This window comes from Streptomyces lanatus (genome assembly GCF_014655715.1).
GTDB lineage: Bacteria > Actinomycetota > Actinomycetes > Streptomycetales > Streptomycetaceae > Streptomyces > Streptomyces lanatus.
The window spans coordinates 108,103-151,860 of the sequence record NZ_BNBM01000024.1; the positions used below are offsets into that span (position 1 = coordinate 108,103).

Sequence of the window (43,758 nt, forward strand, 5' to 3'; positions counted from 1 at the left end):
GGCGTAGAGCAGGGCCCAGCGGTCGCCGAGGGTGAGGAAGGCGGCGAGGACGACGAGGCCGACGACGGCCTTCATGGCGAACGGCAGGCCCGCGAGCCTGCCGCGCCGTTTGCGGCGACTGCCGCGACGGTGGTTGGGCGGGGCCCAGGGATCTTCCTGGGCCCCTTCCATCTCTATGTCCTCGACGAGGAATTCATCCAGCGGACCGCGGTCCAGGCTGCCGAGTTCTTCGTAGGGGTTTGTATAGGGATGCGCCGTTATCTGGTGGGGGGAACGCATCGGCCCATCCGACCATGTACACGCCCCCCACCCGCAACCTCTACCGGAGGTTTGCGATCTAGTTCACGCCACGACAGAAAATTCTGCGTTGAACCAATGCGATGCGTTGAACTACTGCACGACCGTGATCCGGTTCGCCGCCGGGGGCGCGATCGGGTTCGTGGCCGAGGAGTTGGCCGTCAGGTACTTCTCCAGCACCGTCAGGTCGTCCGTGCCGACCAGGTCGTTGGTGCCCTGGCCGAGGGTGGGGAAGCCGTCGCCGCCGCCCGCGAGGAAGTTGTTGGTGGCGACACGGTAGGTGGCCGTCGGGTTGACCGCCTCGCCGTTCAGCTTGATCGAATCCGTCACCACACGGTCCGCGCCCGACTTCGTCAGGTCGAGCGTGTAGGTCAGCCCGGAGGAGATCTGGAGCACCTTCGGGGCGGCCGCGTTGGTGCCGCTGACCTGCTCCTTCAGGATCTGGATCAGCTGGGTGCCGGTGATGTCCTGGAGATTCACCGTGTTGGAGAAGGGCTGGACGGTGAACCCTTCGGCGTAGGTCACCACACCATCACCCTCGGCGCCCTTGGCCGCGAAGGTCAGCGGCGCGCGGATGCCGCCCGGGTTCATCAGCGCCAGGTCCGTCTCCGGGTCCAGCTCCTTGCCGTACGCGAGCTGCGCGTCGGCGATCAGGTCGCCGAGCGGGGACTCGATGCCGCTGCTGGGGATGTCGGCGGAGATGTAGCCGATCGCCCGGTTGCCGATGGGCGCCGCGAGGGTGTTCCACTGGTCGATCAGCCTGGTCATGTCGGGCGCCTTGGGGACGTCCCGGGTGACCACGTGGTTCGCGGACTTCACGGACGTACGGGCGATGTCGCCGGTGAAGCGGTCGTACGTCAGCGTGGTGTCGGTGTAGAGGCGGCCGAAGGACGCGGCCGAGGTGACCATGCGGGGCTTGCCCGACGGGTCGGGGATCGTGCAGACGTACGCGTTGTGGGTGTGCCCGGTGACCAGGGCGTCCACGGACGGCGTGATGTTCTTGGCGATGTCCACGATCGGGCCGGAGACGCCGCTGCCCGCGCCCGGCGCGTCACAGTCGTAGTTGTAGGAGCCCGAGGCCGGGAAGCCGCCCTCGTGGATCAGGGCGACGATCGACTTCACGCCCTGGCGCTGGAGCACCTTGGCGTACTTGTTGATCGTCTCGACCTCGTCCTTGAACTTCAGGCCCTTGACGCCCTCGGCGGAGACGACACCCGGGGTGTCCTCCAGGGTCACGCCTATGAAGCCGACCTTGACGTCCTTCTTCTTCCACACCCAGTAGGGCTTGAGGATCGGCTTGCCGGTCTTCTCGTCGAGGACGTTCGCGGCGAGGTAGGGGAAGTCGGCGCCCTGGAACTTCTTGCCCTCGACGTAGCAGCCGGCGGTGGGGTGGCAGCCGCCGTTCTGCAGGCGGGCCAGTTCCCTGGCGCCCTCGTCGAACTCGTGGTTGCCGACGCTGGTGACGTCCAGGTCGAGCTTGTTGAGCGCCTCGATGGTGGGCTCGTCATGGAAGAGCCCGGAGATGAGCGGGGAGGCGCCCACCATGTCGCCGCCGGCGGCGGTGATGGAGTACTTCTGCCCCTCGCGGGCCTTGCGCAGGTGAGTGGCGAGGTACTCGACGCCGCCCGCGTCGATGGTCTTCGTCGTGCCGTCCGCCTGGAGCTCGGTGACCCGGCCGGAGGAGCCGGACGGCGGCTCCAGGTTGCCGTGCAGGTCGTTGAACGACAGCAGCTGGACGTCCTGGTAGCGGTTGAAGTGGTGACCGCCGCCGTGCTTGTCGGAGCTGGCGGTCGCCGGGAGCGCCGCGGCGAGCGCGCCGACGGTGGCGAGCGTGGCGGCGCCCGCGATCAGTGCGTACGTACGTCTACGGTGCGGCTGGTGGGATGTGGCAGACATCCGCCCCCCTGTGGGTGATGTGACTCGTAAATGACATGGCCCCGTCCGGCGGCAGCCTAAAGTCAACGCGCGTAGCGCGACAGGGGTTTCCGGGTTACACCTTGATTGCTTCTACGACCGTCCCCGTGCCGGGACTTTGCCCGACCCGCCCCTTACCCTCGTACGCATGACCAGCGACGACATCGCACACCCCCTCCCGACCCGTTCCATCGAGACCCACTCCGCGCTCACCCTCGAGCAGACCGAGGCCGTGCTGGAACTGCTCGCGGAGGCCGCCCGGAACGACGGGCAGCAGGCGGTGTCCGAGCAGGGCCGGCTCCAGTTGCGCGGAGGGGAGCGCGAGGGCGTCTCGCATCTGCTGCTGACGGTCGCCGACGAGATGGTCGGCTATGCCCAGCTGGAGGACACCGACCCGGTGGAGGCGCCGGCCGCCGAGCTGGTCGTGCACCCCTCGCACCGCGGTCACGGCCACGGCCGCGCGCTGGGCTCGGCGCTGCTCGCCGCGTCCGGCAAGCGGCTGCGGGTGTGGGCCCACGGAGGTCACTCCGCCGCCCGCCATCTCTCGCAGGTCCTCGGGCTGACCCTGTTCCGCGAACTGCGCCAGATGCGCCGCCCGCTGGCCGACCTGAACCTGCCGGACCCGGTGCTCCCGGAGGGCGTGACCGTCCGCACCTTCGTGCCCGGCCGGGACGACGCGGCCTGGCTCGCGGTGAACGCCGCCGCGTTCGCCCACCACCCCGAGCAGGGCTCCCTGACCCAGCGCGACCTCGACGACCGCAAGTCCGAGCCGTGGTTCGACCCGGCGGGCTTCTTCCTGGCGGAACGGTCCGGCGAACTGATCGGCTTCCACTGGACGAAGGTCCACGCGGAGGAGGGCCTCGGCGAGGTGTACGTCCTCGGGGTGCGGCCGGGCGCCCAGGGCGGCGGCCTCGGCAAGGCCCTGACGACCATCGGCCTGCGGCATCTGGCGGCCCAGGGGCTGCCCGCGGCGATGCTCTATGTCGACGCGGACAACAAGGCGGCGGTGTCGGTGTACGAGCGGCTGGGGTTCACCACGTACGAGACGGACCTGATGTACCGGACGGAGACCTGAGACCGGAGACCTGAGACCGGTACCGATAACCGACATAACTCCCTTAAGGGGCGGCGACCTTGACGCCGCCCCTTTCTTTGCACCACCCTTTCACTACTCAATTAGTGAAAGGGTGGTGGAACGGATGGTCGAGTACCGCATAGACCGGCGCTCCGGCGTCGCCACCTACGTGCAGATCGTGCAGCAGACCAAACAGGCCCTGCGCCTGGGCCTGTTGGAGCCGGGGGACAAGCTGCCGACGGCCCGTGAGGTCGTCGAGGCCACCGCCATCAATCCCAACACCGTGCTCAAGGCCTACCGCGAGTTGGAACGCGAGGGGCTGGTCGAGGCACGACGGGGGCTCGGCACCTTCGTACGGCGCGGGCTGAACACCGCGCCGGCCGACTCGCCGCTGCGCGCGGAACTGGACGCCTGGGCCGTACGGGCCCGGGAGGCCGGACTGGAACGCGACGACGTGGACGCGCTCTTCATCTCCGTACTGGACACGCATTTCAAGGGGGACGAGTCATGACCGAGACCGCCATGGAGGCGGCCGCGCTGGGGAAGACCTTCGGGCGGCGGCGCCGTAAGGACGCGCTGGACGGGTGCGCGTTCCGGCTGCCCGCCGGGAGCGTGTGCGCCCTCGTCGGGCCCAACGGCGCCGGCAAGTCGACCCTGCTCTCCCTCGCCGCCGGACTGCAGAAGCCCACCGACGGCACCCTCACCGTCCTCGGCCACGCCCCGGCGGCGGTGCGCGAGCGGCTCGCCTACGTCGCCCAGGACAAGCCCCTGCACCCCCAGCTCACCGTCGACGACACCCTGCGCTACGGCCGTGAGCTGAACCCCGGCCGCTGGGACGACCGGGTCGCCGAGCGCATCGTCGACGAGGGCGACCTCGACCGGGACGCCCGCGTCCGCACCCTCTCCGGCGGCCAGCGCACCCGCGTCGCGCTCGCCCTCGCCCTCGGCAAGCGGCCCGAACTGCTGCTCCTGGACGAGCCGATGGCCGACCTCGACCCGCTGGCCCGGCATCAGCTGATGGCCACGCTCATGGCCGACGCCGCCGAGCACGGCACCACCGTCGTCATGTCCTCGCATGTCGTCGCCGAGCTGGACGGCGCCTGCGACCACCTCCTGCTGCTCGGCGCCGGCCGCGTCCGCCTCGCCGGCCCGCTCGACGACCTGCTCGCCGCGCACCGCCTCGTCACCGGCCGCGCCGACACCTCCCTCGACCCGCACACGGTGATCGAGTCCCGTACGACGGGCCGTCAACTCACCGCGCTGGTACGGCCCGAGGGCCCCCTCGGCGACGGCTGGCAGAGCACCGCCCCCACCCTGGAGGAACTGGTCCTGGCCCACCTGCGCGCCCCGCAGGCCCCGGCCCTCAGCCTCGACGACCGGCGGGAGGCCGCCGTATGACCACCGCCGTGAGCATCGAGAAGACCACCGCCGTCCCCTCCCCCCGCGGGCCCCGCGGGCTCGTCTGGACGCTGCTGCGCGTGCACCGTTCCGCGCTGTGGTTCTGGGGGATGGCCGTGGTCATCGGCGTCGGCGCGCTGCTGTGGGCCTACGGGCCCGGCGCGGACGCCGCCTGGGCCGAGTTCCGCCAGATGGGGTGCGACTCGGGGCGACCGGGGCTCGGCTGCGACCTCGCGGGACCCGCCGGCGGCCGGTACGACACCGTCGTCACCGTCGCCGCGGGGTTCCTCGGCCTCCTGCCCTTCCTCACCGCGGCCTGGGCCGGCGGGGCGCTCATCGGGCGCGAGCTGGAGGACGGCACCGCGCAGCTGGCGTGGACCCAGTCCGTCACCCCGGCCCGCTGGCTGGCCGCCAAGCTCGCCGTCCCGGCCGCCCTGCTCGCCTCCGGCACCCTCCTGCTCACCCTGCTGCACCGCACGGTGTACTCGGCGGACGGTTCGCTGCGTACGGCGCTGGGCTCGCCGGAGTGGTTCCGGACCAACACCTTCGAGGCCAACGGCACCCTCGCCACCGCCTACGCCCTGCTGGGCCTGGCCGTCGGCGTCCTCGCGGGCCTGCTGCACCGTCGCGCCCTGCCCGCGCTCGGCACCGCGGTCGTCGGCCTGGCGGTCGTCGCCTCCGTGATCGACTCCCTGCGCCCGCACCTGTGGCCGGTCGAGACGCTGGTCGACAAGCACGAATACCCCGAGTACACCGGCATGGTCCTCGGCGACGGCGCGCTCACCTCCACCGGCGCCCGCGTCCCGGACCCCATCTGCGTCGACGACGCCAAGTGCCTCGCCGAGCACGACATCGTCGGCTTCTACCGCGACTACCACCCCTCCTCCCACTTCTGGCCCCTCCAGCTGATGGAGACGGCCGTCGTCCTCGCCGTCGCGGCCGTCGCGGTCCTGATCGCCTTCGGGCTGCTGAAGCGCCGTACCGGAGCCGCCGTATGAGCACCGCGATCCCCGCCCTCGGCGGGCTGAACCGGACCGTCCTGCGGGTGCACCGGACCGCGCTGGTCTTCTGGGTACTCGCGGTGACCGCCGCCGCGGCCGCGCTGATCTGGATGTACGTCATCGGCGACGAGGCCCGCGGAGGCATCGCCGCTTGCGTCTCGCCGCCCCGCGACGGCGGGCCGTCGTGCGCCGAGATCGGCTCGATCACCGCCGACGAGCGATACACCGACGGTATCCGCGTCGTGACCGAGCTGATCGCCTACCTGATGTTCCCGATCGCCGCCTGGGCGGGCGGCGTGCTCGTCGGGCGGGAGCTGGAGAGCGGCACGGCCCGGCTGGCCTGGACCCAGTCGGTGACCCCGGCCCGCTGGCTGGCCACCAGGCTCGCCGTCCCGGCTGTACTGATCACCGCGGGCATCTCCGTGCTCGTCGCCCTGATCCTCCTGGCCCGCGGCGACGGGGACCCCGGCCTGGTCGGGCACTGGTACCAGTCAGAGGCATTCGTCAGCACCGGGCCGACCGCCGTCGGCCACGCCCTCGCGGGCCTGTCCCTCGGCGCGCTGTGCGGCCTGCTCCTCGGCCGGGCGCTGCCGGCCGCGGGCCTGTCCTTCGCCGCCTGCCTCGTCCTCTACAACGGCCTGGACCGCGTCCGCGAACACCTGTGGCCCACGGCCACGCACACGGCGACCGACGCGCGGACGTTCCAGCTGCCCCGCGAGGCCCTCGCGGTGGAGTGGACCTACCAGGGCGACAGGATCGTCGGGGCCACCTATCACCCGCCGTCCCACTTCCGGCCGATCCAGTACGTCGAGACCGGCATCCTTCTCGCCCTCGCGGCCGCCGCGACCCTCGCCGCGTTCGCGGTGCTGCGCCGCCGCACCCCCTGAGATCCACCCGCACGTCCCTCCACGGGGGGAGGGACGTGCGGTGTGGACACCCATCCGGACGCGTAGACGTCCGCGAGCCGCCCCCCGCTATCCCACACGCCATGTCTCCGTAACCATTGGTTCAGACGGACTTGCGACGCTCGGCCAATGACCACCGCCGTGCCAGAGCCTTCGCCTCCCGCGCAGGGGAGCGCGGGGAACGGGGCCGCACGACGCCTCCCCGCGAAGCTCCCGCCCGCGCTTTCCGACGCGCCCGTAAGTCCGGATGCGCGGAACAATGGGCATATGAGCCAGTCCAGGAATGCCCAGGCCAAGGTCCAGCACGCGCAGCCCTCCGTGGGTTCCATCGCGGCGCACCGCCCGCACACGGTCACCTCGGCGGTGGTCTCCGAACTGGAACCGGACATCGACGCCGACCTCGACGCGTACGAGGTCTCCGAGATCGACGGCGTCCAGCTGCCCCAGGGCCGCTTCCTGGACCGCGAGCGCAGCTGGCTCGCGTTCAACGAGCGGGTCCTGGAACTCGCCGAGGACCCGAACACCCCGCTCCTGGAGCGGGCGAACTTCCTGGCCATCTTCGCCAGCAACCTGGACGAGTTCTTCATGGTCCGCGTGGCCGGACTGAAGCGCCGTATCGCCACCGGGGTGGCGACGCGTTCCGCGTCCGGCCTCCAGCCGCGTGAAGTCCTGGAGATGATCTGGGCCCGCTCCCGTGAGCTGATGGCGCGGCACGCCGCCTGCTACCACGAGGACGTCGCCCCCTCCCTCGCGGAGGAGAGCATCCACCTGGTCCGCTGGAGCGAGCTGACGGAGAAGGAGCAGGCCCGCCTCTTCACCCTCTTCCGGCACCAGATCTTCCCGGTCCTGACCCCGCTGGCGGTCGACCCGGCGCACCCGTTCCCGTACATCTCCGGGCTCTCCCTGAACCTGGCCGTGCGGGTACGGAACCCCGTCACCGGCACCCCGCACTTCGCCCGCGTCAAGGTGCCCCCGCTGCTCTCCCGCTTCCTGGAGGCCTCCCCGGGCCGGTTCGTCCCGCTGGAGGACGTCATCGGCGCGCACCTGGAGGAGCTGTTCCCGGGCATGGAGGTCCTGGAGCACCACGCCTTCCGGGTCACGCGCAACGAGGACCTGGAGGTCGAGGAGGACGACGCGGAGAACCTCCTCCAGGCCCTGGAGAAGGAGCTCATGCGGCGCCGCTTCGGGCCGCCGGTGCGCCTCGAGGTCGAGGAGAACATCAACCAGGAGGTCCTGGACCTGCTGGTGCGCGAGCTGAAGATCAGCGAGGCCGAGGTCTACCCGCTGACCGGCCCCCTGGACCTCACGGGCCTCTTCCGCATCGCCTCCATCGACCGTCCCGAGCTGAAGTACCCGAAGTTCGTCGCGGGCACCCATCGCGATCTCGCCGAGGTCGAGTCGGCGTCCGCGCCGGACATCTTCGCCGCGCTGCGCAACCGGGACGTCCTCCTGCACCACCCGTACGACTCCTTCTCCACCTCCGTGCAGGCGTTCCTGGAGCAGGCGGCCGACGACCCGGACGTCCTCGCGATCAAGCAGACCCTGTACCGCACCTCCGGCGACTCCCCCATAGTCAACGCGCTCATCGACGCCGCCGAGGCCGGCAAGCAGGTCCTGGTGCTGGTCGAGATCAAGGCCCGCTTCGACGAGCACGCCAACATCAAGTGGGCGCGCAAGCTGGAGGAGGCCGGCTGCCATGTCGTCTACGGCCTCGTCGGCCTGAAGACCCACTGCAAGCTGTCGCTGGTGGTCCGCCAGGAGGGCGAGACGCTACGGCGCTACAGCCATGTCGGCACGGGCAACTACCACCCCAAGACGGCACGGCTGTACGAGGACCTCGGGCTGCTGACCGCCGACCCGCAGGTCGGCGCGGACCTCTCCGACCTCTTCAACCGCCTGTCCGGCTACTCGCGCCGCGAGACCTACCGCCGCCTCCTGGTGGCCCCCAAGTCCCTGCGCGACGGCCTGATCTCGCGGATCAACAAGGAGGTCCAGCACCACCGTGCCGGACGTCCCGCCTACATCCGCATCAAGGTCAACTCCATCGTCGACGAGGCGCTCATCGACGCCTGCTACGGCGCGTCCCAGGCGGGCGTGCCGGTCGACATCTGGGTCCGCGGGATCTGCGCGATCCGCCCGGGCGTGACCGGACTCTCGGAGAACATCCGCGTCCGCTCCGTCCTCGGCCGCTTCCTCGAACACTCCCGGGTCTTCGCCTTCGGCAACGGCGGCGAACCCGAGGTGTGGATCGGCAGCGCCGACATGATGCACCGCAACCTCGACCGACGTATCGAAGCCCTGGTCAGGGTCACCGACCCGGCCCACCGCGCCGCGCTGAACCGGCTCCTGGAGACCGGTATGTCCGACACCACGGCGTCCTGGCACCTGGGGCCGGACGGCGAGTGGACGCGGCACGCGACGGACGCGGAGGGCCAGCCCCTGCGCAACGTCCAGGAGATGCTCATAGACGCCCGGAGGCGCCGGCGTGGCACAGCAACACCTTGATCCGACGGACCCCACGGCCCAGGTCGTGTCCGGGGACGCCCTCGCGGGCTACCTGCGCGCCCAGGCCACGGAGTTCCTGCGAGCCCTGCGGCTGCACCGGGAGACCGGCGGCGACGGAGGTGCCCCGGCGCGGGGGAAGGCCCGCCCCGGGGAGAACGGCTCGCAGGAGTCCGTCGACGCCGCCCGGGCCCTGCGCCGCTCGGCCCGCCGCGTCAGCGCCAGCCTGCACACCTTCCGCCCGCTGCTGGACGCCGACTGGTCCGAGGCCATCCGCCCCGAACTGGCCTGGCTGTCCGGCACGCTGGCGATGGAACACGCCTACGCGGCCCGCCTGGAGCGCCTGCTGCTGGCGCTGCACCGGCTGTCGGGGGCGACGGTACTGCCGGCGCAGACGGGCGCCGTCGGCATGCCCGCCGCCGCGGACGCCCAGAAGACGGCGACCGTGGACGCCGCCGCGCCCAGCCACCCCGCGGCCACCCCGGAGCGCGGCAACCTCACAGTGGGCGCCGCCAAAGCGGGCGCCCTGCTCGAACGCCAGCTGACCCTGGCCCGGACCCGCGCCCACTCCACCGCCCTCCAGGCCCTCGGCTCCTCCCGCTTCCACGCCGTCGCGGACAACATCGCCGTACTGGCCAGCGAGGTCCCGCTCACCCCGGCCGCCGCCACCGCCGACCTGCGCCCCCTCGCGGCAGCGGCCGAGGAGCGGCTCACCGACGCGGTGGCGGCGCTGCCGCTGGTGACCGCGGGCAGTCCGTACAACGCCGAGGCCCTCATCCACGGCCTCTCCCCGGACCCGGCCCCGCATCCGCAGGACGCGCCCTGGCACCAGGTCCGCCTGCTGCTGCGGCTGCACCGCTACGCCCGCGAGGTCCTCCACGGCGACAACTGCCCGGTGGACGTACGGCTGCTGGCGTCCGGGCAGGCCCTCAACCGGCACCGCGACGCCTCCGAGGCGTCCGCCGCCGCGGCCCAGGCCGCCCGCACCCCGCGCATCGCCCCGGCGACGGCATACGCCCTGGGCGTCCTGCACGCCGACCAGCGGCACGAGGTGGAGGCGGCACGCTTCGCGTTCCAGCAGTCCTGGCAGATGCAGACGGTGGGCACGCCCTAGGCGCCACTGTCCGCGATGGCGATGAGCGCGGCGGTGATCAGGCTCCGGTCCCTCTCGTGTGTGAGTCGTTCATCGGCTTCGGCGGGCTTGAGCCAGATGAGGTCGGTGACCTCGTCGTTGGGTTCGAAGCCTCCGTCCGCCGCCTCCGCCACCCAGTAGGAGACCTCTTTGGGGCGGCCCTGGTGGTCGATGTACCGGGCCGAGGGGAGCTGCTCCCCGAGGCGGCACTCGTAGCCGGTCTCCTCCAGCACCTCACGCCGGGCCGCCTCCTCGGTCGTCTCGCCCGGCTTGAGCTTGCCCTTGGGCCAGGACCAGTCGTCCCACTTGGGCCGGTAGACCAGAGCCAGCTCCAGCCCGGCCGCCGAGCGGCGCCACAACACGCAGCCTGCCGCAAGCACCACATCTCGCCTCATGGCTTCCATGGTGACGCGCACTCGGGCTCCCCTCGCTCCCAACAGGCCACGCCCAGTACGAGCGACATACGCTCGACCCATGACCTGACGCATTTAGGACATCCACCGGCGAAAGGCCCGTCCCCGTGTCCGAAAACGGCCACTCCGACACCACGACGCCGTCGAGCCTCGGCACCCATACCTCGATCGCGGCGAAGGTCTTGGCGCCGATCGGCGGGAACGCGGGCGTCCGGCTGCGCAGAGCGGGTGTTTCCGGTGGATGGGGTCGGTATCGCACCGTATCCACAACGTGAGCTTTCCGTTACCTCACCGCACCGTCCCCAGGGGTTCACCCCTCGTTCATTTGCGCCCATCGGCTCCTTCACCTGTTCTGCCTACTTTCGGCCGTACAAGATGACGGACCGCGCCCTGGGGGGACGAGTCCTTCATCGCCAAAGTCTTCGCACGCCGCCGGAATTCAGGACGGCGGCTCCTGGAAGGAATTCCCTCAAGTGAAGCTTCAGCGCAAGAACCGGCGTGCCCTCGCCCTCGGCGCTCTCGCCGTCTCCGGCGCCCTGGCCCTCACGGCGTGCGGCTCCGACGACACGGGCAACACCAGCGGTGGCGACTCCTCCGCCAGCGCCGACGCCAGCAACATCAAGTGCGACGACGCCTCGGGCCAGGTTCTCGCCGACGGCTCCTCCGCGCAGAAGAACGCCGTCGACGCGTGGGTCAAGCAGTTCTCGTCCGCGTGCAAGGTCGAGATCAACTACAAGGCCGGCGGTTCCGGCGCGGGCGTCACCGCGTTCACCCAGGGCCAGATCCCGTGGGCCGGTTCCGACTCGGCGCTGAAGCCCGAAGAGGTCACGGCCTCCCAGAAGGTCTGCTCCGGCGGCCAGGGCATCGACCTGCCGATGGTCGGCGGCCCGATCGCGGTCGGCTACAACGTCCCGGGTGCCGACAACCTCGTCCTGGACGCCTCGACGATCGCCAAGATCTTCGACAGCAAGATCACCAACTGGAACGACCCGGCGATCGCGAAGCTGAACCCCGACGCGAAGCTGCCCAACCTCAAGATCCAGGCGTTCCACCGCTCGGACGAGTCCGGCACCACGGACAACTTCACCAAGTACCTGATCGCCACCGCCAAGAAGGACTTCCCCTACGAGGGCGGCAAGGCCTGGCAGGCCAAGGGCGGCCAGTCCGCTCCGCAGTCCGCCGGTGTCGCGGCCCAGGTCAAGCAGACCGCCGGCGCGATCGGCTACTTCGAGCTGTCGTACGCCAAGGACGGCATCAAGACGGTCAAGATCGACACCGGCGCCTCCGCCCCGGTCGAGGCGACCGTGGACAACGCCACCAAGGCCATCGCCGACGCCAAGGTCGTCGGCACCGGCAAGGACCTCGCCCTGGAGCTGAACTACAGCACCAAGGCCGACGGCGCCTACCCGATGGTCCTGGTGACGTACGAGATCGTCTGCGACAAGGGCAACAAGGCCGACACCCTGCCCGCCGTCAAGGCGTTCCTGCGCTACGCCGCCTCCGAGGACGGCCAGAAGATCCTCGCGGAGAACGACTACGCGCCGATGCCCGAGGACATCATCGCCAAGGTCCGTACCACCGTCGACTCCCTGAGCTGACCTGAGCGTGCGGTCCGGTCCCCCAGCGGGACCGGACCGCACCGTCCGGTGCACCGCCGCCAGGAGCCGCACACCACGTACGGTTCCGCAGACCGGAGAACCCGATGGACACAACACAGATAGCTGACGCACCTCCCCCCACCCCCCAGCCGTCCGCGGGCGAGCAGAAGCGCGCCGCCCGTGGTGCCACCCGTCCCGGAGACCGGATCTTCCTCGGTCTGTCCCGCGGTTCGGGCATTCTGCTGTTGGTGATCATGGCCGCGATCGCGGGCTTCCTCACCTACCGCGCCGTCCTCGCCATCAGTAAGGACGAGGGCAACTTCCTCACGACCTTCGAGTGGAACACCGGTGTCAACCCGCCGGTCTTCGGCATCGCGGTCCTGGCCTACGGCACGATCGTCTCCTCGATCATCGCCATGGTCATCGCGGTCCCCGTCGCCGTCGCCATCGCGCTGTTCCTCACCCACTACGCCCCGCGCAGGCTGAGCGGTCCCATCGCCTATGTGATCGACCTGCTCGCCGCCGTGCCGTCCATCGTGTACGGCCTGTGGGGCGCCCTGATCCTGGTGCCGAACCTGAACGGCCTGTTCGGCTGGCTCAACGACTACCTCGGCTGGACCGGCATCTTCGACTGGCAGGGCGGCGCCGCCCGCTCCATGCTCACCGTCGGCATCCTGCTCGCGATCATGATCCTCCCGATCATCACCAACGTGAGCCGCGAGGTCTTCCGCCAGGTCCCGCAGATGCACGAGGAGGCGGCCCTGGCGCTCGGCGCCACCCGCTGGGAAGTGATCCGCATGTCGGTCCTCCCCTTCGGCCGCTCCGGCGTGATCTCCGCCTCGATGCTCGGCCTCGGCCGCGCGCTCGGCGAGACGATGGCCGTCGCGACCGTGCTCTCCCCCGACTTCCTGATCCACGCCAGCCTGCTCGACCCGGGCGGCGGCACCTTCGCCCAGAACATCGCCAGCAAGTTCAGTGAGGCCACCGAGTTCGGACGGGACGCGCTGATCGCCTCCGGTCTGGTCCTGTTCGTCATCACCCTGCTGGTCAACGGCGCGGCCCGCGCGATCATCGCCCGCCGCAAGGAGTACTCGGGGGCCAACGCATGAGCACCGCACCCTCCCACGCCGGCAAGCGCAGCAGCACCCTGCAGGGCGGCCGGCTGCCCAAGTGGGCTCCGTACGCCATCGCCGCCGGATCCCTCGCCCTGGGTATCGGCATCAGCGCCGCCGCCGGTCTGAGCAGCAGCATCCAGTGGGCGCTGATCGCCGCGATCCTGTACATCCTCGGTACGTATGTCGTCGCGGCCAAGGTCGAGAACCGCCGCCAGGCCAAGGACCGCGTCGTCACCTCGCTGGTGTGGGTCGCGTTCCTGCTCGCCGTGGTGCCGCTGGCCTCCCTGGTGTGGTCGACCGTGCAACGCGGGACGAAGGTCCTCGACGGCTACTTCCTCAGCCACTCGATGGGCGTCGTCGCCGACTCGGAGACGGGCGGCGGCATCTACCACGCCATCCTCGGCACGCTCGAGCAGGTCGGCCTCGCCACCCTGATCGCCGCGCCGATCGGTGTGCTCACCGCGATCTACCTGGTGGAGTACGGGCGGGGCAGCCTCGCCCGGGCCGTCACCTTCTTCGTCGACGTCATGACCGGCATCCCGTCGATCGTCGCCGGTCTGTTCATCCTCAGCATCATGCTGATGTTCGAGATGGAGCCCTTCGGGTTCGCCGGCTCCCTCGCGCTCGCGATCCTGATGATGCCGGTCGTCGTCCGCTCCACGGAGGAGATGCTCAAGCTCGTCCCGAACGAGCTGCGCGAGGCCTCGCTGGCGCTCGGCGTGCCGAAGTGGCGCACGATCCTGAAGGTGGTCCTGCCGACCTCGCTCGGCGGCATCACCACCGGCATCATGCTGTCCATCGCCCGAATCGCCGGTGAGACCGCGCCCGTGCTGCTGCTGGTGTTCGGCAGCAAGTTCATCAACTCCAACCCGTTCGAAGGCGCGCAGGCGTCGCTCCCTCTGTACATCTACCAGCAGTACGGATCGGGCGAGGCGGCTGCGTACGACCGCGCGTGGGCGGCGTCGCTGACGCTGATCGCGTTCATCATGATCCTCAACCTGGTGGCCCGCGGCCTTGCCCGCTGGAAGGCCCCCAAGACGGGCCGCTGACGCGGCCATTGACGACAAGTCAGCGACCCGAAAGAAGCAGTGATTCCCATGGCCAAGCGCATTGATGTCAGCGGCCTCAACGCCTACTACGGCTCCTTCCTCGCCATCGAGGACATCTCGATGACCGTCGAGCCGCGCTCCGTGACGGCCTTCATCGGCCCGTCCGGCTGCGGCAAGTCCACGTTCCTCCGCACCCTCAACCGCATGCACGAGGTCACACCGGGCGGCCGGGTCGAGGGCAAGGTCATGCTCGACGACGAGAACCTCTACGGCACCGGGATCGACCCCGTGGCCGTGCGCCGCGAGGTCGGCATGGTGTTCCAGCGCCCGAACCCGTTCCCCACGATGTCGGTCTACGACAACGTCGCGGCCGGCCTGAGGCTGAACGGCTCGTACAAGAAGTCGCAGCTGGACGACGTGGTCGAGAAGTCCCTCAAGGGCGCCAACCTCTGGAACGAGGTCAAGGACCGCCTGAACAAGCCGGGCTCGGGCCTCTCCGGCGGCCAGCAGCAGCGCCTGTGCATCGCGAGGGCGATCGCGGTGGAGCCGAAGGTCCTGCTCATGGACGAGCCCTGCTCCGCCCTGGACCCGATCTCCACCCTCGCCATCGAGGACCTGATCGGTGAGCTCAAGGAGCGCTTCACGATCGTCATCGTGACGCACAACATGCAGCAGGCGGCGCGTGTCTCGGACCGTACGGCCTTCTTCAACCTGGCGGCCGTCGGCCAGCCCGGCAAGCTGATCGAGATCGACGACACGGAGCGCATCTTCTCCAACCCGTCGGTCCAGGCCACGGAGGACTACATCTCCGGCCGCTTCGGCTGACAGACCCCTCGCGGTGCTGCATGGCGGTGCCACCGCGAGGCAGATAAAGGGCCCGCCCCCTGGCTCCCGGGGGGCGGGCCCGCGTCTGTGTGTCTTCCCTCACCCCCGCAGATGCCCCCGCGCATCGTCCCTGGCCAGGCTCCGCGCCCGTCTCGCCGGTCCGCGCCAGCCGCAGACGCACTGCGCCGTACAGAAGGGCCCCTTCTCCACCATCGTCGTGCGGTGCCCGGAGAAGCTGCCCTGTTTCGTGGGTGAGGTCGGTCCGTCCTGCTGTGCCACGGTGACAACGTTACCCAAGGCAAGTAAGCGCCACTCCTCGGTGTGCGTGACGAGGGCACCTACCCGTCGTTAACCGGAACGACGAGGGGCCCATGACGGACGCACCGGCTGGGGGTAGACGGACGATGACGGAGCAGCGGCAGCACATCAGACGTGGGGCGGGCGTCGTGGCCGGGATCCTGTGCGTCTGCCTCGCGGGCAGCGGTTGCGCGGAGCGGGGCGCGGCGGTCGAGGACGCACACGGCGAGCGGGCGGTCGAGATCGTACGCCGCGCCGCCGACACTCTCTCCGCGGCCCGCAGCGCCAAGGCCCGTACCTCCATGGAGATGGCCACCGGCGGCACCCGCGTCACCATCCGCGGCGAGGGTGTGTACGACTTCCGCGGACAGCTCGGGCGCCTCAGGGTCCTGCTGCCCCAGGACCCCGCCGGCGCGACCGCGCACCGGCCGATCATGGAGCTGCTCGCTCCCGGCGCGCTGTTCATGAAGAACCGGGGCGCGGGCGTCCCCGCCGACAAATGGGTGCGCGTCGACACCCGGACCCTGTCCGACGGCAATCTCGTCACCGGCGGCGCCACCGATCCGTTCGTCGCCGCCGAGGTGCTGCGCGGGGTGCGCAGAGCGACGTATGTGGGCCAGACGGACGTCGCGGGTACGGCGGTGCGGCACTATCGCGGTACCGCTGACCTGGGCATCGCCGCGCAGGAGGCGACCAAGGGCAATGCGGACGCCCTCGCGGCGGCGGCGAAAGGGTTCGCCACGGATCAGGTGCCGTTCGACGTCTTCCTCGACGAGGACGGCCGGATCCGCAAGGTCCGCCACCGGTTCAGCTTCGTCAACGGACAGCAGGGCGACGCCGTCGCCGTGGCCTCGACGACCCTGCTGTACGACTTCGGGGTCCGCACCGACGTACGGTTGCCCGACGGCGACGACATCTACGCCGGCAAGATCGCCGAGGAGTGAGGCTTGCCACAGTCGGCGTATGCGTGCGTGACGGGCGTCAAGAACTAGCCCGTCCGTGCCATGCGCGGTGTGTAGGCCGCTCCCTACTCTAGGAAGTCGGTAACGGCAGAGAAGAGGTGATGCACGTGGCTCCGGTCGGCGGTACGGCAGTTCAGGACCACGTGGCCCTCGCCGAGATCGAGCTGTGCGGAGAGCTGATCATCGCGGCCTCGGCCGCCCGCGAGGAGCGGCTGAGTCTGGAAAGCATCGACGAGGTGCTGCGCGTCGCGGAGGAACGGGAAGGGCCCGCGGGCGTCAGGTCCGCAGCAGCCGGCCGATCGCCTTCGTAGCCTCCTCCACCTTCGCGTCGATCTCCGCACCGCCCTTGAGGGCCGCGTCGGCGACGCAGTGACGCAGGTGTTCCTCCAGGAGCTGGAGGGCGAAGGACTGCAGGGCCTTGGTCGAGGCGGAGACCTGAGTGAGTATGTCGATGCAGTAGACGTCCTCGTCGACCATGCGCTGCAGGCCCCGGATCTGGCCCTCGATCCGGCGCAGCCGCTTGAGATGCTCGTCCTTCTGCTTGTGATAACCGTGGACACCGCGGTCGTGATCGGTCACGATCTCCGCACCGGCCCCGGTCTCCTCGGAGGGCGCCGTCACACCGGCCTCGCTGGTCGTCATCGCGTCCTCCCGACGTAAACCGCTTCATATACCCCTACTGGGTATATCGTACCGAACTTTGCTGGGTATAGGCCCTGTGGCCGGTGCCGCGACCGGCCGATCACGCTGGACTGGACCACTGGGCAGCCCCCGTGCCGACCACTGTGAACGATGGGCGACACTGGAGGACGGCCCATTAGCCGTGGCCGGATGATGCACTTAGCATCAGCCTGACCGAAACCGATGCTTCTTGAGGACCCTCACGTGCGCTTTCGTCTGACCCCCCGGGAGACGAGCTTCTACGACATGTTCGCCGCGTCGGCGGACAACATCGTCACGGGCTCGAAACTCCTGATGGAACTGCTCGGGGCGGACACCGCCGGCCGGGCCGAGATCGCAGAGCGTATGCGGGCCGCGGAACACGCAGGTGACGACGCCACACACGCGATCTTCCACCAGCTGAACTCCTCGTTCATCACGCCGTTCGACCGCGAGGACATCTACAACCTCGCATCGTGCCTCGACGACATCATGGACTTCATGGAGGAGGCCGTCGACCTGGTCGTCCTCTACAACGTCGAGGAACTCCCCAAGGGCGTCGAGCAGCAGATCGAGGTCCTCGCCCGCGCGGCCGACCTGACGGCCGAGGCGATGCCGAACCTGCGCACCATGGACAACCTCACGGAGTACTGGATCGAGGTCAACCGCCTCGAGAACCAGGCCGACCAGATACACCGCAAGCTCCTCGCCCACCTCTTCAACGGCAAGTACGACGCGATCGAGGTGCTGAAGCTCAAGCAGATCGTGGACGTCCTGGAGGAAGCGGCGGACGCCTTCGAGCACGTGGCGAACACGGTGGAGACCATCGCCGTCAAGGAGTCCTGACCCTTTCATGGACACCCTCGCCCTGGTCGTGACCATCGCGGTCGCGCTCTTCTTCACGTACACCAACGGCTTCCACGACTCGGCGAACGCGATCGCCACATCGGTCTCGACCCGGGCCCTGACCCCGCGCGCGGCCCTGGCGATGGCCGCGGTGATGAACCTCGCCGGCGCCTTCCTCGGCTCCGGCGTCGCCAAGACCGTCAGCGAGGGCCTGATCCAGACACCCGAGGGCTCGAAGGGGATGGGCATCCTCTTCGCGGCACTGGTCGGCGCGATCACCTGGAACCTCATCACCTGGTACTTCGGCCTGCCGTCCTCCTCCTCCCACGCCCTGTTCGGCGGCATGGTGGGCGCGGCGCTGGCGGGCGGCACGACGGTCTACTGGGACGGCGTACTGGAAAAGGTCGTCATCCCGATGTTCGTATCCCCGGTCGTAGGCTTGTTGGCGGGCTATCTCGTCATGACGGCGATCATGTGGATCTTCCGCCGCTCCAACCCCCACAAGGCCAAGCGCGGCTTCCGCATAGCGCAGACGGTCTCGGCGGCCGGCATGGCCCTGGGCCACGGCCTCCAGGACGCGCAGAAAACGATGGGCATCGTGGTGATGGCCCTGGTCATCGCCGACGTAGAGGACTACGGCGACCCCATCCCGGTCTGGGTGAAAATCGCCTGCGCCGTCATGCTCTCCCTCGGCACCTACGCCGGCGGCTGGCGCATCATGCGCACCCTCGGCCGCAAGATCATCGAACTCGACCCCCCACAGGGCTTCGCCGCGGAGACCACCGGCGCGTCGATCATGTTCACCACGGCCTTCCTCTTCAAGGCCCCCATCTCCACCACCCACGTCATCACGTCAGCCATCATGGGCGTCGGCGCCACGAAGCGCGTGAACGCCGTGCGGTGGGGGGTGGCGAAGAACATCGTCATGGGGTGGTTCATCACGATGCCGGCGGCCGCGTTGGTGGCGGCGGGGGCGTTCGGGGTTGTGAATCTGGCGTTTTTGTAGGGGTTTCGGGGTGTAGCGGTTTCGGGGTGTCGGGGGTGCGGCCGGCGTCTTTCAACCCGTCCGGCGTTTGAGGACAGGGCCACGCCATCCCTAGCCCCCACCCACCCGGAGGGGCGGCACTTCCCAGGCGCCGGTCCGCATCTTCCAGCCCGTCCGGCGTTTGAGGACAAGGCCCCTTCAGGGCCGGAGCGGGGTCTGGGGCGGCAGCCCCAGTGGGGTCGAAGGGGCGAAGCCCCTGGAGGACGGGACGGGTAGGGGCGGCGGGGGCGAGAGAACCCGGTGGGTAAACGGCCCGTACGCGATGGAACCCCACCCCTCACCACGCCGTCTCGTTCCACGTACCCCACCAGGAGGCGACATGGAACGGCGCACGTTCATCGGCGGCACCGCAGCAGCCCTCACCGCCCTGACGGCAACCGCCTGCAACGGCACGGACAGCAGCGGCAGCGGAACCGAAACACGCGGCACCAGCACCCGCACCCAGAACACCGCCGCCTCCACCCCCGCCAACTGGTCCGCCCTCGCCCGAGCCCTCGACGGCCGCCTCATCCGCCCCGGCGACGCCGACTGGAAGCCGGCCCACCAGCTCTACAACACCCGCTTCGACACCCTGAAGCCCACGGCCGTCGCCTACGTCGCCCACCCCGACGACATCCGCACCACCCTCGCCTACGCCAAGGCCCACCACCTCAAGGTCGCCATCCGCAACGGCGGCCACTCCTACGGCGGCTGGTCCTCCGGCACCGACCGCCTGATCATCGACGTCTCCAAGCTCAACCGCATACGCGCCACCGGCAACTCCGCCGTGATCGGCGCCGGTTCCAAGCTCATAGACGTCTACCGCGCCCTCGCCGCGAAGGGCACCACCATCCCCGCCGGCTCCTGCCCCACCGTCGGCGTCTCCGGCCTCACCCTCGGCGGCGGCCACGGCGTGACCTCCCGCGCCTACGGCCTGACCTGCGACAGCCTGACCCAGGCCACGATCATCACGGCCGACGGCAAGCAGCTCACCGCCAACGCCACCACCAACAAGGACCTGTTCTGGGCCCTGCGCGGCGCCGGCAACGGCAACTTCGGCATCGTCACGGAGCTGCACTTCAAGACCCACCCCGCCCCCCAGGGCGTAACGGCCTACATGACCTGGCCCTGGTCCAAGGCCGCCGCCGTCATCAAGGCCTGGCAGGAGTGGGGCCCGACCCAGCCCGACGAGATCTGGTCGTCCCTGCACCTGGCCAACACCCCGGGAGGCACCCCCACCATCGCCGTGGCCGCGTTCTCCCTCGGCACCTACGGCGAACTCCAGAACGCCGTCGACCGCCTCGCCGACCGCCCGGGCGGCCCCGGCCCCGCCCGCAGCGTCTCCCTCAAGCGCCACTCGTACGAGGAGGCGATGGAGATCTACGCCGGCTGCTCGTCCTTCTCCACGGACGCCCAGTGCCACCTCCCGGGCGCGACCCCCGGCCGCTCCCCGCAGGGCGCCCTGAAGCGTGAGACATACGCGGCGAAGTCGGACTTCTTCGACCGCTCACTCTCCACGGCGGGCATCCAGACCCTGCTGAAGCAGATGCAGTCGGTCCGCGGCGGCGCCGGCAGCATCGCCTTCACGGCGCTCGGCGGAGCCGTCAACCGCGTCGCCCCCACGGCAACAGCCTTCGTACACCGCCGCTCACGGATGCTGGCCCAGTACCTCGCCTCCTGGGGCGCCGGCACGACGGGCTCGACGGCCCAGTCCTGGCTGACGTCGGCCCACGACGCGATGCGCCCCCACGCCTCGGGCGCCGCGTACCAGAACTACGCCGACCCGACCCTGCGGAACTGGCGCAAGGCGTACTACGGCGACGCGGCACCCCGCCTGGCGAAGCTGAAGAAGCAGTACGACCCGGAGACCTTCTTCACCTACCCCCAGGCTCTATAGCCCTCGCCGCCCGCGGCTAGGCCGCGAGATCCCGCTCCTCAGCCCCCGCGGACTCCTTCCGAGCCCCCGGAATCAACGCCTCCTGCCCGCCGTCCTCCCCGGACCGCCCCCGGGCCCTGATCAGCCACCCGCCCCGCGAAGACCGCTCGATGGCCGACATCAGCGGCGTCAGCAGGGCCATGGCCAGCGGCGACAGCAGCAGCGCGACGGCTGTGCCGAGCGCGAACCCACCGACGACGTCGGTCGGATAGTGCACGCCCATATAGACCCGGCAGAACCCTTCGAGCAGCGCCAGCCCGATCCCGGCGAGCCCGAACTTCCGATTGGCGACGAACAGCCCGACCCCCAGAGCCATGGCGATGGTCGCGTGATCGCTCACAAACGAGTAGTCGGTCTTGCCGCTCACCAGGACCTCGAGCCCCTGGTGCTCCTTGAAGGGCCGGGGCCGTTCGACGAACCCTCGTATCGGCACATTCACCAGCACCGCGAGCGCCGCGGCCAGCGGCGCCCACACCAGCGCGGCCACGGACGAGGCGGCATCCTCGTCACCGCGCCGCCGCACGGACCACCAGCACCACACCACGAGCAGCACCAGGGCGAGCAGCAGCCCGTACTCACCGACGTAGCCCATGACCCGGTCGAACCAGTGCGGCGCGTCCTTGGCCAGGCCATTGATGTCGAAGAGCAGGTCGACGTCGGGGTTCGACCCGGATTCTGCGAGTCCAGCCATATGCCGCGGCCCCTTCATCGTCTCTGTCTCTCCACTCGGCGCATCGCATGGTGCGTACGTACGCCGCCCCGCCCACCCCCGTGGTTGTAGATCCGGCTACGAAACCAGGAACGCATGGCCCCTGTTGATACGTTCCACACTCCACTGAATGATCACGCAGACGTTATCGAAGAGATATCCATCTCCGCAGCTCAGGGGGTGGGTTAACGCTCCGTCTAAACCCTCGTCGGCAACGCTTTCGCGCCATCCTCGGTCACCCGGGTCGCCCCGAAGTAATCCGGGGTGTCGATCGGGTCGAACCGGATCACAGCACCCGTTCTCGGCGCGTCGATCATGTACCCGCCGCCCACATAAATCCCCACATGCCGGATGGCGCGGGAGTTGTCGAGGTCGTCGGAGAAGAACACCAGATCCCCCGGCAACAGCTCGTCCCTGGCCGGATGGGCTCCCGCGTTCCACTGGTCATTGGCCACCCGCGGCAGCGTTATCCCGACACTGTCGTACGCGGCCTGAGTCAACCCGGAACAGTCGAACCGCCCCCCGTCGGCCGCGGACCCCTCCCCACCCCAGAGGTAGGGCGTGCCGAGCTTCTTCTGGGCGTAGTAGATGGCGCCGGCGGCCTGCTGGCTGGGATCCACCCGGCTGACGGGCGCGGCGAAGCTCTCCTCCAACGTCGTGATCGTCTTCACGTAGTTCTGGGTCTCCTTGTACGGCGGCACGCCCCCGTACTTGATGACCGCGTACGCCCCGGCGTTGTAGGACGCGAGCATGTTCTTCGTCGCGTCGCCGGGCACGTCCTTCACATACGAGGCGAGCTTGCAGTCGTACGACGCGGCCGACGGGATCGCGTCCTTGGGATCCCAGACGTCGCGGTCACCGTCACCATCGCCGTCGATCCCGTGCGTGGCCCACGTCCCCGGGATGAACTGCGCGATGCCCTGCGCCGCCGCCGGGCTCTTGGCGCTCGGGTTGAAGCCGCTCTCCTGGTACAGCTGGGCGGCGAGCAGGGCGGGGTTGATGGCGGGGCACAGATTGCCCCACTTCTGCACGATGTCCCGATAGGCGGCGGGCACGGCGCCCTTGGCCAACGCCTTGGAGGCTCCGCCGATCCCGCCTGCGAGGCTCCCGGCCACGACGAAGACCCCGACGACGAGCAGCATCACGAAGCTGAGCCCCGCCGCGAGAGCGGCACCCGCCACGATCCACGCCTTACGCACCGTCAACCGTCCCTCGCCCTGCCGGAATCCGCCCGCGCCAGTTTAGGAGCTTCCCACTCGAAAGCCGGTGCAACCGACGCTCTCGTAGTCCGACGGGCCCGACTTGACGTGGTAGAGGACCGCGGTCCAGTCACCGGGGTCGTTGGCGACGGGGATCGCGGGGTAGGTCCTGCCGTTGTCGAAGTGGCTCTGGAAGTCGTCCGGGTAGGTCAGCTCGATGAACCCGCCGTCCTTCCAGTGCTTGTAGATGTCCACGGGCTTGCTCGTGTAGCCCACGTTCTTGCTCTCCATCATCACTTCGTACGGCTTGCCCGTGTCGGAGTCGATCTCGTGGGGCGGCTTCACTCCCATCGACACGTAGTACGGCTCCGGCTTCTTGTTGCTGAGCTCCGCGTACTTGACCCGGAAGGAGATCTTCGCCCGCCGCGTGACGGTGGGGGATTCGGGATCGTCGGCGTCCGAGACGCTGTACTGGAGCTCCTTCGGCGGGCTGCCGGCACCGATCAGCCTGCACTCGCCGACGCCGTACGCCGCTTCGTCGGGCTCGTCCGACAGCGTCCAGTAGTCCCGGGAGATCCGGTTGTTCAGGATGTACTCCGGCACCTTCCGCGACGCGGCGCTCGTGCCCGGCGATGCCGACGGCGAACCGCCGCCGCCCAGGGCGTCGGAGCCGCCCTGTCCGCCGTCGAGCATCCGGAGCGCCACCGCCGTGGCCGTACCGACCACCAGCGCCACCGCGACGGCCACCACCCAGGGCGTACGACGCGACCGTCGCCGCTCCGGTACGGCGGTCGGCGCCGAGGGCGCGAGCGTCGGCACATACGCGGGAACGGCCGTCGGAACATAGCCGGGACCGGCGGTCGGCGGATACGCCGGCGCCTTCGGCGCACCGTGCCCGGGTGGCACCAGCCCGGCCGCCACCGCCGCCTGGAGATCCTGGGGCGCGGCTTCGCCGTCGGTGCTCAGCCGTGCGTAGAACGGATCCTCCGTGAGCGCGGAGGACACGGCACAGCGCGCGATCACCGACTCCAGCCCCGGCCGCTCGGCCGGGTCCTTGGCCACGCATTCACGGATGAGCCCGGCCAGTTCCGGCTCCACGCCCGTGACGTCGATGTCCTCGTGCACCACGCGGTACGACACCGCGTGCGTGGGCCCGGAACCGAACGGCGGACGGCCTGTCGCCACATGGGCGAGGGTCGCCCCGAGCGCGAACACGTCCGCTGCCGCGCCCACCTGATTGCCGACCACCACCTCGGGCGCCGTGTACCCGGGCGTCCCCGGGGCGAGTCCGGTCTGCGTCAGTGCCGTGTCGGCCGCGCCGCGTGCGATACCGAAGTCGATGAGCAGCGGCCCCTGCGGGGACAGGATCACGTTCTGCGGCTTGAGGTCCCGGTGCGTCACGCCGTACGCGTGCACACTCGCCAGCGCCTCCGCGAGGGCCGCGAACAACCGCCGGGCGCTGTCGGCAGGCAACGCCCCCCGCTCCCCCACCGCCCCACTCAACGTAGGCCCCGACACATACTCGGTAGCCAGCCAATACGGCGCAGCGTCCAACTCCGCGTCGATCAGGTTCGCCGTATACGCACTCCGCACCGCCCGCACCGTCTCGACCTCCCGCCGAAACCGGGCCAGTGCCTCAGGATGGTCGGTGATCTCGTCCCGGATCACCTTGATCGCGACCAGCCGTCCACCCGGCGACCGAGCCAGGTAGACCTGTCCCATCCCGCCCGCCCCGAGCCGTGCGAGCAGCGTGTACGGACCTATGTGCGCGGGGTCCCGGTCCTTCAGTGCGTCCACCGAACTGACCTTGCCACAGAGATCAGTTCGACGCGGAGTCCGCAGAGTGGTTCTCCGCTTCGCGGTACAGCTCCCCCGCCTCCGCCCCGAACACCACGCTGTACGACACGTCCGCCGTGGACCCTCCGTTGTCGTGCCCGCCGAGCACCCCGACGACCTGCCCGTCCCCGTTGACCCAGGGGCTGCCGCTGGTGCCGCCGCCGAAGCCGGGGCAGCGGAGGCGTTGCTGGGTACGGGTGTGAGGGCGCGGTTTGTTGGTGCAACTGACCGGTCGTTCACGGGAGTTGAGATACCCGGTGACGGTCACGGCGGTCGCCCCGGTGGCCGTCCCGGTCACGAACCGTTCCCCGCCCACCGCGTCCTCGACCCCCTTGCCGCCCTTCCGCTCCACCACCGCGAACGCCACATCGCTGTCCTCGTCCCGCCCCTTGGCCCACCCGTCCGCCAGGAACCACCTCCCGACCGTCCACACCCCGTACGGCGCCACGCCGTCCCGGTAGCCGGGTGCGAACACCAGCCGCTCCGACTTTCCGTTCAGACAGTGGGCGGCGGTGACGATGAGGTCGTGCCGGGCACTGTGCACGACGGACGCGGTGCAGAAGTGGCCCCCGCGGAGGCGGGCCCTGCGGCTGTCCGGGAACAGGGCGCCGACCCGTGCGCTCTGCGTCGTCGCGACGGCGGTGAAGGTCACGGCGAACGGCCCCGTACCGGCGTCGGCGGCGGCGACGGAGGCCGAGGGGACGGCGAGGAGGACGGCGGCGGCGTACAGGGGCAGGCGCGGGGTGTGTGTTGTCGGCGGCATCGAGGGTCACTGTGGCCGACGAAGGTGAGAGAAGCGTCAAGCGTACGGTGACCGGGAAGTTAAGCCTCCCCGGGCGGAGAAGAGGGGCGGATGACCAGAGCCACCGCGAGCAGCAGCTGTCAGGTCTGCGGGCGGCCGATCGAGAGCGGCGACGGCGCGGGGCGCACCGCCTCGTACTGCTCCCAGGCCTGCCGCCAGCGCGCCTATCGCGAACGCCGGCGGCCCCGCGGCGTCCCCGCCCGGGAGCTGGTGTCCGACATCGGCGACCGTCTGAAGCGGCTCCGCCTGGACCCGGCGCTCGCCTTCCACGCCGACGTCGAGGCCCTGTCCACCCGCTTCACCCAGCTCCGCCGGCTCGCCCGCGAGGCACGCGAGGCAACCCGACGGGACGACCCGGAAAACGTCACACCCGCCGCCGTGACGAAACCCACCGCACCCCCCGCCGGGGACCCCCTCACCGCCCTCATCGAGGCCCACCGCCAGGAGCTGCGCGTCCACTGCTACCGGCTCCTCGGCTCGTACGACGAGGCGGAGGACCTCACGCAGGAGACGTTCCTGCGGGCCTGGCGGGCCCGCGAGAGCCTGGACGGCGTCGACAATCCACGGGCCTGGCTGTACAAGGTCGCCACCAACGCCTGCCTGGACTTTCTGCGCAAGCACAACCGGCGCCCGAGCACCTACGAACCCGTCCCCGGCATGGACTCCGGCGACGGCCCACCACCCCCGCGGGTGCCCTGGCTGCAGCCGTTCCCCGACGACCAGCTGCCCGACGCCCCCGCCCCGGACCGGCGGCCCGACGAGGAGGCGGTCGCCGGCGAGACCCTCGAACTCGTCTTCCTCACCGCCATCCAGCAGCTGCCGCCCCGGCAGCGCGCGGCCGTGATCCTGCGGGACGTCGCCGGATGGTCGGCCCAGGAGACCGCCGATCTGCTGGAGTCGAGCGTGGCCTCGGCGAACAGCGCCGTGCAGCGGGGGCGTTCGGCACTGCGGGAGGCGCTGCCGGGGCGGCGCGAGGACTGGTCGGCCGCGGAACCCAGCCCCGACGACCTCGCCCTGCTCCAGCGGTACATGGACGCCGCCGCCCGCGCCGACTTCGACGCCATGGCCGAGCTGCTCCGCGAGGACGTGGTGCTCACGATGCCGCCGAACCCGTTCTGGTTCACCTCGCGCGAGGCGATGGCCGCGTTCGTGCGGGCCAACCTGGATCCGGCCTCGCCGCTGTTCGTAGGGCACTGGCGGCACCTTCCCGTGCGCGCCAACGGCCAGTTGGCGGTGGCGGGCTATCTCCAGCGGCCGGGGACGAGCGTGTTCCGGGCGCAGCTCATCGATGTGTTGCGGGTGTCGGAGGGCCGTATCGCGGAGATCACGACGTTCGAACCGCACCTGTTCCCGGCGTTCGGCCTGCCCATGACTCTTTGACGGAGCGATGAGTTCGCGGCTCCGGCACGTCTCATGGGTGACGGGCGCACACGGCGCGCCCCCACCCAGGAGGCAAGGAACCATGCAGAACCGCTCTCTCCTCAACAACACCCTGCTCGCGGGCAAGGTCGCGGTCGTCTACGGCGGTGGCGGCGCCCTCGGTGCCGGGATCGCGAAGGCGTACGCCGACGCCGGCGCACGCGTCTTCCTCGCCGGCCGAACGGAGGCATCGCTCGCGAAGGCCGCGGCCGAGGCCGGTGCCTCGGTCGCGTACGACGTACTGGACGCGCTGGACGAGGACGCCGTAGAGGCACACGCCACATCCGTCATCGAACGGGCGGGGCGGATCGACATCTCCGTGAACCTCGTGCCGCGCGGCGACTGGCACGGCGTACCGCTGACCGAGATGTCGGTCGAGGACTACACGCGTCCGGTGGTGCGGGGCATCACCTGCCAGTTCCTCACCGCCCGTGCGGCGGCCCGGCGGATGGCGGCGCAGGGCTCGGGCGTGATCCTCTCCCTGGACAGCGGGTCGGCCAACGGCAGCCCGATGATGGGTGGTACGGCGGCGGCGGACGGCGCGACCGACGCGCTGATCCGGCAGCTGGCGCAGGAGGTCGGGCCGGCCGGCGTGCGGGCCTGCGGCATCTGGACCGCCGGCGTCACCGACAGCCTCACTCCCGAGAAACTGGCGTCCACGGGCACCACCGGCCTCGACGAGGCGGCGGTGGACGGCATCCGATCCCACCTGGACAGCCTGCGGATGACGAAGCGCTCACCGCGGATCGCGGACATCGCCGCCCTGGCGACGTTCCTCGCCTCCGACGCCGCGGCCTCCATCACTGGCACGTGGATCAACGCGACGGCGGGAATGTTCGCCAGCTGACCGCGCCCTTACCTGTCAGGTCATCGCCACGCTCCGCCGTCCCTGCCACGATCGTCGCCAGAGGGACCGACGATCCCGACCGACAGGAAGGCCACCATGCCCGCCTACGCCATAGCCCACCTCCGGGACGCCGCCCCGCACCCGGAGATCGCCGAGTACATCGAACGCATCCCCACCACCTTCGAGCCGTACGGCGGCCGCTTCCTCGTCCATGCCACACCGCACGAGACGAAGGAGGGCGACTGGCCCGGCCACGTCGTGGTGATCGGCTTCCCGGGCATCACGGAGGCACGGTCCTGGTGGGCCTCACCCGCCTACCAGGAGATCGCCCCCCTGCGCTCCCGCCACATCGAGGGCGACATCATCCTGGTCGAGGGCGTCCCCGACGACTACGACCCGACGACCACGGCGAAGGCGCTGCGGGAGGCGTTGCCGGCCGAGTAGGACGCACTGGGTGCGGCTCATGGGCCGACGGTGCCCGCCGTCAGCTCGGTCAGGCCCGCCGCGGGGAAGACGGTGTCCTGCCGGATGTACCACTCGGTGGCGAGGATCCGTTCGCGGGCGGGCTCCGGCAGACCGGCCAGGAGGCCCGGTGCGCCGCCGCCCCGTTCCACCTCGGTGCGATGAGCCAGTACGGCGGCCCACTTCCGCTTCAGCCAGGGGCGTACGTCGACGGTCGCGCCGATCCATGCGTCCGGGACCGTGTTCATGCCCTTGCCCGCGCGGGCCAGTTCGCTCAGCGCCTCCAGGGCGGAGTGCGGGTGGGTGGCGAGGTAGAGGGCGCTGGGCCGCCAGGGGGTGCCGGCGTCGGGGTAGAGGCGTTCGAGCCCGGCCGCCTGGACGGCGAGCGTGGTCAGGCGGTGGGTGTGCACATGGTCGGGGTGACCGGTCAGGCCGCCGTAGGCGTCGTGGGTGACGACGATCTCGGGCCGGAACTGCCGTATGTGGGCGACCAGTCGGCCCACCGCCTCGTCGAGCGGCGCGTCGCACAGCCGCGGGCTCCGCGGAGCCGAGTGCGGCACCTTGAGGTCGGCGTATCCGAGCATCCGCGGCTGCCCGGCGCCCAGGATCCGCAACGCCTCGGCGAGTTCGGCTCCGCGCGGCGTGTCCGGCGTCCAGGTCGCCGTCACGACGCCGGTGCGCGCGCCCGCGGCTGCGTGCCGGGCGAGGACACCGCCCGAGAACAGCGACTCGTCGTCGGGATGCGCGAACACCCCCAGCAGGCTTGGCATCGACATCGGCACCGGCATCGCTCAACCACCTCCTCGTCAGCCCTACCCCTGAGTACGGATACTCAGGCGCGAGGTCGTCCGGCGCAGCAGACTGACCGCCGAGGCCGATCGATCACACGATCGACCGGGACATACGACGACCAGGGGGAACGACCATGAGACGACGACGCACCAAGCGGGCCTTAGCCCTGACCGCACTCGCGGCCTGCGCGCTGACCGGCGTGGCGGCAGGACCCGCCACCGCGTCGACGGACGTCCTGTTGCCCCATCCCGGCCCGGAGGGCCTGGTGTGGGTGGCGGAGCACACCGGGGACGGCGGTGTCGCGTCCGGCGGTGCGTGGGAGACGCTGCCGACCGTGCTCACGGTGGCGTGCGAAGGCGGCGGCGATGTGCGGGTGACGATGTCGCAGGCGTCGGAGATCGCCGCGTTCACCGTCGACTGCCCGGCGGCCGGGGAGGCCGGCGTCGGCTCGGTGACGATGGATCCCGGCGTGGTCCGGTCCGGCTCCTTCGTGATCGGCGTCGACGCGTCGTCGGAGGACATCCGCTGGGCACTGACGGTGACACAGCCGGAGTCCTAGGCGGTACTGGACCGGGCGGCATGGCGGCGGAGCACGTCAGCGCTCGGCCGCCACCCGCTCACCCGCCGCCAAACCCTTGCCCAACTCCCAGCTCACACCCGTAAGTTCCTCCGAGACGGTCCACAACCGCCGCGCCACCCCCACGTCACTCGCCGCCGCACTCCGCCCCACCAGCGTGGGAGCCCCCCGCAGCTCGCCGAGCCCGTCCGGCCCGACATAGCTCGCACCGGGAAGGTCCTGCGTGGCGGCGTACAGCGTCGGCAGCGCGCCCGCCTCCTCGCTCTGGGCGAAGAAACGGTTGCCGATGCTCATGAACCCCCGCATCACCCGGCTCCCCGCATGGCTCTGGAGGTTGGTGGCCGCATAGCCGGGGTGAGCCGCGTGGGCGCGCACGCGGGAGCCGGCCTCCTCCAGCCGCCGCTGAAGCTCCAGCGTGAACAGCAGGTTCGCCAGCTTCGACTGGGCGTACGCGCGGTTCGGGTCGTAGCCGGAGGTGAAGTCGAGGTCCTCGAAGCGGATCCGCGCGCCGAACCAGCGGTGCGCGCCGGACGACAGTGTCACCACCCGGTCCGTGACGTACGGCAGCAGCAGGTTCGTCAGCGCGAAGTGGCCCAGATGGTTCGTGCCGAACTGCATCTCGAAGCCGTCCGCCGTGCGCTGCTGCGGCAGCATCATCACGCCCGCGTTGTTGATCAGCAGGTCCAGGGGCCGCCCCTGCCAGGCGTCGGCGAATTCCCGTACGGACGACAGGTCCGCCAGATCCAGCCGCCGCACCTCGGTACTGCCGCGCACGGTCGCCGCCGCCTTCCGGCCCCGCTCGGGGTCCCGTACGGCGAACACGACATGCGCACCCGCACCGGCCAGCGCGGCGGAGGCGGCGAGCCCGATACCGCTGTTGGCCCCGGTGACGACGGCCGTACGCCCGCTGAGATCGGGCAGCCGCCCCAGATCCCAGCCCTTGCCCTTGCCTGTGCTCTTAGCAGTGTTGTCAGCCATACGATCGAATGTAGGCGCCGCCAACAATGCTGTCAACGACAACAATGATGTCGCCGCCAACATCAAGCTACGATGGTCCGCATGCCCGTGCCCGAGACCCGCCCCTACCACCACGGAGACCTACGCGCGGCCCTGCTCGCGGCAGCGGAACGCACCCTGCGCGAAAAGGGCGTCGCCGCCCTCTCACTCCGCGAACTGGCCCGTGAGGTCGGCGTGAGCCACGCCGCCCCCGGCCGGCACTTCAGGGACAAGCAGGCCCTGCTCAACGCCCTGGCCCTGACCGGGTACGAACGGCTCAGCCGGGCCCTGAACACCGCCGAGGACCCGGCGCTCCCCCTGGAACCCCGGCTCACCGCGCTCGCCCGCGCCTACCTCGGCTTCGCCATCGACAACGCCGAGCTCCTGGAGCTCATGTACGCCCGCAAGCACGACCCGGACGCCTCGGAACAGATGGCGGTCGCCGTGGAGCGGACGGTCGGCAGCCTGGAACGCGTCCTGGCGGACGCCCAGAAACGCGGCGAGATCATCGCGGGCGACCCGGAGGAACTCAACCTCGTCACCGGCGCCGCCCTCCACGGCGTGGCAGGCTTCATCGCGGCCGGCTGGCTGCCCCCGGAAACGGCCCTGGCGGGCGTGGAGGGCCTGGTCCACCACCTACTGCACGGCCTGAAGCCCCGCTGACGGTCCGCGCGGCGGGCAGCGCACCTGAGCCACACTCGGCCCATGAGTCGGCCCAACCCCGCTCGTCCGGTCAACTGACGTCAGCCAACAGCCATTTGACGGTCAGCCGCCGGAAAGCCCCTTCTCCAGCAACGTGAACGACTTGGGCGCCCCACCCGGCTGAGGCTTGCCCGCCTTGTGGCCCACGACGCGGTAACCGGCGTTCCGGTAGTACGCGTTGAGCTGGGCGTTACCGGCGAGGCAGTCCAGGCGCACACACGTCCGCCCCGCCTCGGCCACCCGCCGCTCCGCCGCGCCCAGCAGCAGCTTGCCCGTCCCGGGCGCGGCGACGTCCCGGTCCACCATGAGCCGGTGCACATACCCGGCCACGGGCGGCTGCGGCCCCCACGCGGCCTCGTCCTCCCACCACAACTCCCAGGCACCGGCGACCCGCCCGCCGGCCTCCGCGAGCCAGACCTCGCCCTCCGCCATGACCCGGCGAAAGTGCCCCTGGTCCAGCTCGCCCGGCCGCCACTGCCCGGTGATACCGCGGTTCAGCATCCACCGTGCCGCGTCGTCACGGAGGCGGACGAGGACGGCGAGATCGGCCTCACCGGCCCGCCGTACACGTAGATCATTCGCCACATCCACCCGGTGATCGTCGCACGCACGTCCGAACGACGATCACCGGGCCACACGGCCCCACGACGGCCCCGCCCCTCACCTACCGAACGCCTCCCGCAGCACCCCGATCGCCTGCCCGATGGCAGCGTCCGCGGCCCGCGTCTCCCGCAGCGCGTTGAGCATCACGAAGTCATGGATGATGCCCTGATACCGCACCGCGGTCACCGGCACCCCGGCCTCCCGCAGCTTGTTCGCGTACGCCTCCCCCTCGTCCCGCAGCACATCGGCCTCGCCGGTGATGACGAGCGCCGGCGGCAGCCCGGCCAGCTGCTCCACGCTCGCCCGCAGCGGCGACGCCGTGATCTGCGCCCGCGCGGCCGCGTCCGTCGTGTACTGGTCCCAGAACCACTCCATGGCGTCCCGCCGCAGGAAGTACCCCTCGGCGAACTGCCGATAGGACCCGGTGTCGAACGACGCGTCGGTCACCGGATAGAAGAGCACCTGCTGCACCAGCGGAACATCACCCCGCTCCTTGGCCATCAGCGTCAGCGCGGCACTCATGTTGCCGCCCACCGAGTCACCGGCCACGGCGATACGGCCGGCGTCCAGCCCCTTGCCCGCGCCCTCGCGGACGACCCACTGGGCCACGGCGTAGTTCTGCTCGATGGCGACCGGGTAGCGCGCCTCGGGCGAGAGGTCGTACTCGGGGAAGACGACCGCGGCACCCGCGCCGACGGCGAGCTCACGCACCAGCCGGTCGTGGGTGTGGGCATTGCCGAAGACCCAGCCCGCGCCATGGATGTAGATGATCACCGGCAGCGTCCCGGTGGCCCCGGCCGGCCGGACCACACGGGCCCTGACCTCACCCGTCGGCCCACCGGTCACGGTGACCCACTCCTCCTCGACATCCGGCTTGGCGATCTCCCCGGACTGCACCTCGTCGACGGTCTTGCGCCCCTCGGCAGGCCCGAGGTCGAACAGATACGGCGGATTCGCGGTGGCCTCGGCGAACGCCTGGGCGGCGGGCTCCAGGACGGGGCGGGCGGGGGCCGTAGGGGTGGTGTCGGTCATGGCGATCTCCTCGGATCGGGGTGCCGACCGGGCTCGGCGGCACATAACGAAAGTAGCGCGCCACTAAGTCGTGCGCAACTAATTAGTGCTCGATGAGTTAGCTCTCGATAGAATCGAGCCACATCACAAGGACCCAGGAGCCGACCCTCATGACCCCATCCACAGAACCAGCGATCACCGCCCCAGGCATCCCGGAGGGACCGGAAGGCTCGGAGGGCCGGGAGGGCTCGGAGGGCTCCCTCCTCCTGCAGGACCAGCTCTGCTTCGCGCTCTACGCCGCCTCCCGCGCCGTGACCGCGCGTTACCGCCCCCTCCTCGACGAACTGGGCCTGACCTACCCCCAGTACCTGGTCATGCTCGTCCTCTGGGAACAGGACTCCATCTCTGTACGAGACCTGGGCACGGCCCTCCAACTGGAGTCCAGCACCCTGTCCCCCCTGCTCAAGCGCCTGGAGGCGGCCGGCCTCCTGCACCGCGAGCGCCGCCGGGACGACGAACGCTCGGTCGCCATCCGCCTCACCACCGCAGGCGCCGAACTCCGCGACCGCGCGAGAACCGTCCCGCTCGCCATCGGCGCCGCAATGGGCCTGACCCCGCAACAGGACGCCCTGGCCAAACAGCTCCTACGCCTGATCACGACGAACGTCACCGAGAACAGCCCCCGCTGACATCCCGTCACCACCCCACCCCCGCGCGCCCCAGCGACGGCCCGTTCGCCACCCCGGGATAGCCTTCACCCGCAGAACACCGGCACGACCATTCACCCGACCGGCCGTCAGAAACGGCACCCGGCGTGAAGAGGACCAACGACGCGACCACACCACAGGTTCCGCTCAGGCCTCGTTGCCCGGCGTGACCTGCCGTGATACACAGAGTGACCGTACGAGGTATTCGTACGAATCCCGCCCATCAATGACGCCAAGTCGACATACGGCGGCGACAATATCGGCGAGAATGATGCCTGACCTCTGCGCACCGCAGGGGACAGTGGAACTACCCAACAGGGGCGGTGACTTACATGTTCTTTGCGGCCGACAAGGGCGACATCAACACCATCATCGGCGGGATCGCCCCGGACTGGGGCCCCTTCGGGGCACTGGGCAACGAAGCGAAGACGATGATCCAGGTCGTCATGGCGGTCGCCATCCTGATCTGCCTCGGCATCGCCATCTGGGGCGCGGCCAAACAGCGCATCGGCGCCACGGCCCTGCGCGACACCTTCAGCGCCGAGCAGGGCAAGGGCCTGATCGTCGCCGGCCTGACGGGCGTCTTCATCATCGGCTCCCTGGGCACGCTGTTCACCATCGTGTACGGCATGGCCGTCTAGCACCCCTCTCCCCTCCGTCCGCTCCGGGCACGCCCGGTCCCCCAGTCCCCCACCCACCCGTCGTGCCCACCGGCTGAGGTTGCGTTTCCTGATGTCGAGTCACCACAGTGCGCCCATGCGGGAACCAGCACGGCTACCGTCGTACTCCAACGTGTTTCTGTCCGACGTCGAGGGGGCGTACGCGGCATGAGTCTCGGAGACGAGCGGGAACCCTCCGGCGGTTACGGAGGCACCGGTCAGACCCGCACACGGCTGCCCGAAAGCAGCGGTGACGCGTACGGCGGCACCCGCCGGGGCGGCCGCTCATCCTCCCGAAGCCTGATCACCGTCGTCGGCGTCGTCGTCCTCCTCATCGCCGCGATCGCCTTCGCGAACCGTGGAGGAGACGACTCCGGTTCCGCTGCCGGGGACGAAAACCAGCCGAAATCCTCGTCAACAGCAGCGAGCGGGACTCGGCCGGTGGACGGGAAGGCGGCGGGGGTTCCGGGCGGGTTCGCTCAGGATCAGCAGGGGGCGGAAAGCGCGGCGGCCAACTACGCGGTGGCGCTGGGGTCGGCGGACATGTTCGACACCGTCAGACGGCACGAGATCGTCAAGACGGTCTACGCCCCTGACGTAGCCGCCGACCGGCAAGCAGCCCTGGACAGCGCGTACGCCAGCGAGAAATTCCTGGCGAACATCGGCCTCGACAAGGACGGCGCCGCGCCGACCGGCCAGACGTTCATCTCCCGGGTCATCCCGGTGGGTACCAAGACCACATCGTTCAGCGCGAATGCCGCCACCGCGGAGGTTTGGTACACGTCGCTCTTCGGCCTGTCCGGTGAAGGTTCCACCAACCCGGTGTCCGAGAGTTGGTACACCACGACCTACGAGCTGAAGTGGGTCGACAACGACTGGAAGGTCACCGACTTCCAGCAGAAGGACGGACCAGTGCCGGTCGGGCGAGACCAGCGAGCCTCCACGGCCGACGACATGACGAAGGCCGTTGAGGAGTACGGAGGGTTCACGTATGCGCGCTAAGCGCCGCTTCCTCAAGGTCGCCGGGATCCTCGCCACAGTACAGGCGACCGCCGTGCTGCTGGCCACCCGTGCTGTCGCCGCGCCCACCCCCTCACCCACCCCCTCAGGGAGCAGCGACCCCTGCGACCTCATCCGTGGCCCCGCCAAGGACTACTGCGAAAAAGACAACGGCAGCTCCCGCACCGGCGGCACCACCCCCTCCCTAACCGACCCCACCTCCACCCTCGACCCCCTCTCCTCCCTCGCCAAGGGCTGCGCCGACGCCGCCTCCTGGACCGTCGACAAGCTCAGCGAAGCCGTACAGGAAACCGCGAACGTCGACTTCACGAACCTCACGTTCCTGAAGCACTACGCAGTGGTCTTCGCGGCGTCGACCATCCTCACCCTCCTCCTCTGGCTCCTCGCGGTGGCGAAGCGAGCGGTCCGCGGCGTGCCCTTCACCACCGCCCTCTCGGAAGCCATCGGCTTCCTCTGGCTCACGGTGCTGGCCTCGGCCTTCACCCCCCTGATCCTCTACACGATCGTCTCGGCGACCGACGCCGTCAGCGACGTACTCGCGAAGACGACAGGGGACCAGACGGACACGTTCTTCGGCACGTTCTCCGAGGCCCTCAACAAGGGCAACGACATCGGCGGCGGCCCGATCATGCTGATCATCGTGTCGCTGGTCAGCACACTCGCCGCCGGAGTCCTCTACCTGGAGCTGTACCTGCGCGCCGTACTGCTCTACGTAGGCGCCCTGCTCGGCGTCGTCGTCTACGCCGGCCTCGTGGACAAGAACCTGTGGGGACACGTCCGCCGCTGGGCCGGCATCATGATCGCCGTCATTCTCGTCAAGCCGGTGATCGTCATCGTCCTCGGCCTCGCCGGCGCCCTCGCCACGGAAGAGGGCCCCGACTCCCTCGCCGCCGTTGTCTCCGGCCTCGCCATCATCCTGCTGGCCATCTTCGCCAGCGCGATGATCTACCGCTTCGTCCCCGGCTTCGGCGACGAGCTCGCGAACGTCCGCAACAACCGCATCATGAGCGGCGCCGAGAGCAAGGCCGCCGCCGTGATCAGCTCCCCGGCGACCCTCGTCGCCCAGGGCATCAAGACCCACAGCTCCCGCGCGGACAACAACGGCGGCGGAGGCCAGTCAAGCGCGGCCCGCCCCGCCAACCCCGTCTCCGGCGGAGTCGCCGCCCACAGCTCCCGCGGCTCGAACAGCGGCAGCGGCAGCGGCAGCGGCTCGGCCCCCGCCCCCCGCTCGGGCAGCCCGGTGAACACCCCGCACGCCAGTAACACCCGCAACAGCAGCAGCAATAGTTCAGGAGGTGACGGGCGTTGACGACGCAGTCCCACGTGTCCCATACGGTCACGCCCCGCCGTACATATCTGATCGGCCGCGCCCGGCCGAACGCCGTCGTCGGACGCAACCGCGAGTCCGGCGAGATCGTGCTGATCATCGCCGGCGCGTTCCTCGGCATGATGTGCGGACTACTCGTCCCCGTCCTGTCCCTGCGCATCGTGCTGCTGATGGGCTTCCCACTGGTCGCGCTTGCCGTGGTCTACGTGCCGTACAAGCACCGGACCTTCTACAAGTGGTTCGAGATCAACCGCAGCTACAAGCGCAGCCTCCGCCAGGGCACGACCTACCGCTCCGGCGCCATGGAGGCCGGCACCGGCGTCGACGGCCGTGAGGTCGAGGTCGGCCCGCCGCCGGGCATCGGCCGGGTCACCTGGCTGGCCGCCCCGTTCGGCCCGGACGAGATCGCCGTGCTCCTGCACGCCGACCGCCGCACCGTCACCGCCGCCATCGAGATCGAGGGCCCCGGCGTCGGCCTGCGCGACTCCGAGGACCAGGAGGCCCTGGTCGACCGCTTCGGCACCCTGCTGAAGCATGTCGCCAACGGCGACGGCTTCGTGACGCGCCTTCAGATGCTCGCCCGCACCCTCCCCGCCGACCCGGACGCCCACGCCAAGGACGTCGCCGTACGCGGCGACGACCGCTCCCCGGCCTGGCTGCAGCAGTCGTACGACCAGCTCCAGTCCATGGTGTCCACCAGCAGCGAGCAGCACCGCGCCTACCTCGTCGCCTGTATGCACTTCACCCGCGAACTCGCCGCCGAGGCCCTGGCGATGGCCCGCGCCGCCCGCCCGCACGGCGGCGGCAAGGTCGACCGGGACGCGGGCCTCGCGGTCGTCATGGCCCGCGAGCTGACCGACATCTGCTCCCGCCTCCAGGAGGCCGACATCCGCGTACGGCAGCCCCTCGGCCAGGGCCGCCTCGCCTCCCTCGTGCACTCCATGTACGACCCGGACCACCCGATCGACCACATCCAGGCGATGACGAAGCGCAACGCCTGGCCGGCCGAGCTCGACGCCATGGAGCCGACGTTCCTTCAGGCCAAGACCCGGGAGTCGTCCACCCGCGCCCCCTGGTGCCACGCCACCGCCTGGGTGAAGGAATGGCCGATGACCCCGGTCGGCGTCAACTTCCTGGCGCCCCTCCTCGTCCACACCCCGGACGTCATCCGCACGGTCGCCGTCACCATGGACCTCGAACCCACCGAGGTCGCCATCGAGCGCATGCTGACCGAGAAGACCAACGACGAGGCCGACGCCAGCCGCGCCGCCAAGATGAACCGCACCGTCGACCCCCGCGACGTCGCCGCCCACAACCGCCTCGACCAACGAGGAGAGGACCTCGCGAGCGGGGCCGCCGGAGTCAACCTGGTCGGCTACATCACCGTCTCCTCCCGCACCCCCGAGGCCCTGGCACGCGACAAGCGGACCATCCGGGCGTCAGCCGGAAAGTCGTATCTGAAGCTGGAATGGTGCGACCGAGAGCACCACCGGGCATTCGTGAACACGCTCCCCTTCGCCACCGGCATTCGGAGGTAGGACCTGATGCGGGACCCGCTGTCCGTCCTCACCGAGGCCTTCACGTCCTTCCTCTTCGGGAAGGTCGAGACGACCCGGCTCCCGGTGCGCACGTCCACGGGCCAGGCCCAGGCGGTCTACCTCCCCACCGCCGCCCCCGGCCTCGGCGACTCGGGCGTCATCATCGGCCGCGAGGTGTACTCCGGAAAGGGCTACATCTACGACCCCTTCCAGCTCTACGGCCAGCAGCTCCCCGCCCCCCACTGGCTGGTCCTCGGCGAGTCCGGCAACGGCAAGTCGGCGCTGGAGAAGACATACGTCCTGCGCCAGCTCCGCTTCCGCGACCGCCAGGTCGTCGTCCTCGACGCCCAGGGCGAGGACGGCGTCGGCGAGTGGAACCTCATCGCGCAGGAGCTGGGCATAACCCCCATCCGCCTGGACCCGACGGCGGCCCTGGACATGGGCATCCGCCTCAACCCCCTCGACCCCTCGATCACCACCACGGGCCAGCTGGCGCTGCTCCGCACCATCATCGAGGTCGCGATGGGCCACGGCCTCGACGAGCGCTCAGGGTTCGCGCTCAAGGTCGCGCACGCCTACGTCAACGAGACCATCGTCGAGCGCCAGCCCGTCCTGACCGACATCGTCGAGCAGCTACGGCACCCCGAGCCGGAGTCGGCGGAGGCGATGAACGTCGCCATAGACGACGTACGGGCGTGGGGCCTGGACGTCGCCCTGGTGCTGGACCGTCTGGTCGACGGTGACCTGCGCGGCATGTTCGACGGCCCGACCACGGTCGGCATCGACCTCGACGCGCCCCTCATCGTGTTCGATTTGTCCCACATCGACCGCAACTCCATCGCCATGCCGATCCTGATGGCGATCGTCGGCGTATGGCTGGAACACACCTGGATCCGCCCCGACCGGAAGAAGCGCATCTTCCTGGTCGAGGAGGCCTGGCACATCATCAACAGCCCGTTCGTGGCCCAGCTCTTCCAGCGACTGCTGAAGTTCGGCCGCCGCCTCGGCCTGTCCTTCGTGGCCGTCGTCCACCATCTGTCCGACGTCGTCGACGGCGCGGCGGCGAAGGAAGCCGCCGCGATCCTCAAGATGGCCTCGACCAGGACGATCTACGCCCAGAAGGCCGACGAGGCGAGGGCGACGGGCCGCGTGATCGGCCTGCCGCGCTGGGCCGTGGAGATCATCCCGTCCCTCACCCCCGGCATCGCGGTCTGGGACGTCAACGGCAATGTCCAGGTCGTCAAACACCTGGTCACCGAGACCGAACGCCCGCTCGTCTTCACCGACCGCGCGATGACCGAATCGGCCACCGACCTCACCGACGACGCCCTGCGCGCCGCCGAGCTGGAGGCCGAGGAGCGGGCGGCGGCCTTCGTGGAGCAACACCTGGGCGACTCCGAATCGACGGTGGCGTAAGGGGGCGGCGTGAGACCGGACCACGGCCGGGAGTACCGGGACCGCCGGGAACACCGGGACGGCCGGGGAGGCATCCCGGACGGCCTGCTGATCGGCCTGCTCGCCTTCCTCGTCGGCATGACCCTGCTGATCTGGACGGCGACGGGCCTGGCCGGCTGGTTCGCACACGGCACCTGGCCGACCGCGGTCACCTTCACCCGCGCCCCCCTCGCGATGCGCTCCCTGATCGCAGACCCGCACGACATCCCCGCCGCCTGGCCGGACACCCCGGCGGGACAGCTGTCGGGCTACGGCCTGTTCTGGGGCCTGTTCATCGGCCAGCTGATGGTCCTCGTCGTACTGACCGTGTTCGTGCTGGGCACGGTGACCCGCTGGCGCGCGGTCCGTGCGGCACGCCGCGCGGGCGGGACCGATCTCGAGAAGACGCCGCCTCCGATGGCCACGGAGCCGCCCCAGAGCCACGAGGTCCCGGCACCGCGCGCAGAGCCGACACAGCCCTGGGAACACATCCCGGAGCCGCCCCCGGCCCGCCCCGAGGAGACGGCACCCCCCATCCCTCCGCTCACCGAACCAGTCGGCAACCGCGAGAAGATCCTCGTCGCCCCGAAGGAAACCCGCCACCAGACCGCCACCCAGGCCGTACGCGACGCGGAGGGCCCGGCCCTCGTCGTCACCTCCAACCCCTCCCTCTGGCAGGACACCAAGGACGCCCGGGGAAAGCTCGGCCCGGTCCTCCTCTACGACCCCACCCACCTCTGCGACACCCCGGCCCGCCTCCACTGGTCCCCCACGGCGGCCTGCGAGGACAAGCAGACGGCAGCCGCACGGGCCACGGCGCTCCTCACCCCGGTACGCCCCACCTCCCGCCTGGACCAAGCGGTCAGCGACACCGCCGAAACGCTCCTCCGGAGCTATCTGCACGCCGCCGCCATCGACGGCCGCACCATCCGCCATGTCCACCGCTGGTCCCAGGGCACCCAGATCCAGGACGCCGTACGCATCCTCCGTACGAACCCCAAGGCGGCCCCTGGTTCGGCCGGCGAACTCGAAGCCGCCCTCACGGCCCACCCCGAACGCCGGGACATGGCCCAGGAGTTGACCACCAGAGCACTCTCCGCCCTCTCCACCGTCAACATCCGGGAGTCCTGCACTCCAAACCGAACTGATGCCCTCACCTTGGATTCCTTCGTCGACGAAGGGGGCACGCTTTATGTGGTGGGTGAATCCATCGAGGACCCCCGAGCCAACCCGGGCGCCATGCCACTCCTGACGGCCCTCGCCGCAAGCGTGGTCGAGCGCGGCCGGCGCATGGCCGAACGGTCATCCTCCGGTCGCCTCGACCCACCAATGACGCTCGTCCTGGACGACGTCGCCGCCGTGGCTCCACTTCCCCAGCTCCCGGAGCTACTGGCCACCGGAGCGGACCGGGGCATGCCGACCCTGGCCCTGCTCCGGTCCCGCGAACAGGCCCGCGCCCGCTGGCCGCACGCCGAACTCCCGGTGTAGCCAGGCCCTACGGCCGCTCGATGACGAACTCCAGCTCGGACGCCCCGCCCAGCGGCACGACCACCCCACTCGGCACGAACCCCACCCGCCGATAGAACCGCTGCGCCCGCCCGTTCTCCTCATGCACGAACAGCCGCACCCGCTCGACACCCCGCGCCCAGGCCCACTCCAGCCCGGCGTCGAACAGCACCTCGGTCAGCCCGCTACCGCGCTCCTCGGGCCGCACGAACACCGCGACGAGATGCCCTTGCTTGCGCTCCACCGGAAACCCGGCCCAGTCGACCGCCCCCGGCTCCTCGACCAGCACGGTCAACGTCCCGACCCAGCTCCCGTCCGGCCCTTCGGCGATGACCTGCTGCGCCCGGTCGGCCCCCTCACAGGCCCCCGCGGCTCGCTCCTGCCAGAAGGAGTCAGGGCGGGCCACAGCCTCCTCGTACGTGTCCAGAAAGGCGAGCGAGGCCACCGGATCCCGCAACGCGGCAAGCCGCAGCTCCTTCGCGGCGGGCCATTCGTCGGCGCGTATCGACCGGATGACGTAGGCCCCGGGGTTCATGGTGCACATGACGGCAACCGTAGTACCCGGGTACGACATCGCTCACCTGGAATAGTGCCCACGGCTCTGGGACAGCGGGTGAACAAACCCGCACGATGGACGGCGTGACGCAAGAGCGAACGAGGACAGACGGGGCGCGGGAAGCACGGGCACCGGAGGTGCTGGTATCAGAGGGGGCTCTGACCCACCACATCCAGCGCCTCAGCCGACGCATCCGCGCCTTCGACCACCGCCACCCCCTCGTCTGGGACCTGCACCTCACCGGCTTCTGGGTGACGGCCGCCCTGATCGACTACGCCGGCGGCGGCTGGCTCAACGTCACCCGGGACCGCGACAACCCGAGCTGGCTGGTCCTGGCCCTGAGCCTGGGCCTCTCGGTCCCGCTCCTCCGCCGACGAGCCCACCCCCGCGCCGTACTCCTCACCGTCTTCCCCTTCGCCCTGGTCAACGCCTGGACCGGCATCGCCCTCCAGGCGGTCCTGCTCCAGCTCCTGGTCGTCTTCCACATCGCCCTGCGCCGCCCCGCACGCAACCTGTGGTGGGCGACGGCCCTGATCACCTTCCCCGTCGCGCTGATGGCCGCGCGCCACCCTCAGGGCAGCATGGACCGGGACATCATCCCCGTGCTGATGTCCATCGCCGTGGCGGCCGCGATCGGCATCACCGTTCGCACCCGCCGCGACCACACCGAGGCCCTGGAGGACCGCGCCCGCCGCCTGGAGATCGAACGCGACCAGCAGGCCCAGCTGGCCGCCGCGGCCGAACGCGCCCGCATAGCCCGCGAGATGCACGACATCATCGGCCACAACCTCTCCGTCATCACCGGCCTGGCCGACGGCGGCAAGTACGCGGCCGCCAAGTCCCCCGAACGCGCCACCCAGGCCCTCGACGCCATAGCCACCACCAGCCGCCAGGCCCTCACCGAACTACGCCGCCTCCTGGACGTCCTGCGCGAGGAACACCACCCCAGAGCCCCCCACCCCGAACTCACCCCCCAGCCCACCCTCACCGACCTCGCCCCCCTCATAGAGCGCGTACGAGCAGCAGGCCTCCCGGTCCGAACCACCATCGACGGCAGCCCCACCCTCTCCCCCGGCCGCCAACTCACCGTCTACCGCGTCATCCAGGAGTCCCTCACCAACACCCTCAAACACGGCGGCCCCGGCACCAGCGCGCACATAGAGCTGTCGTACGACGACAAGGGCGCCGTCACCGCGACAGTGACCGACACCGGCCACAGCGACGGCACGGCCCCCGGCACGGGCGGCCGCGGCCTGCCAGGAATGCGCGAGCGAACCGCCTTGTACGGCGGCACACTTGAGGCCGGCCCACGCCCGCACCCCGAGCAGGGCTGGCGCGTACACCTGCACCTCCCGGAGGAACAACCGCAGTGACCACAGTCCTCATCGCCGACGACCAGCCTCTCCAGCGCTTCGGCTTCCGCATGCTGCTGGAGAGCCAGGACGACCTGTCCGTACTGGGCGAGGCGAACAACGGCAGCGAGGCGGTCCGCATGACCGCCGAACTACACCCCGACGTGGTCCTGATGGACGTCCGCATGCCCGGCCTCGACGGCATCGAGGCCACCCGCCGCATCACCGCCGCCGGCGAGCGCACCCGGGTCCTGATCCTCACCACCTTCGACCTCGACGAGTACGCCTACGCCGGCCTCCGCGCGGGCGCCTCCGGCTTCCTCGTCAAGGACGCCCAGCCGGAGGAACTCCTCTCCGGCATCCGCGCGGTCGCCACCGGCGACGCGGTGGTGGCCCCCGCCCTGACCCGCCGCCTCCTGGACGCCTACGTCCACCACCTGCCGACCAAGAACCCCACGGCCGACGACCAGCCCACAGACCTGGACTCCCGCCTGGCCACCCTCACCGACCGCGAACGCGAGATCCTCACAGTGGTCGGCAGAGGCTGGACGAACACAGAAATAGCCACCCGCCTCCACCTGGCCGAATCCACGGTGAAAACCCACGTCGGCCGCATCCTCGCCAAGACTGCTTCACGGGACCGAGTTCAAGCAGTGATTCTGGCTTATGACACAGGACTGGTAAAACCGTCCTGAAACGCAGAAAGGCCCACGCCAAATGGCGTGGGCCTTTCTCTCAAATTTTGTTCGGCGGCG

43 protein-coding genes (1 of these 43 only partly in view) are annotated in these 43,758 nt (G+C 70.2%); 30 read left to right on the forward strand and 13 right to left on the reverse strand.

Features of this window, described 5'->3' with window-relative positions; all coding sequences use genetic code 11:
• Together IE325_RS41615 and IE325_RS41620 are read right to left on the reverse strand one after the other, a co-directional pair.
• Positions 1-279: the start of an LmeA family phospholipid-binding protein gene (locus tag IE325_RS41615; protein WP_190075388.1), read on the reverse strand. The gene continues 945 nt to the left of window position 1, outside the view; 279 of the gene's 1,224 nt are visible here — the first part of the coding sequence; the start codon lies at positions 277-279; the stop codon falls past the left edge of the window.
• 111 nt (positions 280-390) lie between these two features.
• Positions 391-2,193, reverse strand: a complete 1,803-nt coding sequence (locus tag IE325_RS41620) for a bifunctional metallophosphatase/5'-nucleotidase (protein WP_190075389.1) — start codon at positions 2,191-2,193, stop codon at positions 391-393.
• 166 nt (positions 2,194-2,359) lie between these two features.
• Between IE325_RS41620 and mshD the strand changes: the two genes are divergently transcribed.
• The 7 genes from mshD (at position 2,360) to IE325_RS41655 (ending at position 10,206) form a co-directional block, all read left to right on the forward strand.
• Positions 2,360-3,286, forward strand: coding sequence for a mycothiol synthase (mshD, locus tag IE325_RS41625; protein WP_190075390.1), 927 nt, complete (start codon positions 2,360-2,362; stop codon positions 3,284-3,286).
• 124 nt (positions 3,287-3,410) lie between these two features.
• A complete protein-coding gene (locus IE325_RS41630; RefSeq protein WP_190075435.1) occupies positions 3,411-3,797 on the forward strand; it encodes a GntR family transcriptional regulator in 387 nt (128 codons plus the stop codon).
• Positions 3,794-4,684: an ABC transporter ATP-binding protein gene (locus IE325_RS41635; protein ID WP_190075391.1), complete on the forward strand. Its 891-nt coding sequence runs from the start codon at positions 3,794-3,796 to the stop codon at positions 4,682-4,684. The genes IE325_RS41630 and IE325_RS41635 overlap by 4 nt, the downstream gene beginning before the upstream one ends.
• Positions 4,681-5,682, forward strand: a complete 1,002-nt coding sequence (locus IE325_RS41640) for an ABC-2 membrane transporter-related protein (RefSeq protein ID WP_190075392.1) — start codon at positions 4,681-4,683, stop codon at positions 5,680-5,682. The genes IE325_RS41635 and IE325_RS41640 overlap by 4 nt, the downstream gene beginning before the upstream one ends.
• Positions 5,679-6,572: an ABC-2 membrane transporter-related protein gene (locus IE325_RS41645; protein WP_190075393.1), complete on the forward strand. Its 894-nt coding sequence runs from the start codon at positions 5,679-5,681 to the stop codon at positions 6,570-6,572. Before IE325_RS41640 ends, IE325_RS41645 begins: the two co-directional genes overlap by 4 nt.
• A gap of 147 nt (positions 6,573-6,719) precedes the next feature.
• Positions 6,720-9,095 (forward strand): RNA degradosome polyphosphate kinase, encoded by a 2,376-nt coding sequence (locus IE325_RS41650; RefSeq protein ID WP_190075394.1) that lies wholly within the window; start codon positions 6,720-6,722, stop codon positions 9,093-9,095.
• Positions 9,076-10,206, forward strand: coding sequence for a CHAD domain-containing protein (locus IE325_RS41655; protein WP_190075395.1), 1,131 nt, complete (start codon positions 9,076-9,078; stop codon positions 10,204-10,206). The genes IE325_RS41650 and IE325_RS41655 overlap by 20 nt, the downstream gene beginning before the upstream one ends.
• On the opposite strand, the gene IE325_RS41660 is transcribed toward IE325_RS41655, so the two are convergent.
• Entirely contained in the window at positions 10,203-10,619 is a 417-nt protein-coding gene (locus IE325_RS41660; RefSeq protein WP_229912438.1) for an NUDIX hydrolase, read from the reverse strand. The genes IE325_RS41655 and IE325_RS41660 overlap by 4 nt on opposite strands.
• A 491-nt stretch (positions 10,620-11,110) precedes the next feature.
• On the opposite strand from IE325_RS41660, the gene pstS reads away from it, so the two are divergent.
• The 6 genes from pstS (at position 11,111) to IE325_RS41690 (ending at position 16,794) form a co-directional block, all read left to right on the forward strand.
• On the forward strand, positions 11,111-12,235 hold the full coding sequence (gene pstS, locus IE325_RS41665; protein WP_190075396.1) for a phosphate ABC transporter substrate-binding protein PstS: 1,125 nt from the start codon (positions 11,111-11,113) through the stop codon (positions 12,233-12,235).
• Positions 12,236-12,339: 104 nt separating this feature from the next.
• Positions 12,340-13,344 (forward strand): phosphate ABC transporter permease subunit PstC, encoded by a 1,005-nt coding sequence (gene pstC / locus IE325_RS41670; protein ID WP_190075397.1) that lies wholly within the window; start codon positions 12,340-12,342, stop codon positions 13,342-13,344.
• Positions 13,341-14,399: a phosphate ABC transporter permease PstA gene (gene pstA, locus IE325_RS41675; protein ID WP_190075398.1), complete on the forward strand. Its 1,059-nt coding sequence runs from the start codon at positions 13,341-13,343 to the stop codon at positions 14,397-14,399. The genes pstC and pstA overlap by 4 nt, the downstream gene beginning before the upstream one ends.
• Before the next feature lie 48 nt (positions 14,400-14,447).
• A complete protein-coding gene (gene pstB, locus IE325_RS41680; RefSeq protein WP_190075399.1) occupies positions 14,448-15,224 on the forward strand; it encodes a phosphate ABC transporter ATP-binding protein PstB in 777 nt (258 codons plus the stop codon).
• A 404-nt stretch (positions 15,225-15,628) separates the two neighbouring features.
• Positions 15,629-16,465, forward strand: a complete 837-nt coding sequence (locus tag IE325_RS41685; protein WP_190075400.1) for an SCO4651 family lipoprotein — start codon at positions 15,629-15,631, stop codon at positions 16,463-16,465.
• Between the two features lie 119 nt (positions 16,466-16,584).
• Positions 16,585-16,794 carry a hypothetical protein gene (locus tag IE325_RS41690; RefSeq protein ID WP_190075401.1) on the forward strand — a complete coding sequence of 70 codons (210 nt, stop codon included), beginning with the start codon at positions 16,585-16,587 and terminating at the stop codon, positions 16,792-16,794.
• Here IE325_RS41690 and IE325_RS41695 read toward each other — a convergent pair.
• Positions 16,760-17,125: a metal-sensitive transcriptional regulator gene (locus tag IE325_RS41695; protein ID WP_190075402.1), complete on the reverse strand. Its 366-nt coding sequence runs from the start codon at positions 17,123-17,125 to the stop codon at positions 16,760-16,762. The two genes, IE325_RS41690 and IE325_RS41695, sit on opposite strands and share 35 nt — an antisense overlap.
• 243 nt (positions 17,126-17,368) lie before the next feature.
• Between IE325_RS41695 and IE325_RS41700 the strand changes: the two genes are divergently transcribed.
• The 3 genes from IE325_RS41700 to IE325_RS41710 all read left to right on the forward strand — a co-directional run bounded on the left by IE325_RS41700 (position 17,369) and on the right by IE325_RS41710 (position 20,910).
• Positions 17,369-17,989, forward strand: a complete 621-nt coding sequence (locus tag IE325_RS41700; protein WP_030951199.1) for a DUF47 domain-containing protein — start codon at positions 17,369-17,371, stop codon at positions 17,987-17,989.
• 7 nt (positions 17,990-17,996) lie between these two features.
• Entirely contained in the window at positions 17,997-18,995 is a 999-nt protein-coding gene (locus IE325_RS41705; protein ID WP_190075403.1) for an inorganic phosphate transporter, read from the forward strand.
• Positions 18,996-19,353: 358 nt separating this feature from the next.
• On the forward strand, positions 19,354-20,910 hold the full coding sequence (locus IE325_RS41710; RefSeq protein WP_190075404.1) for an FAD-binding oxidoreductase: 1,557 nt from the start codon (positions 19,354-19,356) through the stop codon (positions 20,908-20,910).
• A gap of 16 nt (positions 20,911-20,926) precedes the next feature.
• Here IE325_RS41710 and IE325_RS41715 read toward each other — a convergent pair whose 3' ends face one another.
• The 4 genes from IE325_RS41715 to IE325_RS41730 form a co-directional block, all read right to left on the reverse strand.
• Entirely contained in the window at positions 20,927-21,640 is a 714-nt protein-coding gene (locus tag IE325_RS41715; protein ID WP_190075405.1) for a phosphatase PAP2 family protein, read from the reverse strand.
• 215 nt (positions 21,641-21,855) lie between these two features.
• A complete protein-coding gene (locus IE325_RS41720; RefSeq protein ID WP_229912439.1) occupies positions 21,856-22,863 on the reverse strand; it encodes a C40 family peptidase in 1,008 nt (335 codons plus the stop codon).
• Positions 22,864-22,899: 36 nt separating this feature from the next.
• Entirely contained in the window at positions 22,900-24,654 is a 1,755-nt protein-coding gene (locus IE325_RS41725; protein WP_190075407.1) for a serine/threonine protein kinase, read from the reverse strand.
• A gap of 22 nt (positions 24,655-24,676) precedes the next feature.
• Positions 24,677-25,456: a trypsin-like serine peptidase gene (locus tag IE325_RS41730; protein ID WP_190075408.1), complete on the reverse strand. Its 780-nt coding sequence runs from the start codon at positions 25,454-25,456 to the stop codon at positions 24,677-24,679.
• Positions 25,457-25,546: 90 nt separating this feature from the next.
• Between IE325_RS41730 and IE325_RS41735 the strand changes: the two genes are divergently transcribed.
• The 3 genes from IE325_RS41735 (at position 25,547) to IE325_RS41745 (ending at position 28,205) form a co-directional block, all read left to right on the forward strand.
• Positions 25,547-26,875 (forward strand): RNA polymerase subunit sigma-70, encoded by a 1,329-nt coding sequence (locus IE325_RS41735; protein ID WP_190075409.1) that lies wholly within the window; start codon positions 25,547-25,549, stop codon positions 26,873-26,875.
• An 82-nt stretch (positions 26,876-26,957) separates the two neighbouring features.
• Complete coding sequence (locus IE325_RS41740) at positions 26,958-27,761, forward strand: SDR family oxidoreductase (RefSeq protein ID WP_190075410.1); 804 nt, start codon at positions 26,958-26,960, stop codon at positions 27,759-27,761.
• A gap of 96 nt (positions 27,762-27,857) precedes the next feature.
• Positions 27,858-28,205 carry a DUF1330 domain-containing protein gene (locus IE325_RS41745; protein WP_190075411.1) on the forward strand — a complete coding sequence of 116 codons (348 nt, stop codon included), beginning with the start codon at positions 27,858-27,860 and terminating at the stop codon, positions 28,203-28,205.
• 17 nt (positions 28,206-28,222) lie between these two features.
• Here IE325_RS41745 and IE325_RS41750 read toward each other — a convergent pair whose 3' ends face one another.
• Positions 28,223-28,999 carry a PIG-L deacetylase family protein gene (locus tag IE325_RS41750; RefSeq protein ID WP_190075437.1) on the reverse strand — a complete coding sequence of 259 codons (777 nt, stop codon included), beginning with the start codon at positions 28,997-28,999 and terminating at the stop codon, positions 28,223-28,225.
• Positions 29,000-29,148: 149 nt separating this feature from the next.
• Between IE325_RS41750 and IE325_RS41755 the strand changes: the two genes are divergently transcribed.
• Positions 29,149-29,574 carry a hypothetical protein gene (locus IE325_RS41755; protein ID WP_229912440.1) on the forward strand — a complete coding sequence of 142 codons (426 nt, stop codon included), beginning with the start codon at positions 29,149-29,151 and terminating at the stop codon, positions 29,572-29,574.
• 36 nt (positions 29,575-29,610) lie between these two features.
• On the opposite strand, the gene IE325_RS41760 is transcribed toward IE325_RS41755, so the two are convergent.
• Positions 29,611-30,570 carry an oxidoreductase gene (locus IE325_RS41760; protein WP_190075412.1) on the reverse strand — a complete coding sequence of 320 codons (960 nt, stop codon included), beginning with the start codon at positions 30,568-30,570 and terminating at the stop codon, positions 29,611-29,613.
• A 72-nt stretch (positions 30,571-30,642) separates the two neighbouring features.
• Between IE325_RS41760 and IE325_RS41765 the strand changes: the two genes are divergently transcribed.
• On the forward strand, positions 30,643-31,251 hold the full coding sequence (locus IE325_RS41765; RefSeq protein ID WP_373315331.1) for a TetR/AcrR family transcriptional regulator: 609 nt from the start codon (positions 30,643-30,645) through the stop codon (positions 31,249-31,251).
• Positions 31,252-31,353: 102 nt separating this feature from the next.
• On the opposite strand, the gene IE325_RS41770 is transcribed toward IE325_RS41765, so the two are convergent.
• Together IE325_RS41770 and IE325_RS41775 are read right to left on the reverse strand one after the other, a co-directional pair.
• Positions 31,354-31,881 carry a GNAT family N-acetyltransferase gene (locus IE325_RS41770; RefSeq protein ID WP_190075414.1) on the reverse strand — a complete coding sequence of 176 codons (528 nt, stop codon included), beginning with the start codon at positions 31,879-31,881 and terminating at the stop codon, positions 31,354-31,356.
• A 69-nt stretch (positions 31,882-31,950) separates the two neighbouring features.
• Complete coding sequence (locus IE325_RS41775; RefSeq protein ID WP_190075415.1) at positions 31,951-32,925, reverse strand: alpha/beta hydrolase; 975 nt, start codon at positions 32,923-32,925, stop codon at positions 31,951-31,953.
• 149 nt (positions 32,926-33,074) lie between these two features.
• Here IE325_RS41775 and IE325_RS41780 point away from each other — a divergent pair, with 149 nt between their 5' ends.
• From IE325_RS41780 to IE325_RS41810, 7 genes are all read left to right on the forward strand, one after another.
• Complete coding sequence (locus IE325_RS41780) at positions 33,075-33,593, forward strand: MarR family winged helix-turn-helix transcriptional regulator (RefSeq protein WP_190075416.1); 519 nt, start codon at positions 33,075-33,077, stop codon at positions 33,591-33,593.
• A gap of 350 nt (positions 33,594-33,943) precedes the next feature.
• Positions 33,944-34,252: a DUF8827 family protein gene (locus tag IE325_RS41785; protein WP_055624817.1), complete on the forward strand. Its 309-nt coding sequence runs from the start codon at positions 33,944-33,946 to the stop codon at positions 34,250-34,252.
• Between the two features lie 186 nt (positions 34,253-34,438).
• A complete protein-coding gene (locus IE325_RS41790; protein ID WP_190075417.1) occupies positions 34,439-35,272 on the forward strand; it encodes a hypothetical protein in 834 nt (277 codons plus the stop codon).
• A complete protein-coding gene (locus tag IE325_RS41795; protein ID WP_190075418.1) occupies positions 35,262-36,599 on the forward strand; it encodes a hypothetical protein in 1,338 nt (445 codons plus the stop codon). Before IE325_RS41790 ends, IE325_RS41795 begins: the two co-directional genes overlap by 11 nt.
• On the forward strand, positions 36,596-38,155 hold the full coding sequence (locus IE325_RS41800) for an SCO6880 family protein (protein WP_190075419.1): 1,560 nt from the start codon (positions 36,596-36,598) through the stop codon (positions 38,153-38,155). The genes IE325_RS41795 and IE325_RS41800 overlap by 4 nt, the downstream gene beginning before the upstream one ends.
• Before the next feature lie 6 nt (positions 38,156-38,161).
• The gene (locus tag IE325_RS41805) at positions 38,162-39,571 is read left to right on the forward strand and encodes an ATP-binding protein (protein WP_190075420.1); all 1,410 of its coding nucleotides are present in this window, start codon (positions 38,162-38,164) and stop codon (positions 39,569-39,571) included.
• 9 nt (positions 39,572-39,580) lie between these two features.
• Positions 39,581-41,077 carry a type IV secretory system conjugative DNA transfer family protein gene (locus IE325_RS41810; protein ID WP_190075421.1) on the forward strand — a complete coding sequence of 499 codons (1,497 nt, stop codon included), beginning with the start codon at positions 39,581-39,583 and terminating at the stop codon, positions 41,075-41,077.
• Positions 41,078-41,084: 7 nt separating this feature from the next.
• Here IE325_RS41810 and IE325_RS41815 read toward each other — a convergent pair whose 3' ends face one another.
• Positions 41,085-41,639 (reverse strand): GNAT family N-acetyltransferase, encoded by a 555-nt coding sequence (locus IE325_RS41815; protein ID WP_373315334.1) that lies wholly within the window; start codon positions 41,637-41,639, stop codon positions 41,085-41,087.
• 86 nt (positions 41,640-41,725) lie between these two features.
• On the opposite strand from IE325_RS41815, the gene IE325_RS41820 reads away from it, so the two are divergent.
• Both IE325_RS41820 and IE325_RS41825 read left to right on the forward strand, forming a co-directional pair.
• A complete protein-coding gene (locus IE325_RS41820) occupies positions 41,726-43,024 on the forward strand; it encodes a sensor histidine kinase (protein ID WP_190075422.1) in 1,299 nt (432 codons plus the stop codon).
• Positions 43,021-43,698, forward strand: coding sequence for a response regulator (locus IE325_RS41825; protein WP_190075423.1), 678 nt, complete (start codon positions 43,021-43,023; stop codon positions 43,696-43,698). Before IE325_RS41820 ends, IE325_RS41825 begins: the two co-directional genes overlap by 4 nt.
• Positions 43,699-43,758 lie beyond the last annotated feature (60 nt).

Excerpts from the sequence above, each read along its gene's own strand:
- IE325_RS41620 (WP_190075389.1), bottom strand. The coding sequence starts at position 2,193 with ATGTCTGCCACATCCCACCAGCCGCACCGTAGACGTACGTACGCACTG.
- mshD (WP_190075390.1), top strand. The coding sequence starts at position 2,360 with ATGACCAGCGACGACATCGCACACCCCCTCCCGACCCGTTCCATCGAG.
- IE325_RS41630 (WP_190075435.1), top strand. The coding sequence starts at position 3,411 with ATGGTCGAGTACCGCATAGACCGGCGCTCCGGCGTCGCCACCTACGTG.
- IE325_RS41635 (WP_190075391.1), top strand. The coding sequence starts at position 3,794 with ATGACCGAGACCGCCATGGAGGCGGCCGCGCTGGGGAAGACCTTCGGG.
- IE325_RS41640 (WP_190075392.1), top strand. The coding sequence starts at position 4,681 with ATGACCACCGCCGTGAGCATCGAGAAGACCACCGCCGTCCCCTCCCCC.
- IE325_RS41645 (WP_190075393.1), top strand. The coding sequence starts at position 5,679 with ATGAGCACCGCGATCCCCGCCCTCGGCGGGCTGAACCGGACCGTCCTG.
- IE325_RS41650 (WP_190075394.1), top strand. The coding sequence starts at position 6,720 with ATGACCACCGCCGTGCCAGAGCCTTCGCCTCCCGCGCAGGGGAGCGCG.
- IE325_RS41660 (WP_229912438.1), bottom strand. The coding sequence starts at position 10,619 with ATGAGGCGAGATGTGGTGCTTGCGGCAGGCTGCGTGTTGTGGCGCCGC.
- pstC (WP_190075397.1), top strand. The coding sequence starts at position 12,340 with ATGGACACAACACAGATAGCTGACGCACCTCCCCCCACCCCCCAGCCG.
- pstA (WP_190075398.1), top strand. The coding sequence starts at position 13,341 with ATGAGCACCGCACCCTCCCACGCCGGCAAGCGCAGCAGCACCCTGCAG.
- pstB (WP_190075399.1), top strand. The coding sequence starts at position 14,448 with ATGGCCAAGCGCATTGATGTCAGCGGCCTCAACGCCTACTACGGCTCC.
- IE325_RS41685 (WP_190075400.1), top strand. The coding sequence starts at position 15,629 with ATGACGGAGCAGCGGCAGCACATCAGACGTGGGGCGGGCGTCGTGGCC.
- IE325_RS41690 (WP_190075401.1), top strand. The coding sequence starts at position 16,585 with ATGCACGTGGCTCCGGTCGGCGGTACGGCAGTTCAGGACCACGTGGCC.
- IE325_RS41695 (WP_190075402.1), bottom strand. The coding sequence starts at position 17,125 with ATGACGACCAGCGAGGCCGGTGTGACGGCGCCCTCCGAGGAGACCGGG.
- IE325_RS41705 (WP_190075403.1), top strand. The coding sequence starts at position 17,997 with ATGGACACCCTCGCCCTGGTCGTGACCATCGCGGTCGCGCTCTTCTTC.
- IE325_RS41710 (WP_190075404.1), top strand. The coding sequence starts at position 19,354 with ATGGAACGGCGCACGTTCATCGGCGGCACCGCAGCAGCCCTCACCGCC.
- IE325_RS41715 (WP_190075405.1), bottom strand. The coding sequence starts at position 21,640 with ATGGCTGGACTCGCAGAATCCGGGTCGAACCCCGACGTCGACCTGCTC.
- IE325_RS41730 (WP_190075408.1), bottom strand. The coding sequence starts at position 25,456 with ATGCCGCCGACAACACACACCCCGCGCCTGCCCCTGTACGCCGCCGCC.
- IE325_RS41735 (WP_190075409.1), top strand. The coding sequence starts at position 25,547 with ATGACCAGAGCCACCGCGAGCAGCAGCTGTCAGGTCTGCGGGCGGCCG.
- IE325_RS41740 (WP_190075410.1), top strand. The coding sequence starts at position 26,958 with ATGCAGAACCGCTCTCTCCTCAACAACACCCTGCTCGCGGGCAAGGTC.
- IE325_RS41745 (WP_190075411.1), top strand. The coding sequence starts at position 27,858 with ATGCCCGCCTACGCCATAGCCCACCTCCGGGACGCCGCCCCGCACCCG.
- IE325_RS41750 (WP_190075437.1), bottom strand. The coding sequence starts at position 28,999 with ATGTCGATGCCAAGCCTGCTGGGGGTGTTCGCGCATCCCGACGACGAG.
- IE325_RS41755 (WP_229912440.1), top strand. The coding sequence starts at position 29,149 with ATGAGACGACGACGCACCAAGCGGGCCTTAGCCCTGACCGCACTCGCG.
- IE325_RS41760 (WP_190075412.1), bottom strand. The coding sequence starts at position 30,570 with ATGGCTGACAACACTGCTAAGAGCACAGGCAAGGGCAAGGGCTGGGAT.
- IE325_RS41765 (WP_373315331.1), top strand. The coding sequence starts at position 30,643 with ATGGTCCGCATGCCCGTGCCCGAGACCCGCCCCTACCACCACGGAGAC.
- IE325_RS41775 (WP_190075415.1), bottom strand. The coding sequence starts at position 32,925 with ATGACCGACACCACCCCTACGGCCCCCGCCCGCCCCGTCCTGGAGCCC.
- IE325_RS41780 (WP_190075416.1), top strand. The coding sequence starts at position 33,075 with ATGACCCCATCCACAGAACCAGCGATCACCGCCCCAGGCATCCCGGAG.
- IE325_RS41785 (WP_055624817.1), top strand. The coding sequence starts at position 33,944 with ATGTTCTTTGCGGCCGACAAGGGCGACATCAACACCATCATCGGCGGG.
- IE325_RS41790 (WP_190075417.1), top strand. The coding sequence starts at position 34,439 with ATGAGTCTCGGAGACGAGCGGGAACCCTCCGGCGGTTACGGAGGCACC.
- IE325_RS41795 (WP_190075418.1), top strand. The coding sequence starts at position 35,262 with ATGCGCGCTAAGCGCCGCTTCCTCAAGGTCGCCGGGATCCTCGCCACA.
- IE325_RS41805 (WP_190075420.1), top strand. The coding sequence starts at position 38,162 with ATGCGGGACCCGCTGTCCGTCCTCACCGAGGCCTTCACGTCCTTCCTC.
- IE325_RS41815 (WP_373315334.1), bottom strand. The coding sequence starts at position 41,639 with ATGTGCACCATGAACCCCGGGGCCTACGTCATCCGGTCGATACGCGCC.
- IE325_RS41820 (WP_190075422.1), top strand. The coding sequence starts at position 41,726 with ATGGACGGCGTGACGCAAGAGCGAACGAGGACAGACGGGGCGCGGGAA.